Source organism: Variovorax sp. AC103 (assembly GCF_979254005.1).
The window spans coordinates 281,531-336,127 of sequence record NZ_CEEDFC010000003.1; the positions used below are offsets into that span (position 1 = coordinate 281,531).

General features: G+C 59.9%; 61 protein-coding genes and 3 pseudogenes (2 of these 64 only partly in view). 27 read left to right on the forward strand and 37 right to left on the reverse strand.

What is annotated here, in order from left to right; all coding sequences use genetic code 11:
* The 3 genes from AC0IYU_RS05965 to AC0IYU_RS05975 form a co-directional block, all read left to right on the forward strand.
* Positions 1-308 carry the 3' end of a multicopper oxidase family protein gene (locus AC0IYU_RS05965; RefSeq protein WP_081268212.1) on the forward strand. The gene continues 1,108 nt to the left of window position 1, outside the view, so only the last 308 of its 1,416 coding nucleotides appear in the window; its start codon lies beyond the left edge, outside the window; it ends in the stop codon at positions 306-308.
* A 65-nt stretch (positions 309-373) separates the two neighbouring features.
* Positions 374-865 (forward strand): cupredoxin domain-containing protein, encoded by a 492-nt coding sequence (locus AC0IYU_RS05970; RefSeq protein ID WP_081268153.1) that lies wholly within the window; start codon positions 374-376, stop codon positions 863-865.
* 74 nt (positions 866-939) lie between these two features.
* Complete coding sequence (locus AC0IYU_RS05975; RefSeq protein ID WP_155742505.1) at positions 940-1,314, forward strand: copper-binding protein; 375 nt, start codon at positions 940-942, stop codon at positions 1,312-1,314.
* 76 nt (positions 1,315-1,390) lie between these two features.
* Here the strand turns inward: AC0IYU_RS05975 and AC0IYU_RS05980 are convergent, their stop codons facing one another.
* Complete coding sequence (locus AC0IYU_RS05980; protein ID WP_454905109.1) at positions 1,391-1,777, reverse strand: hypothetical protein; 387 nt, start codon at positions 1,775-1,777, stop codon at positions 1,391-1,393.
* A gap of 183 nt (positions 1,778-1,960) precedes the next feature.
* On the opposite strand from AC0IYU_RS05980, the gene AC0IYU_RS05985 reads away from it, so the two are divergent.
* The 5 genes from AC0IYU_RS05985 to AC0IYU_RS06005 all read left to right on the forward strand — a co-directional run bounded on the left by AC0IYU_RS05985 (position 1,961) and on the right by AC0IYU_RS06005 (position 7,307).
* Positions 1,961-2,620 carry a c-type cytochrome gene (locus tag AC0IYU_RS05985; protein WP_081268151.1) on the forward strand — a complete coding sequence of 220 codons (660 nt, stop codon included), beginning with the start codon at positions 1,961-1,963 and terminating at the stop codon, positions 2,618-2,620.
* A gap of 580 nt (positions 2,621-3,200) precedes the next feature.
* Entirely contained in the window at positions 3,201-3,593 is a 393-nt protein-coding gene (locus AC0IYU_RS05990) for a DUF305 domain-containing protein (RefSeq protein ID WP_081268149.1), read from the forward strand.
* Positions 3,594-4,014: 421 nt separating this feature from the next.
* A complete protein-coding gene (locus tag AC0IYU_RS05995) occupies positions 4,015-4,206 on the forward strand; it encodes a heavy-metal-associated domain-containing protein (RefSeq protein WP_081268210.1) in 192 nt (63 codons plus the stop codon).
* A gap of 117 nt (positions 4,207-4,323) precedes the next feature.
* Entirely contained in the window at positions 4,324-6,732 is a 2,409-nt protein-coding gene (locus AC0IYU_RS06000) for a heavy metal translocating P-type ATPase (RefSeq protein ID WP_472114100.1), read from the forward strand.
* A gap of 128 nt (positions 6,733-6,860) precedes the next feature.
* A complete protein-coding gene (locus tag AC0IYU_RS06005; RefSeq protein WP_155742504.1) occupies positions 6,861-7,307 on the forward strand; it encodes a hypothetical protein in 447 nt (148 codons plus the stop codon).
* A 168-nt stretch (positions 7,308-7,475) separates the two neighbouring features.
* Here AC0IYU_RS06005 and AC0IYU_RS06010 read toward each other — a convergent pair whose 3' ends face one another.
* From AC0IYU_RS06010 to AC0IYU_RS06130, 25 genes are all read right to left on the reverse strand, one after another.
* Positions 7,476-8,738: an MFS transporter gene (locus AC0IYU_RS06010; protein WP_472114103.1), complete on the reverse strand. Its 1,263-nt coding sequence runs from the start codon at positions 8,736-8,738 to the stop codon at positions 7,476-7,478.
* Positions 8,739-8,811: 73 nt separating this feature from the next.
* On the reverse strand, positions 8,812-9,243 hold the full coding sequence (locus tag AC0IYU_RS06015; RefSeq protein WP_472114106.1) for a hypothetical protein: 432 nt from the start codon (positions 9,241-9,243) through the stop codon (positions 8,812-8,814).
* Positions 9,244-9,302: 59 nt separating this feature from the next.
* Positions 9,303-9,797, reverse strand: coding sequence for a TPM domain-containing protein (locus AC0IYU_RS06020; protein WP_081268207.1), 495 nt, complete (start codon positions 9,795-9,797; stop codon positions 9,303-9,305).
* A gap of 2 nt (positions 9,798-9,799) precedes the next feature.
* Positions 9,800-10,654, reverse strand: a complete 855-nt coding sequence (locus tag AC0IYU_RS06025) for a TPM domain-containing protein (RefSeq protein ID WP_081268206.1) — start codon at positions 10,652-10,654, stop codon at positions 9,800-9,802.
* A gap of 14 nt (positions 10,655-10,668) precedes the next feature.
* Positions 10,669-11,301, reverse strand: a complete 633-nt coding sequence (locus tag AC0IYU_RS06030) for a LemA family protein (protein ID WP_081268146.1) — start codon at positions 11,299-11,301, stop codon at positions 10,669-10,671.
* Positions 11,298-11,993, reverse strand: coding sequence for a DUF6629 family protein (locus tag AC0IYU_RS06035; protein ID WP_081268145.1), 696 nt, complete (start codon positions 11,991-11,993; stop codon positions 11,298-11,300). The genes AC0IYU_RS06030 and AC0IYU_RS06035 overlap by 4 nt, the downstream gene beginning before the upstream one ends.
* Positions 11,994-12,228: 235 nt before the next feature.
* Positions 12,229-14,865 (reverse strand): heavy metal translocating P-type ATPase, encoded by a 2,637-nt coding sequence (locus AC0IYU_RS06040; RefSeq protein ID WP_081268144.1) that lies wholly within the window; start codon positions 14,863-14,865, stop codon positions 12,229-12,231.
* A 51-nt stretch (positions 14,866-14,916) separates the two neighbouring features.
* Positions 14,917-15,312 carry a heavy-metal-associated domain-containing protein gene (locus tag AC0IYU_RS06045; protein ID WP_472114109.1) on the reverse strand — a complete coding sequence of 132 codons (396 nt, stop codon included), beginning with the start codon at positions 15,310-15,312 and terminating at the stop codon, positions 14,917-14,919.
* 81 nt (positions 15,313-15,393) lie between these two features.
* Positions 15,394-15,783: a hypothetical protein gene (locus AC0IYU_RS06050; RefSeq protein ID WP_081268205.1), complete on the reverse strand. Its 390-nt coding sequence runs from the start codon at positions 15,781-15,783 to the stop codon at positions 15,394-15,396.
* 410 nt (positions 15,784-16,193) lie between these two features.
* A complete protein-coding gene (ppk2, locus tag AC0IYU_RS06055) occupies positions 16,194-17,057 on the reverse strand; it encodes a polyphosphate kinase 2 (RefSeq protein WP_472114112.1) in 864 nt (287 codons plus the stop codon).
* A complete protein-coding gene (locus AC0IYU_RS06060; protein ID WP_472114116.1) occupies positions 17,054-17,296 on the reverse strand; it encodes a heavy-metal-associated domain-containing protein in 243 nt (80 codons plus the stop codon). Before AC0IYU_RS06060 ends, ppk2 begins: the two co-directional genes overlap by 4 nt.
* A 35-nt stretch (positions 17,297-17,331) precedes the next feature.
* Positions 17,332-17,985, reverse strand: a complete 654-nt coding sequence (locus tag AC0IYU_RS06065) for a methyltransferase family protein (protein WP_472114119.1) — start codon at positions 17,983-17,985, stop codon at positions 17,332-17,334.
* Positions 17,982-18,278, reverse strand: coding sequence for a DUF2933 domain-containing protein (locus AC0IYU_RS06070; protein ID WP_472114122.1), 297 nt, complete (start codon positions 18,276-18,278; stop codon positions 17,982-17,984). The genes AC0IYU_RS06065 and AC0IYU_RS06070 overlap by 4 nt, the downstream gene beginning before the upstream one ends.
* A gap of 26 nt (positions 18,279-18,304) precedes the next feature.
* Complete coding sequence (locus AC0IYU_RS06075) at positions 18,305-18,577, reverse strand: DUF5676 family membrane protein (protein WP_081268203.1); 273 nt, start codon at positions 18,575-18,577, stop codon at positions 18,305-18,307.
* Positions 18,578-18,590: 13 nt separating this feature from the next.
* Positions 18,591-19,016, reverse strand: coding sequence for a hypothetical protein (locus AC0IYU_RS06080; RefSeq protein WP_081268202.1), 426 nt, complete (start codon positions 19,014-19,016; stop codon positions 18,591-18,593).
* A 172-nt stretch (positions 19,017-19,188) separates the two neighbouring features.
* A complete protein-coding gene (locus tag AC0IYU_RS06085; RefSeq protein WP_155742501.1) occupies positions 19,189-19,635 on the reverse strand; it encodes a hypothetical protein in 447 nt (148 codons plus the stop codon).
* A 501-nt stretch (positions 19,636-20,136) separates the two neighbouring features.
* On the reverse strand, positions 20,137-20,535 hold the full coding sequence (locus tag AC0IYU_RS06090) for an MbcA/ParS/Xre antitoxin family protein (protein WP_081268139.1): 399 nt from the start codon (positions 20,533-20,535) through the stop codon (positions 20,137-20,139).
* A gap of 17 nt (positions 20,536-20,552) precedes the next feature.
* Positions 20,553-21,413, reverse strand: a complete 861-nt coding sequence (locus AC0IYU_RS06095) for a metallophosphoesterase (protein WP_081268138.1) — start codon at positions 21,411-21,413, stop codon at positions 20,553-20,555.
* On the reverse strand, positions 21,410-21,862 hold the full coding sequence (locus AC0IYU_RS06100; protein ID WP_081268137.1) for an HAD domain-containing protein: 453 nt from the start codon (positions 21,860-21,862) through the stop codon (positions 21,410-21,412). Before AC0IYU_RS06100 ends, AC0IYU_RS06095 begins: the two co-directional genes overlap by 4 nt.
* Positions 21,859-22,635 (reverse strand): metallophosphoesterase family protein, encoded by a 777-nt coding sequence (locus tag AC0IYU_RS06105; protein WP_472114124.1) that lies wholly within the window; start codon positions 22,633-22,635, stop codon positions 21,859-21,861. Before AC0IYU_RS06105 ends, AC0IYU_RS06100 begins: the two co-directional genes overlap by 4 nt.
* A 20-nt stretch (positions 22,636-22,655) precedes the next feature.
* Positions 22,656-23,162, reverse strand: a complete 507-nt coding sequence (locus AC0IYU_RS06110; RefSeq protein ID WP_081268136.1) for an HAD domain-containing protein — start codon at positions 23,160-23,162, stop codon at positions 22,656-22,658.
* A gap of 26 nt (positions 23,163-23,188) precedes the next feature.
* Positions 23,189-23,404: an antitoxin Xre/MbcA/ParS toxin-binding domain-containing protein gene (locus tag AC0IYU_RS06115; protein ID WP_081268135.1), complete on the reverse strand. Its 216-nt coding sequence runs from the start codon at positions 23,402-23,404 to the stop codon at positions 23,189-23,191.
* Complete coding sequence (locus tag AC0IYU_RS06120) at positions 23,401-24,234, reverse strand: metallophosphoesterase (protein ID WP_081268134.1); 834 nt, start codon at positions 24,232-24,234, stop codon at positions 23,401-23,403. Before AC0IYU_RS06120 ends, AC0IYU_RS06115 begins: the two co-directional genes overlap by 4 nt.
* 225 nt (positions 24,235-24,459) lie before the next feature.
* A complete protein-coding gene (locus AC0IYU_RS06125) occupies positions 24,460-24,705 on the reverse strand; it encodes a hypothetical protein (protein ID WP_253819860.1) in 246 nt (81 codons plus the stop codon).
* A 2-nt stretch (positions 24,706-24,707) separates the two neighbouring features.
* On the reverse strand, positions 24,708-25,088 hold the full coding sequence (locus AC0IYU_RS06130) for a hypothetical protein (RefSeq protein WP_155742499.1): 381 nt from the start codon (positions 25,086-25,088) through the stop codon (positions 24,708-24,710).
* A gap of 237 nt (positions 25,089-25,325) precedes the next feature.
* Between AC0IYU_RS06130 and AC0IYU_RS06135 the strand changes: the two genes are divergently transcribed.
* The 3 genes and pseudogenes from AC0IYU_RS06135 (at position 25,326) to AC0IYU_RS06145 (ending at position 26,903) form a co-directional block, all read left to right on the forward strand.
* Positions 25,326-25,571: a helix-turn-helix domain-containing protein gene (locus AC0IYU_RS06135; RefSeq protein ID WP_081268132.1), complete on the forward strand. Its 246-nt coding sequence runs from the start codon at positions 25,326-25,328 to the stop codon at positions 25,569-25,571.
* Between the two features lie 319 nt (positions 25,572-25,890).
* Positions 25,891-26,088: pseudogene (locus AC0IYU_RS06140) on the forward strand (ATP-binding protein); the annotation flags it as partial.
* Between the two features lie 209 nt (positions 26,089-26,297).
* Positions 26,298-26,903, forward strand: coding sequence for a PIN domain-containing protein (locus AC0IYU_RS06145; RefSeq protein ID WP_472114127.1), 606 nt, complete (start codon positions 26,298-26,300; stop codon positions 26,901-26,903).
* Positions 26,904-27,216: 313 nt separating this feature from the next.
* Here AC0IYU_RS06145 and AC0IYU_RS06150 read toward each other — a convergent pair whose 3' ends face one another.
* Positions 27,217-28,182 (reverse strand): hypothetical protein, encoded by a 966-nt coding sequence (locus AC0IYU_RS06150; RefSeq protein WP_472114130.1) that lies wholly within the window; start codon positions 28,180-28,182, stop codon positions 27,217-27,219.
* A gap of 420 nt (positions 28,183-28,602) precedes the next feature.
* Between AC0IYU_RS06150 and AC0IYU_RS06155 the strand changes: the two genes are divergently transcribed.
* Entirely contained in the window at positions 28,603-28,797 is a 195-nt protein-coding gene (locus AC0IYU_RS06155) for a hypothetical protein (protein ID WP_472114133.1), read from the forward strand.
* 531 nt (positions 28,798-29,328) lie between these two features.
* On the opposite strand, the gene AC0IYU_RS06160 is transcribed toward AC0IYU_RS06155, so the two are convergent.
* Entirely contained in the window at positions 29,329-29,748 is a 420-nt protein-coding gene (locus AC0IYU_RS06160) for a hypothetical protein (RefSeq protein ID WP_472114136.1), read from the reverse strand.
* Here AC0IYU_RS06160 and AC0IYU_RS06165 point away from each other — a divergent pair.
* The 5 genes from AC0IYU_RS06165 to AC0IYU_RS06185 are packed head-to-tail and all read left to right on the forward strand — an operon-like array spanning position 29,717 to position 35,416.
* Positions 29,717-31,078, forward strand: coding sequence for an integrase catalytic domain-containing protein (locus AC0IYU_RS06165; RefSeq protein ID WP_472114138.1), 1,362 nt, complete (start codon positions 29,717-29,719; stop codon positions 31,076-31,078). The genes AC0IYU_RS06160 and AC0IYU_RS06165 overlap by 32 nt on opposite strands.
* Complete coding sequence (locus AC0IYU_RS06170; protein ID WP_472114141.1) at positions 31,075-31,836, forward strand: hypothetical protein; 762 nt, start codon at positions 31,075-31,077, stop codon at positions 31,834-31,836. Before AC0IYU_RS06165 ends, AC0IYU_RS06170 begins: the two co-directional genes overlap by 4 nt.
* Complete coding sequence (locus AC0IYU_RS06175) at positions 31,820-32,743, forward strand: TniB family NTP-binding protein (protein WP_472114144.1); 924 nt, start codon at positions 31,820-31,822, stop codon at positions 32,741-32,743. Before AC0IYU_RS06170 ends, AC0IYU_RS06175 begins: the two co-directional genes overlap by 17 nt.
* Positions 32,740-33,795 (forward strand): TniQ family protein, encoded by a 1,056-nt coding sequence (locus AC0IYU_RS06180; RefSeq protein ID WP_472114147.1) that lies wholly within the window; start codon positions 32,740-32,742, stop codon positions 33,793-33,795. Before AC0IYU_RS06175 ends, AC0IYU_RS06180 begins: the two co-directional genes overlap by 4 nt.
* The gene (locus tag AC0IYU_RS06185) at positions 33,776-35,416 is read left to right on the forward strand and encodes a TniQ family protein (RefSeq protein WP_472114151.1); all 1,641 of its coding nucleotides are present in this window, start codon (positions 33,776-33,778) and stop codon (positions 35,414-35,416) included. Before AC0IYU_RS06180 ends, AC0IYU_RS06185 begins: the two co-directional genes overlap by 20 nt.
* Here the strand turns inward: AC0IYU_RS06185 and AC0IYU_RS06190 are convergent.
* Positions 35,413-35,697 (reverse strand): hypothetical protein, encoded by a 285-nt coding sequence (locus tag AC0IYU_RS06190; protein ID WP_472114154.1) that lies wholly within the window; start codon positions 35,695-35,697, stop codon positions 35,413-35,415. The genes AC0IYU_RS06185 and AC0IYU_RS06190 overlap by 4 nt on opposite strands.
* A gap of 133 nt (positions 35,698-35,830) precedes the next feature.
* On the opposite strand from AC0IYU_RS06190, the gene AC0IYU_RS06195 reads away from it, so the two are divergent.
* Together AC0IYU_RS06195 and AC0IYU_RS06200 are read left to right on the forward strand one after the other, a co-directional pair.
* Positions 35,831-36,439: a hypothetical protein gene (locus AC0IYU_RS06195; RefSeq protein ID WP_472114157.1), complete on the forward strand. Its 609-nt coding sequence runs from the start codon at positions 35,831-35,833 to the stop codon at positions 36,437-36,439.
* A 278-nt stretch (positions 36,440-36,717) separates the two neighbouring features.
* Entirely contained in the window at positions 36,718-37,875 is a 1,158-nt protein-coding gene (locus AC0IYU_RS06200; RefSeq protein ID WP_472114160.1) for an HNH endonuclease, read from the forward strand.
* 423 nt (positions 37,876-38,298) lie between these two features.
* On the opposite strand, the gene AC0IYU_RS06205 is transcribed toward AC0IYU_RS06200, so the two are convergent.
* From AC0IYU_RS06205 to AC0IYU_RS06215, 3 genes are all read right to left on the reverse strand, one after another.
* On the reverse strand, positions 38,299-38,946 hold the full coding sequence (locus tag AC0IYU_RS06205) for a hypothetical protein (protein ID WP_472114163.1): 648 nt from the start codon (positions 38,944-38,946) through the stop codon (positions 38,299-38,301).
* 10 nt (positions 38,947-38,956) lie between these two features.
* On the reverse strand, positions 38,957-39,724 hold the full coding sequence (locus AC0IYU_RS06210; protein ID WP_472114166.1) for a hypothetical protein: 768 nt from the start codon (positions 39,722-39,724) through the stop codon (positions 38,957-38,959).
* 215 nt (positions 39,725-39,939) lie between these two features.
* Positions 39,940-40,749 (reverse strand): DUF3800 domain-containing protein, encoded by an 810-nt coding sequence (locus AC0IYU_RS06215; RefSeq protein WP_472114169.1) that lies wholly within the window; start codon positions 40,747-40,749, stop codon positions 39,940-39,942.
* Between the two features lie 223 nt (positions 40,750-40,972).
* Between AC0IYU_RS06215 and AC0IYU_RS06220 the strand changes: the two are divergent.
* Positions 40,973-41,041: pseudogene (locus tag AC0IYU_RS06220) on the forward strand (SEC-C metal-binding domain-containing protein); the annotation flags it as partial.
* Between the two features lie 1,714 nt (positions 41,042-42,755).
* Here AC0IYU_RS06220 and AC0IYU_RS06225 read toward each other — a convergent pair.
* The 3 genes from AC0IYU_RS06225 to AC0IYU_RS06235 form a co-directional block, all read right to left on the reverse strand.
* The gene (locus tag AC0IYU_RS06225) at positions 42,756-43,694 is read right to left on the reverse strand and encodes a HesA/MoeB/ThiF family protein (protein ID WP_472114172.1); all 939 of its coding nucleotides are present in this window, start codon (positions 43,692-43,694) and stop codon (positions 42,756-42,758) included.
* Entirely contained in the window at positions 43,691-44,197 is a 507-nt protein-coding gene (locus tag AC0IYU_RS06230; protein WP_472114175.1) for a hypothetical protein, read from the reverse strand. Before AC0IYU_RS06230 ends, AC0IYU_RS06225 begins: the two co-directional genes overlap by 4 nt.
* Positions 44,198-44,519: 322 nt before the next feature.
* Entirely contained in the window at positions 44,520-45,218 is a 699-nt protein-coding gene (locus tag AC0IYU_RS06235) for a multiubiquitin domain-containing protein (protein WP_472114178.1), read from the reverse strand.
* Between the two features lie 217 nt (positions 45,219-45,435).
* Between AC0IYU_RS06235 and AC0IYU_RS06240 the strand changes: the two genes are divergently transcribed.
* The 7 genes and pseudogenes from AC0IYU_RS06240 to AC0IYU_RS06270 all read left to right on the forward strand — a co-directional run.
* Complete coding sequence (locus tag AC0IYU_RS06240) at positions 45,436-45,654, forward strand: transcriptional regulator (RefSeq protein WP_472114181.1); 219 nt, start codon at positions 45,436-45,438, stop codon at positions 45,652-45,654.
* Positions 45,655-45,660: 6 nt separating this feature from the next.
* Positions 45,661-46,278, forward strand: a complete 618-nt coding sequence (locus tag AC0IYU_RS06245) for a GNAT family N-acetyltransferase (protein ID WP_472114184.1) — start codon at positions 45,661-45,663, stop codon at positions 46,276-46,278.
* 25 nt (positions 46,279-46,303) lie between these two features.
* Positions 46,304-46,783, forward strand: a complete 480-nt coding sequence (locus AC0IYU_RS06250; RefSeq protein WP_472114186.1) for a helix-turn-helix domain-containing protein — start codon at positions 46,304-46,306, stop codon at positions 46,781-46,783.
* Between the two features lie 10 nt (positions 46,784-46,793).
* Positions 46,794-47,690, forward strand: coding sequence for an ImmA/IrrE family metallo-endopeptidase (locus AC0IYU_RS06255; protein WP_472114188.1), 897 nt, complete (start codon positions 46,794-46,796; stop codon positions 47,688-47,690).
* A gap of 236 nt (positions 47,691-47,926) precedes the next feature.
* Positions 47,927-48,646, forward strand: coding sequence for a hypothetical protein (locus tag AC0IYU_RS06260; protein ID WP_472114190.1), 720 nt, complete (start codon positions 47,927-47,929; stop codon positions 48,644-48,646).
* A gap of 392 nt (positions 48,647-49,038) precedes the next feature.
* Entirely contained in the window at positions 49,039-50,379 is a 1,341-nt protein-coding gene (locus tag AC0IYU_RS06265) for a hypothetical protein (protein ID WP_472114193.1), read from the forward strand.
* Positions 50,380-50,577: 198 nt separating this feature from the next.
* Positions 50,578-50,985: pseudogene (locus AC0IYU_RS06270) on the forward strand (magnesium chelatase subunit ChlI family protein); the annotation flags it as partial.
* A 12-nt stretch (positions 50,986-50,997) separates the two neighbouring features.
* Here AC0IYU_RS06270 and AC0IYU_RS06275 read toward each other — a convergent pair.
* Together AC0IYU_RS06275 and AC0IYU_RS06280 are read right to left on the reverse strand one after the other, a co-directional pair.
* Positions 50,998-53,622, reverse strand: a complete 2,625-nt coding sequence (locus AC0IYU_RS06275) for a hypothetical protein (protein WP_472114196.1) — start codon at positions 53,620-53,622, stop codon at positions 50,998-51,000.
* A 134-nt stretch (positions 53,623-53,756) separates the two neighbouring features.
* Positions 53,757-54,597: the final stretch of a serine/threonine-protein kinase gene (locus AC0IYU_RS06280; RefSeq protein WP_472114199.1), read on the reverse strand. It continues 1,175 nt past the right edge of the window; the window shows 841 of its 2,016 coding nt (coding positions 1,176-2,016); its start codon lies beyond the right edge, outside the window; its stop codon occupies positions 53,757-53,759.

The window sequence follows — 54,597 nt, forward strand, 5'->3', positions numbered from 1 at the left end:
AGATGGAGATGCCGATTCCCGATAACACCGCGCGAATGATGACGGGCGAAGGTCCGTTCGGGTCGGTCGAGATGGGCGGCATGTTCAGTGTGGTTAAGGTGCGCAAAAACCAGAAGGCCGGCGACTACTCCAACCCCGGATGGTTCAAGCACCCCAAGGGCACCGTCGCCTACGAGCTGGATGGTCCTCCTCCGGATACCTCGCGCCAGCGTGGCGCAGGCGCGGCCGCGATGCCCGCTCAGAACATGCCCGCCAAGAACATCGAAGTTCAGATTCGCAAACCTGCCAGCGGACATTCCGGCCACTGACCTCTTCCGTTGCCCCCTATCAACCTTACCTCCAACCTCCAACCTCCAACCCCAAAAGGAAAATAATGCAACACACTTTGCGCAACGTCTCTCTTGCAGTATTCGTCGCCCTGGCTGCAGCAGGCGCTTCGGCCTCCGGCAACCACGCCGGTGGACACGGTCACGAAGCCGATGAGGCCATCGGAAAGCCTGGCGTGGCCAGCAAGACCACCCGCACCATCAACGTCGACATGGCGGACAGCATGCGATTCACGCCAACGGACATCAGCGTCAAGCAAGGCGAAACGGTGCGCTTCGTCATCAAGAATTCTGGTCAGCTCAAGCACGAGCTCGTGCTCGGCACTGAGAAGGAGCTCAAGGAGCATTACGAAGTCATGAAGAAGAACCCAGAAATGGAGCACTCCGATCCGAACATGGTGACGCTGGCCGCGGGCAAGAGCGGCGAGATCGTCTGGCAATTCACCAAAGCCGGCAAGGTCGACTTTGCGTGCCTGCAGCCGGGCCACTACGACGCGGGCATGAAAGGCGCCGTGAACGTGACGAAGGCCGGTAAGTAAACACGACGTGTCCGCCGCGCGCTTCCATGAAGGCGCGGCGGACTCCAAATTCATTCATATCCAAGGAGATTCTCATGTCGAAATTTCGCATCGCACTTTTGGCATTCGTTGCCGCACTCTCGTTCGCTGGCGTGGCCAGCGCACAGTCCTCCAAATCCACGGCCGACATGCCTGGCATGAACGAGAAAGCGCCAGCGGCTGATGCTTCCGCCGCCGCCGCGACCTCCGATCTCAGCGAAGGCGAGATCCGCAAGGTCGACAAGGACAACAAGAAGCTCACCATCAAACACGGTCCGCTCAAGAACCTCGACATGCCCGGCATGACGATGGTGTTCGGGGTCAGAGACGACGCCATGCTCGACAAGGTCGAGACCGGTTCCAAGGTCCGCTTCCAAGCGGAAAAGATCGACGGCAAGATCGTCGTCACGAAGATCGAAGCTGCACGCTGAGTTTGAATGGCCTGCCGACGAGCCACGCTCATCCAACACTGTGACCGCGAGAAGGTCTGATGTCGATGAAACCACGTCACCCGGTCGCGTGGCTGTCGCGGTGTACGGACATCGTCTCATCGTCATGACACACGTTGCTGCAGGCGGGAATCAACGCTTGTTCTCGGACGAGCGAAAGCGCGCTTTCCTGCGCGGCAAGTGCGTCAGTTCGACCACGCGCCGACTGACGCAGGTTGTCGGCTTGATGCTTGTCGCCGGCCTGGCCGGCTGCGCCGATTTCTTTCAACAGCACCGCGACTTCCACGACGGCTGGCGTACGGGCGAGATCGTCGAGATCGGGCGCGCGAACGAGATCCGCCGCAGCCACCGCACCGATTGCAGGAATATGGCCAGCGCCGACGAACTTGCAGCGGCGCGCTTCGCCACGCTGATCGATCGTTCCACGGGGCAGCGCCACGCGCATGTCGTGATCCTGGACGCCGTGACGTCCGTGAACGTAGGGGACACCGTGTCCACCAATGTCGTTCGATGGGGCACGCCCATCCGCGTGCTGTCGCACGCAGGCGCGCCGAGCGGCTAACCAAGTCACGACACGATCTTCAGTCCTCTTTTGCAGCCAGTTCACCGCCAAAAACCTGAGTGCTCCATGAAATTGTTTGTGCCTCTTCTGTTTGCCGCTCTCGGCGGACTCGTCTCCAGCCTATCCTTCGCGGCCGATCCGATGCCGACGGCCACGATGGGGAAAACGCCCGCCAAGCAAGCGAAAGCGGACATCGCGAACGGTGAAGTTGTGTTCACCGCCAAGTCGTGCGCCGCGTGCCACAGCGCGGATGGAAACTCGGCCATTCCGTCCAATCCAAAGCTGGCTCAGCAGCATCCGGAATACCTGCTCAAGCAGCTCCAGGAGTTCAAGTCCGGCAAGCGGAAGAGTTCTGTCATGAGTGGCATGGCCGCGATGCTTTCCGACCAGGAGATGCGCGATGTCGCCTGGTTCCTCGGCTCCAAGCCCATCAAGCCTGGGTTCGCGAAAGAGAAGGACTTGGTCGCGCTCGGCGAGAGGATCTATCGTGGGGGCATCGCAGACCGCAGTGTGCCCGCCTGTGCTGGCTGCCACAGCCCCAACGGCGCCGGCATTCCGATCCAGTACCCGCGCCTGGGCGGACAACACGCAGAGTATGTCGCGGCGCAACTGACCGCCTTTCGGGAAGGGGTTCGACTCAACAGCATGCAGATGAGCGGCGTGGCTGCGAAGCTCAACGACCGTGAGATCAAAGCCGTGTCCGATTACATCGCAGGCTTGCACTGAGGCTCAACACGCTTCTGCCACCACCGTCATGCCGTCCCTCACGCACCTCTTCCTCATGGCCCTGTTGCCATCGCGCTCTGGTACCTGCAGTCAGCGAGCGCAAGGGGGTGAAGCATGTACGTGACCGGCCGATGGGTTTCCGCGAATGTAGTCAGCACCATGTTCATCGCCTGGATCGTAGCGGTGATCGTTTTCGCAGCGGTCGTGTATTGGCAGCGGCGAAAACCGCGCAAGAACCGATCGGAAAGCGCCAGAAGTCAAAGGACGTACCGTCCGAGCACGTCCGGAAAGTCAGGACGAGGTAAACGATGAAGCTGATGCCAATTGGTAGCCGCGACCGGCTTGACGTCCGACAGACGTTTGCCTTGCTCTTCAGCACCCTTCCAGCAGGTTTGGCGACTTCGCACGATCGACGTCCGCCGGCCCGTCATCTGGCAGAACGTCTCCAGTGGCCGCGACGCCCGAACAGAGGGCCGGGGCAAGGACATGTCGTTCCTAGTTCTGCGCGACGGACTGTCGTACCTGCGCGATCGCCGGCCTGGAAGCGGCAACTTGAAACTCAACCCACGAAGGAAACACCATGAACTCCCTGTCTTTCAAGAATTGGGCGAGCGCCTGCGCACTCGCGGCCTTTGCGCTGACCACGGCGGCGCAAACCCCTCCCTCCACGCCACCAGCGTCGACGCCGATGGCCATGCCTTCCGATCAAATGCAAAAAGGCGACGGATCGGATGAGATGAAGAAGTCGATGATGAGTGGCATGGACCGCATGCAGAAGATGTCGATGTCGGGCAACACCGACAAGGACTTTGCGATGCTGATGAAGATGCATCACCAACAAGCGCTCGAGATGGCCAAGCCCGAGATCGCGCACGGCAAATCGCCTGAGCTTAAAGCGATGGCCCGCAAGATCGTCAAAGACCAAACCAAAGAGATCGCGCAGTTGGATGCGTGGATGAAGAAGCACCCCTGAGCGGTATGCGCTGCCCTTGTGCAGGGTCTGTTCTTATCGACAGCCGAGCTATCCCACTCGGTTCTTCGCAGATTGACGGCAGTGGCAAGCGCGCCGTGTGCGCCGGAATCCAACAAAAAGAAGGGCCTCCATGTTGCTCAGCCTATCGACTATTTCCTGGCCGTTTTGTCCGCTCTGGCTGCACTCTCGACGGCTTACGTCGCGTGGGATCGGTTGGGAAAAAATCCTGAGCCAGTGTTGATGGGGGCTATCACATGACCAACGACAAGGTGGAGCAGGAGGGGTGGAGGCTGGTGACGCTCCTGAAGGTGGAGGCATGAATGCAAAAGACCACATTCAACTTGGGACGTGGCAGTCACCACTTGACATTCACATGACGTCAAGGTGGACACTGACATTACTTTTCAACAAGGAGTTCCCAATGCAAGAGTTCGTCATTCAGTCGATGTCCTGTGGCGGTTGCGCGAGCCGCATCGCCCAGGCGGTGAAGAACCTGGACGCCAAAGCAAGGATCGAAATCGATCTTCCTACGAAGACGGTGCGCATCGACAGCATCGAGGACCGCGCGTCCTTCACCACTGCCCTGACGGAGGCGGGATACCCACCAAAGTGATCGTCCCTACACGAGTCCCAGGCGCCAATCGGCTAAGGGGCCTCGTGCGTGCCCGTATGGACTGTATGCGCCGCATTGCCTGCGACTGTCCAGCAACTGCTTCTTCGGAGAGCTCGAATGAACGCCACGCCTTCCACCCTGCATGATCACCCCGAGGGGCATCACGTAGCGCGTCCTCCCGGCTCCGGGGAGCATCCCCCTGCAAACGATGCGGCATTGAAAGATCCTGTTTGCGGGATGACGGTCACTGCGCAGTCGCTGCACGTCTTGCAGCACGAAGGCAAGCCGGTCTATTTCTGCAGCGCGGGTTGCAAGACCAAGTTCGCGGCCGACCCGGCAAAGTACAAAAGGCACGGTGCTCCGCCAACGGTGCCGCTCGTGCTCGCTCCGGAGGATCCCGCGCAGCCTGCGCTCGAGGGCGCGATCTACACCTGCCCCATGCACCCGGAGATCCGCCAGGACCATCCGGGCAATTGCCCCAAATGTGGCATGACGCTCGAACCCGAGATGCCGACGCTCGATGAGGGAGAGGATCCCGAGCTTAAAGACTTCAAGCGGCGCTTCATCTGGACATTGCCGCTCACCGTCGTCGTCACCGCGCTCGCCATGGCCGGTCATCGTCTTCAGTGGTTTGAGATGGGAACACAGAGCTGGATCGAACTCGTGCTCACCGTGCCGATCGTGTTGTGGGCCGGTTGGCCGTTCTTCGAACGTGCGGTGCAATCCGTTGCAAATCGCAGCCCGAACATGTGGACCCTGATCGGTCTGGGAACAGCCGCCGCGTTCGTCTACAGCGTCGTAGCCACGGTAGCGCCAAGCGTGTTTCCCGCATCATTCGTGTCGATGGGGCGTGTCTCGGTCTACTTCGAAGCGGCTGCGGTGATCATTTCGCTCACCCTGCTCGGCCAGATCCTCGAACTCAAGGCGCGTTCGCAAACCTCGGCGGCGATCAAGTCATTGCTGGGTCTTGCGCCCAAGACGGCGCGGCGGATTGGCGCCGACGGCACCGAGGACGACGTACCCATCAGCCACGTGCACGTTGGCGACAAACTGCGCGTCAGGCCCGGGGAGAAAGTGCCCGTGGATGGCGTCGTGCTCGAAGGAGGTAGCGCGGTCGACGAGTCGATGCTCACCGGCGAGCCTTTGCCCGTGACCAAGCGGGTTGGCGACAAGCTCATCGGTGCAACGCTGAACACCAATGGCGCATTGGTGATGCAGTCGGAAAAGGTCGGCTCGCAGACCGTGCTGGCGAGCATCGTTCAGATGGTCGTGCAGGCCCAGCGTTCCAGGGCGCCGATGCAGCGAATGGCCGATCACGTAGCGGGCTATTTCGTTATGACCGTCATCGGCATCGCGGCGCTGACCTTCTTAGCCTGGGGACTGTTCGGGCCGCAGCCGAGTTGGGTCTACGGGCTGATCAATGCGGTGGCGGTGCTCATCATCGCCTGCCCCTGCGCGCTCGGCCTGGCGACCCCGATGTCGATCATGGTGGCCACGGGCAAGGCCGCCACACAGGGCGTGCTGTTTCGCGACGCTGCGGCGATCGAAAACTTCTGCAAGGTGGACACCCTCCTCGTCGACAAGACAGGGACGTTGACGGAAGGCCGGCCAAAGTTCGAGCGCGCGGTGGCTTCAACGGGCTTCACAGAAGACGAGGTGCTGCGCTTGGCAGCCAGCCTGGACCAGGGGAGCGAGCATCCGCTGGCTGACGCCATCGTGCGCGCGGCGCGCGAGCGCAACCTCTCGCTGACCGCGCCCGACGATTTCGAGTCGAGCAGCGGCATCGGCGTGACTGGAAGCGTTGGCGGCAAGAAACTGGCGCTCGGAAACACTGCGCTGATGGATCAGTTGAACGTCGCAGTCGGCGATCTGAAGCCGCAAGCCGAGACGTTGCGTGCGGAGGGTGCCAGTGTCATGTTTCTCGCCATTGACGGTCGGCCTGCCGGCTTGCTGGCGGTGTCTGATCCGATCAAGGCCACCACCGTGGAAGCGCTCGCGGCGCTCAAAGCATCGGGCATGCGGGTGATCATGGCCACCGGAGATGGACTGACCACGGCGCGGGCGGTTGCAGCCAAGTTGGGCATCGACGAGGTGCATGGAGAAGTCAAACCCGCTGACAAGCTTGCGTTGGTCGAGAAGCTGCAGCGTGAGGGACGCATTGTCGCGATGGCCGGTGATGGCATCAACGATGCACCTGCGCTCGCCAAGGCTGACGTCGGGGTCGCAATGGGCACCGGCACCGATGTCGCGATGAACAGCGCGCAAGTCACCTTGGTCAAGGGCGACCTGCGCGGCATCGCACAAGCCCGCGTCATCTCCGAGCAGACCATCGCGAACATGAAGCAGAACCTCGGGTTCGCTTTCCTCTACAACGCGCTCGGCATCCCCCTGGCCGCGGGCGTGCTGTTCCCGTTCACAGGGTGGCTTCTATCTCCAATGATCGCGGCGCTCGCGATGAGCCTGAGCTCAGCGTCGGTTATCACCAACGCATTGCGCTTGAAAGGAGGTGCGCGAGAGCGAATCTAGTGTTCGCCTTGAGCAGACAGCCGGCGAGTCGGTAGGTGGATAGCAGGCGATGCGAATCACGTGTGATCCGTGAGTACTGCCGAGTAATTCAACAGCGTTTCAACGCGAACCATCGGAAGGACATATGTATGAGCAGTTCGAATTTTCAGTTGTTGGACCCGTACTTCGACACGAGACTCGCGCAGCCTAAAGCAGGCGATATTGCCGCGGATCGTGATCGAAGAGTTCATCGCGTGACTCAGCGGCTCAACGATCTCGTCTACCCCGTGTTTGTTCAATTCCATGACTACCTCCAAGTCAAGCTTGGAGATTCGGCAGAGTGTTATGTGGACAGAGGAGAAGGAGCAGAACACGAGAAGCCGCCATACGTGAGTTTCCGATGGGGCAGCCAAGGTGGGCGGCTCAGCTCGCTCGTCTTTGCAGGCAACGCCGAAACGGGCGAGATTCACGCGACATGGCGCTGCTGGAGGCAGAGCATTCCTATCCACGGAGACAAGACACTCGATCCCTTTTTCTCGCGCGCACAGGTGCACGCGATGTTGGAGGAACTGATTTATCAATTTCCACCCATTTGATCAAGTTAACTGGGGGTCTAGGATTTTCTCCTTCGACACACGGGATGTGGCGGGTCAAGTCGTTGATTCTGCCGATCTCTGACCCAGGGGGCGCAATTTTCGGCGGCAATCAACAAGCGGCCGTAATTATCAAAAAGCTAGAGCTTGCCATTGCTCCGACGGTTAGCCTCAACGGGCAGGCAAGTTCGATGCCGTCCCGCCGTTTGCACCACCCCTGGCATCTGTCGGTTTCCTGGCAGCGATTTCGCGGATTCGGGTCGGGCCCCACCAGACCAACGACAGCACAGCCCCGAGCAAGAGAATGGCAGCAGCTGCCCAGAACGGTGCCATCGGCGTCAGTGTGAACAATGAGCCCGCTCCCATCGAGCCGAGCGCTTGGCCAAGATTGCCCGCGGCGGCTTGGCGCCCGAGAAGCGCACCGGCTGCGTCTGCCTTGCGCTCCAGCAACTCGTACGACAGCACCGGCCCGACCATTCCGGCTCCTGTGGCCACCACTGCGATCATCAGCCCCAGCGAGCCCGCACCAGGCACCAGTGAAATGAACGTCAGGGCGAGCGCCGAGCCGGCGAACGCGCCGGCCACCCAGCGCTGATCGATACGGCGCCGCACTGATGACAGCAGCAGCATTGACTGCGCCGTCAGCATCGCCAAGCTGCAGGTGATGAACATCGCAGCCATCGTCGCTGTGTTCAGGCCAAGCGTCTGACTGCCGAACAGGTTGAAGCCAACCTCAAAGGTTCCGACCGCAAACGAGGCCAGTGCCGCAAGCAGCATCGATGCATACACGAAGTGCCGGCGTGGAGCGTTCCCAGCCTCGTCCCCCTCCACAGCGTGCGTTGCAACGATGTCGTGGTTTCGACCGAGGCACAACCGAGTCAACAGCAGCAGCGGTACACCGGCCACCGCGACGGTCAATGCGGGCCAGTTCAACATGCCTCCCATTTCACCAACAACGGTTCCCATCACCGGACCGGCCAGCCAAGTGCCGAACGCCGGCCCAGCGAGGAACCCGATGAAGGACGCGCTCCCCAGCAGCACGAAGCGGCGGCTGCGATCGACTGTCGTGCTGCTGTCGGCGATATAGGCTTGCGCTGTCGGAACGATCGCGGCGGCACCGGCGCCGGCCAGCAAACGCGCGGCATAGACGAAGCCCAGGCTCGGGGCCAGCGCGGTGGCGGTGCTACCGACCAGGAACGTAGCGAAGCCGATCAGCAGCACCCCCACGCGTCCGCGCCGATCCGAAAGTCGACCCCAGAGCGGCGCGAACAGGAACAAGGCGAACAGATAGACACCGCCCAGCATGCCGACATGCCAGGCCACTGTGGATGCCGGCACAGCACCGAGGTAGCGCAACAGATAGAGCCTAATCAGCGGTAGTCCCGCACCGTAGCCCAGCGACACGATAAAGACCATGGCACCAAGCAGCGCCATCGCGCCCCTTCTCATGGGCTCGGCGGCAGTAGCGCTCGATTCGACTCGGCCGGCAGTGTCAGTCACGATGTCGCTATCGCCTCGCGACATGGAACACCAAGCCCGCGAGCCAGCCCAGCGCAGGGACGAGCAACAGCCATCTGAAATCAGAATGGAGATCGAAGTTGATTGAACTCATGAGTGCCACCGTCAGCGCCCCGGTCAATGCGATGACCCATGACGTGCCCTTCAATCCTGACGGAATCGCAGCCCAAGCAATGAACACCGTGAGCACACCCGTGCCTGCGATGAATCCACCCATGACCGTAAACACCCGCTGCAGCCATCCCTCCAGGCCAGGCAGCGCAGACCGAACCTGAGCCAGCGAGCTGCCCATGAAGCGCGTGTCTTCCGGCAACAAGGGCGGTCGCAGAAAGATGAAGTAGAGCCCTAGCGCCACAAGCCAGACGCCGCAACCCGTCAGCATCCAGATCGCGGCGTGACGGGGTGAGATGCGTGCACTCATGATGGTCACGGCGAAGGGAATGTCGGCAACGAAACTGCGCTGGCTTCGATCCGTGCTTTTCACAGTACCACCGGCTTGTCTGGCAGTTCGTTCCCGCGAACGTCGGCAGGAAAGTGACGCACGAGGTGCCGCATCACAGCCTGCACGCCGCTGACCACGCCCGCTTCATAGTTCGAGTGCTTGAACGCCGTTTCCATTTGATTGCAAACCTTGCGCCATTCTTCGGTGCCGACTTTGGCATGGATGCCGCGGTCCGCCACGATTTCGACTGCGCGATCCGCGAGCAACAGATAGATCAGCAAGCCGGTGTTGTGCTCGGTGTCCCAGATGCGCAACTGCGCAAAGAGTTCGAGTGCTCGCTCCCGGGGTGACTGCCCCTTGAACAGCGGCATGCCATCCAATGCGCCCTCGACCACGAAGCGTATTTCTCCAGCATGCGCGGTCTCGCTGACCTTGATCGCTTTCTCGATCGCGTTCAATGCGCTGCGGGGAAAGCACCGAGTGACCTGGCTATGCGTGGTCAGCAAGTGCTTCAGGATGCGTCGGGTTCTCATGATCACCACCTCCCCGACGCACCGCCGCCACCGAAGCCGCCACCGCCACCGCTGAATCCACCGCCACCGCCGCCGCCTCGACCGCCTCCACCGTAGTAGCCGCCCAAACCGCCCATACTGTGCCCGCGCATCCCGCCACCGAGCAAGGTGACGAACAGCGCGATCACCCCCGCGCCCAGGGCCATCGACACGGCACCGACGACGAACCAGGCGATCAACGCGACCACCCCGCCAGTGACCAAAGAGCCGGGAATCTTGCCAAGCGCGGAGCGCAGTACGCCGCCCACAGCAAGGGCGAGAATGAAGAGCACAGGGGCGTACTGCTGAACACTGCCCATGCTCCTGGTGGGCGCGCTGCTCGGCTCTGGCAAAGGCTCCCCATCGACGACGCTGATCATCTGCCGGACGCCAGCCGTGATGCCGCCATAGAAGTCTTGCGCCTTGAATCGAGGCAAGAGAGTCTCGCTGATGATGCGTTTGCTGGTCAGATCGTTGAGTGCTCCCTCCAAGCCGTATCCCACCTCGATGCGCACGGCACGGTCGTCCTTCGCAATGACGAGGATGGCACCGTCATCGACCTTCTTCCGACCCAGCTTCCACTTCTCCGCGACTCGCAAGGCGAACTGCTCGACTTCCTCTGGTGCCGTCGAAGCGACCATCAAAACTGCAAGTTGACTGCCTTTCCGGGCTTCGAACGCCGTGAGCGTTTGCTCTAGTGTGGCCTTCTGCTCCGCAGACAGTGTGCCGGTCTGGTCGGTGACATGTCCCGTCAGCGGAGGGACCGGAACTTGCGCCCCGGCGAGTGCGGACCAACCGAGTGCGCCAACCAGAAGCAGCGCGCTGGTGATCCGACGCATCGTCGCACTGGTGATCACTTGGCCGCCCCGGACGAAGTACCGACGGGCTTGGCTGGAGCGATATTGACCTCAACGCTTGGCGGCTTAGAGATTTCCTTTTCGTTCTCGACCGCGAAATTGATCTTCTCCTTGTAGCCCAGTGCCTTTGCAGTGAGGTTCGACGGGAAGGACCGCACTGTTACGTTGTAGTCCTGCACCGACTTGATGTAGCGATTGCGCGCGACCGTAATGCGGTTTTCTGTGCCCTCCAACTGTGCCGCTAGATCCCGAAATCCCTGGTTCGCTCGTAGGTTCGGATAGTTTTCCGAGACAGCCATCAGCCGTGACAGTGCACCGGTCAGTTCGCCTTGGGCGGCCTGGAATTTTTGGAACGCCGCGGGATCGTTGACCAATTCCGGTGTGACTTGAATGGACGTGGCCTTGGAGCGTGCCTCGATCACTTTTGTCAACGTGTCCTGTTCGAATTTCGCTTCACCTTTGACTGTGGCAACAAGGTTGGGCACCAGGTCCGCGCGCCGTTGGTACTGGTTAACGACCTCGGACCAACTTGCTTTGACTTGCTCATCCGTCGTCTGAAATGTGTTGTAGCCGCAACCGGTGAGCGTCAGCGCTGCGGTTACGGTCAGGGCTGTCAATAGTTTTCTCATGTTCTCTTCTCCAATGTGTCAGGTTGATCAAGGATTCCGCTCGTCTGCCGCACGTCGCCGCGGTCGGTCGGTCGCCATGCAAAGTGGATGTAGATGACGGTGCTCAGCAAAGCAGCGAAGAAGCACCACACCGAGATGAACCACGTCGCATAGAAGTAGTAAGCCGCGCCAAATGACAGCAGCGCGAGCGCGCCGAACACCTTCACGCCTCGAAGCGTGGACAGCAGCGGGCTCACAGTGGTCGAGACCAGGTAAAGAGTCATCACCGCAGCGGCAAAGAAGTGCGGCGAGTCGTACTCGACATGCTGGCCCGTCGGACGAGATACCACCGGGAAAGCGAAGAGCACGTAAAGCAGGTAGGCACTTAGCACCGCCCCCGCCACAACAAGCACCGTCAACGTGCGTCTGCGCCCACCGGCCGGCTCGATCATCAACACGGCCACCGGCAGGTAGATCGGCCAGAGCACATGCGAGAAGAACGAATAGGCATGCGTCATCACCGTGTTCAGCAGCGGGGTGACAGCGCTGAAGGTTAGCCAGATCACGCCTTCGATCAGTTGCTGGATCGCGAATAACACAGGGATGGCGGCGAAAGGCCATTCGAGCGGACTACGCGCTGACTTCAGGGTAAACGCCCCTATCCCGAGCAGCACGACGCCCCCTGAAAAACTGGCTGTGGCCGAGAAACACATCAGTTGTAATGCCTGCCGGCACCCGTGACCATCTGTCTCGTGCACCAGCGCGCGCAAGCCGCGCCAATCAGGTAGCCAGCCCACGATCCCAGCACGTTGATGGGCAGGACGCGGTCGACGAAGGCACTTGCCAGCGATGCAGCGTCTTTGCGCGTCGGCTGAACGGCGAGTGACTGCTCGACCGGCACATTGGTCAGCCTGGCGCTGTCGCGATGGAGGGGACGCGATTGAGTAGTCACGACGAGTGCTCCGTCTGGGTTTTCTGGCTCTTCCCAGGAATCCCGGAGGCCTTGGCCGCAGCTGGAGTTGCTTGCTCGCCAGATGCGGTGGATGCCGTTGCCTTTCCGGGCTGACGAATGCCCGCCAGCTTGGTGCGCTTCAACATAAGAGCGTTGATCGCAACGATCAGGGTACTCCCGGACATTGATATGGCCGCGACTTCTGGGCTCAGAACGAACGGGTATAGGACACCCGCGGCGAGCGGGAAGGCTATCGTGTTGTAGCCCACGGCCCACCATAGGTTCTGGTGCATTTTTCGCAAGGTGGCGTGCGAAAGCTCGATCGCAGCGACGATGTCGTATGGGTCGCTCTTCATCAGCACGACGTCGGCGCTGTCCATCGCGACATCGGTGCCGGCACCGATGGCGAATCCCACGTTGGCCTGGGTCAGCGCGGGGGCATCGTTGACGCCATCGCCCACCATCCCGACCCTCTTGCCGGAAGATTGAAGCTCTTTCACCTTCGCGGCTTTCTGCGCAGGCAGCACGTCGGCCAACACCGTGTCGATGCCGATGTCCGCAGCAATGCGCTTGGCGGTCGCTGCGTTGTCACCGGTCAGCATCACCACTTCGATCTTCTGTTCGCGCAGCTTGGCCACCGCCACCCGGGCCGTGGGCCTGATCGCGTCCGCGATGGCAACAAGGCCTATGACGCGACCGGCCTGAGCAACATGGACGACCGTTCGGCCGTCACCTTGCAGGCGCGTTGCCGCGGCCTCCAGGCTGCCAAGCGCGAGCTTCTGTGTGTCCATCAGCAAGCGGTTGCCGAGAAACACCGTTCCCCCGGTGGTTTCTGCTCGCGCGCCCATCCCGTCCAGGCTCTGGAAGCCCGTGGGTGCCACGATGCTCAGCTTTGCCGCCCGTCTGACGATGGCCTGGGCCAGCGGATGCGCAGAACCTTGCTCGACTGCAGCAGCGGCGATGAGTACCACGTCGTCAGAGACCCCCTCTGCAGTGACGATCTCGACCACCTCAGGCTGACCGACCGTAAGCGTTCCCGTCTTGTCGAACACGATCACATCAAGCTTGGTGGCATCTTCAAGCGCTGCGGCGTTTTTGAAAAGGATGCCATTCGCTGCGCCGAGGCCCGTGCTCACCATCACAGCCATCGGAGTGGCGAGGCCCAACGCATCCGGGCAGGCGATCACGAACACCGTGATGGTCATGGTCACTGCGAACAACAGCGGCTGACCGATCCAAAAGAACCACACCGCAAAGGTAGCGAGACCGATCACGATCGCGGCAATCACCAGCCACTGCGCGGCCCTGTCCGCCAGCAATTGCGCGGGTGCCTTTGAGTTCTGCGCCTGCTGAACCAACTTCACGATCTGTGCCAGTGCAGAGTCGGCGCCGACCTTGGTCGCCCGGTAGCGAAAGCTGCCGCTCTTGTTGATGGTCGCGCCGACCACTGTTGCGCCTGGTCCCTTCTGGACCGGCATTGATTCGCCCGTAAGCATGGATTCGTCGACCAGCGATTCGCCGGTCTCCACTGTGCCGTCGACGGGGATCTTGTTGCCTGGCCGAATTACGACGATCTCGCCCGCCAAAACGTCTGCTGTCGGCACTTCGACTTCCGCGCCGTTGCGAATGACATTGGCCTTTGCCGGCGTCAGGTTCATCAGCGCTTTGATAGCCGACGATGCACCGGCGCGGGCGCGCATCTCCAGCCAATGGCCGAGCAGGATAAAGACAAGCAGGACAGATACTGCTTCAAAGAACTGCCCTCCATCTTTGAAGAAGAACGTGGATGCAACGCTGAAGAGATACCCGGTGCCGACGCTCAGTACGATAAGCGCGGCCATGCCCAACGTGCCTTTCTTGAGTGCGCGCCAAGCGGAGACGAAGAACGGCCAGCTCGGGTACAAAACGGCGGCACTCGAAAAGAACAACAGCCAAAGGTTGAGGTCCAGCCCGAACGGTGGTGCCGGGGGTTTGAACATGCCGCCCATCGGGGCATAGATGAAGATCGGCACGGTAAAGACAAAGCAGATCCAGAAGCGGTTTCGCATGTCACGGACCATGGTGGGCAAGTCCATGCCGTCATGGCCCATCTCGTGAGCCATGTCTGCCGACATCGCGGGCGGATCGACCGGCTTCATGTGGTTTTGGTGACCCTCGTGTCCACCGGCTGCGGGAGTCGACGGCACAGGCACGGCCGCATCTTTCGGCACATCGGCTGCGCCGTTCGAGGGCGACGGGTCAGATTTCGCTGGTTCCTTGTCAGTCCCGCTGGCTGCTGGGTGTGTTGGAGAAGGCCTTGCGCCGGATGCAACTGAAGCAATTTCGGAGGCAGTGGCCGGATCGGCCTTCGAAGAAGCTTGCGACGGAGATTGCCCGCCACGATCGCTCGAGGGCGTGTCGTTGCGCGCCTGTTCAGACGATGCCTCTGCGTCTATCTGATGCCCGCGCTGCCGAACGTCCGACTTGATGTCTGCCACCTCGAGCAGGGTCTCGTCGTAACGCACCGTGGCATTCTTGGCAGCAAAGTTGACTGTGACGCTCTCGACACCCGGCACCTCGCCTATCCGTTTCTCGACCCCGTCCACGCTCAGTACGGACAGCATGTCGCGCACTTCAATCACGCTCGTTTTCATGGCGACTCCAGAAATTGGGCTTCACTTGGGCAATAACGCATGACCTGCGGCCTAACCTTTGTCCGGCATGGACATCTTTTCTCCACTACCCGGAACGCCGTGCCAGGCGGCGGCGTCTGGTATCGGTGGCGCAGGTACCGGCTCCACAGCCTTGCCCGGTCCATTGGTTCCTGTGGCTGCCGACGTATCGGCGCCTTCAGCCAACGTTGTGTGGCTGGGGCCTGCTGAAACGGATGCAGCGGCCCCTTTGTCGTACCCGCGTTGGCGCACATCCGACTTGACGTCCGAAATGTCGAGCCGAGTCTCGTCATACCGAACCGTGGCGTTGCCCGCGGAAAAATTGACGGTGACACTCTCGACGCCGGGCACCTCACCGATCCGCTCTTCGACTCCCTGGACACTCAGAACCGAAAGCATGTCGTGCACCTCTATGACGCTTGTCTTCATCGCAATTCCTTGGTTGTCTGGATGGAGGACTACCGGCCATCACCAGCCGTAGCCTCGCGGGTCAGGCCGATGACGGCCAGGTCAGTGCGCTTCTGGCATCTTGTGTTTGACCGGACGCTCGTTACCGCTTGGACCCTGATCGAACACCATTTCGCACGCGGACGCGGGCATCGGTGCACCGGCCTGCCAACGCCAAGCTACGGGAAGAAAACGATCGGCCTGATTCACGATCTCGGCCGCGTTGTGGAATGAAACACTGCAGCCGACTTCCACTTGGATGACGCCGTGGGGCAGTGATTGGAAGTCACCCGTTCGCCCGTCATGTTGATGCGGTATGAAGATACCGAGATCAAATTCCGAAAGCCTCTGCAGCATTGCCTGCACCTCGGGGAGACGAATTGCTGCCTGGGCTCTCCTCATCGCCGGTGGCATTCCCAGCGTGATTGCCTTTGAAAGATCCGTTGTCGTCATGAGCTTCTCCTGCACTGATGTCGTGACCCATTGAGAGTGGCTGGGTCAGGTGCCAATCTGGCGCTGGCTTCAGGGTTGACGCCAACGGCGTGTGAACCCGGTGCGCCGCGTTCCGCTGGCACGGTACGGGCAACCTCGCATCGCCCCCCGAAACAGGACCAGCCGATTCGGCGCCGTTTCGTCGATGGCGGAGCCGTTGGCCAGATTCGCCTCATGCACGAAGTAGCGTAAGGTCTTGCGCTGCAAATTCCGCAGCTCAGTGTCGATGCCAGGTTCGGTGCTGTCCGGACGATGGGAACTGGCGAGCTCCACCAGTGGTCTATCGACGCACGCAACCCCGGTCCGGGTGCTAGGGCGTTGGCTTGCTTCGATGCTTCTGGTATTCATGGTGCCTTCCTGGCCGCCGAGAGTTAGTGCGCCAGCCGCTTGGCGACGATGCAATCGGGCGTGAATTCGAAGGCGACCGCCGGGTCTGGCTGCACGAGCTTGTTCTTCTTTCCCGCGTAGTGCAGCCGCGAGAGAATGTCGCGCATCAGGTTCAGTCGCGCGAGGCGCTTGTCATCCGCTCGCACGATGTGCCACGGCGCGATGGCGGTGTGTGTTCGCAGCAGCATCGTGTCGCGCGCATCGGAGTAAGCCTTCCAGTGCTTGACGGCCACCGCATCGATCGGGCTGCTTTTCCATTGCTTGAGCGGATCGCGCTTGCGTTCCGCGAGACGGTGCGTCTGCTCGTCCTTGCTGACGTCGAGGTAAAACTTCAGCAGCTTGATGCCTGAGTTGACGAGCATTTCCTCGAACTTCGGCACCGAGTGCATGAACTCTTCGTGTTCATCTTTGGAGCAGAAACCCATCACATGCTCGACGCCTGCGCGGTTGTACCAACTGCGATTGAAGAGAACGAACTCTTCTGCTGTGGGAAGTTGAGCGACATAACGCTGGAAGTACCAGCCGCGTCGTTCTCGATCGGAGGGCTTTCCGAGAGCGACAACTCGCGTCTCGCGAGGACTCAGGTACTCGACGACACGCTTGATGCCACCATCCTTCCCAGCGGCATCGCGGCCTTCGACGAGAACCAGAATCTTGTCGCCACAACCGATGAAGTGTCGCTGCAGTTTGACCAGTTCTACCTGGAGCAGGTGCAACTGCGCCTTGTAGTCCTCGCGCGACATCAATACCGTCGCTGACCGCGACGTGTGCTCCTCCAGAGCGCTGTTAACTGCGTTGGCCACCGCTTCGCGCCCTTCGTTGCTGTGCTTTTGCTTCTTCTTGCTCATGGGGCGGCCTGCTCGCCGTACATTGCTGACCGCGCCTTTGCGGGGTAGCCCATACGGCTGATCGCTGATTCGATCTGCGCAGGCGTGACGCGCGTGGGATCAACCACCACCGTGGCGATGCCGGGATTGAGGGTGACCTCGGCGTGGCTGATACCGTCCAATTCGTTGAGTGCACGTTGGACGCTGCCGGTGCATCCGCCACAGGACATGCCGCTGACATCAAAGCTGAGGGTTTGCATAGTGAGTTCTCCTTTGGGTTGAGGGATTCAGGCCTTCATGCCGAGGCCACATTCGATTTCCGCCACGACGGCAGAAACCGTGGGGTACGCGCGGCGTACGCGTCGAAATCAGAGCCGAATTGCGTTCGCATTTCCGCTTCTTCCGTCACTGCAAGCCTCCCGTACATGACGAGGAGGATCGGGAACATCGCCAGCGTGAGCAGCGTCGGCCACTGCAGCAGGAAGCCGAGCAGAATGAGAACGAAGGCCACATACTGAGGATGACGTATGTGCGCATAGGGCCCTGAAACGGCCAATGTGTTGCGGCACTGTGCGTGATAGAGGACGTTCCAGGCGCTGGAAAGCAGGTAGAAGCCGAAGCCCAAGAACACATAGCTCGCGATGTGCAGCGGACCGAAGTGGGGGTCCCCTTTTTCACCCGTTAGCGTCGACCACAAGTGGCCGCTGTTGTGCGACATCAGGTCGAGATTCGGGTATTTCGTCTGTAGCCAGCCGGACATCAAGTAGATGCTCAGCGGAAAGCCATACATCTCGACGAAGAGCGCAACGATGAAGGCAGCGAAAGCCCCGAAAGTTCGCCAGTCCCGAACGATCTGCGGCTTGAAGAAACTGAACGCGAACATCAGGAAGATGGCCGAGTTGAAGACAACAAGCGCCCATAGTCCGTAGGCCGGGGCATCGTGATTCATGTCCGGTCTCCTGTGGGCGGCGTCCGTGTTTCTGCCGACGGGTTGGAGGTGGGCTCGCCACCGTGGTGGTGTGCGTGACCATCGCCGTGAGCCCCATGGCCGCGGTGCATGAAGACATGCACCAGCGGACACGACAGCAGAAGCAGGAGCGGCAAGGCGCCGAGGAAGTGGGCGCGGTGTTCGCTCAGCAGGAAGTACGTCGCGATGGCGCCCATGATGACCAAGCCGATGGCATAACGAGAGCGCCAGAACGGTGAGGGTTCGGCGTTGTTGGGGGAAAGTTCCTGATTCATTCGTTGCTCCAGAAGGCGGGTTTGGGTCACACGGTGAGTCGATTGCGCAGCCAGGCGAAGAACGTCCCCGCGATCAGCGCCCAGCCGCTCATCAGCAGCAGCGCGACGAGAAACCCTGACCATGCGAACGGCCGCGGCTGCACCATGCCGCTGAAGTCCATGCCGTGGAACAGGTTGTTCATGAAGCCGAGGAATGGGCCAGGCGCCAGCACCCACGCCAGGGTGCACAGGGCGTAGAACACTCCGACGGTGACGGCCAGGGCAATCCCGGTGCTGAAAGGGTGGGCGGCGGGTGCCATTTCGGTGCTCACGCTACTTCGCGGGCGCCGCGGGCAGACGATCCAGCATCATCTGCATCGTCGCCTGCATCATTTCCACGCGCGCTTCCATCGTCTGATGGCGCGTGGCCATGTCGCCCTTCGTGCCGCCCGTGCCACCCATCCCGCCGGAGGACATGCCGTTCATCATGGTCATGCCGTCCTGCATGGTCTTCATGTGCTCTGGCGTCAGTGCGTCCCGCTCCGCGGGGGTCTTCGCGGCCATCATCTTGTCGTGCATTTCGAGCATGGCCTTCATCTGGGATTCCATGCGGGCCTTGCCGGGCATTGCCTTGGCGGCAGGCGCCGAAGCATTCCCTGCCGGGTGATGTTCCTGATGCGGGTCCGCATCGGCGGCCCAGACTGGCGCACCCATGGCGGAAATAGCAAGAGCGAGCGAAAGCAAATGAGCGAATTTCATTGAAGACTCCTTGTGCGGATGGCCGAGTTGGAACGCCGGGCAGTCGCCGCCAGGCATCGGTGGATCACCTGGCGTCGTGACCGGCCTCCCCGCGTTGGAGCGGAGCCGAAACGAAGGCATCGACCCGGACCGCAGAGCGCGGAGCTCTGGGTCAGTCATCATCAGACGACGGCTATAACGTCAGACGCGAGTAGCGCAGTCTGAAAGGCGGTCCCACCACGCGGATCTGCAGATCATCTAGGCGACTTGGCGCCGAAGCGATGGGGATCACTGCATTCCACGTGAACACAAGGAAGGGCGGCAGACCTGGATCGGTCGGATCGACGCCAGTCTGCAGTTTGATCTGTGCGTTCAGACCATCGTCGCAGGCCTTCAGGCACGATTCCTTCGAGGCGCTCGTGTCGTTGTCGTGATCAACGGCGACGGCATCACCTGCCAGTGCGTCATTGGCATGAGCGTGATGAGCGTCCGAAGAGTGGCTCACACCGATATGGGCGTGTTTGCCAGGCGCCTCAAGTAGGCAGGCATTCGCCATTCCAGAAGCCTGAGCAAACACCCACACCAGCATCGCCACGAATATGGTGTTGCGCCTGGTGCGATGATTTGAGAAGGGCTTCATGTCAGTGTGATCCACGTGCAATTCATGCTACGTGCCCACCACCAGAACACCTTGATCTGCATCAAGTGCAGATAAAAGGAAAGGCGATGCGCGATGTGCTTGAACGGCAAAGGAAGCCATTCGGCATCCTGGCCTTCCCGTGATGCATGCGTCTGTGCGTTGGCGTACGCAAAGTGATTTCGCGCTTTGTCTCCCCATCGTCATTTTTCTTGACCCTGTTGAGTTTTAAGCGATGCATGACACCACCACTCGGCCCGCTTCCAGGGAGAGGTGATGATCGACTGGCGGAGTTGACCGCTGCGCTGCCTGTGGCTCGCAGCGGCCCTGAGCTCGGTCAAGGTGTTGGATTGCGCCCATCTCTGACTCAAGAGCTAGCGGAGCACCGCGGCAATATCTCGCAAGAATGTCTGTCCGACGATGAGACTGTCGCCGACAGTCGCTCCACACCCTGCAATTCGTCCTCGGTGAAATCAGACCTCGTACAGAGCCCTATGGCCAACGTCATGCGTAGGCGCCACTTTGAGCACGGGAGAGCATGCTCGATACGATCGCCTGACCCTCTGCAGTGTCCATTAATCCCGCAGGTCGTTGCCCGCCGAGAGCGGGTAAGGACTGATCGAGCCACTGGGCAACCCATGCAGCCGCATCGAAGCCATCGGGATGTCCGGATGTCTCGACCATGGTTTGTGTTTGCCCGATGAGGCGACGGATTCCCAGTACTCTTGGCGACTCTTTGGCCGCTAAATGTTGATTCTTCTTGGTCACGTGTTCGAGGGGCTCTTTCTCGAACAGACTGACGAAGTCTTCTTTTGTGAGCTTCTTCGGTCCGACCTTCGCGGTCCAGACGGACGTTGATTTTGCGGGCAGCAGATCTGTTGCCTGCAGGGTCAGCCGCGCCATCCTGGATGCGCTCTTAGTCATGATTGAGTAACCCTACGAGCTGTTTTGATGGCGGAGGGTTTCACGTCGATGGTCAGGCCAGGATCGAATGCCTTGTTCTCGATCCTGCCACTCCAGTTCACGTAGCCGCGCGGGTTGCACAAAACTCGGCAAGAGCGGACTCGATAGTCGAACTGCTGATGCGTGTGACCATGGACCCAGAGCACGGGCACATCGAAGAAGGCATCCGGAAGCTCGGTGACGAAGGCACCAGAAGCCCAGTCATCGGCGTAGCGTTTTGCGAGGGAGCCTCGATGAGGTGCATGGTGCGTCACCACTACCGTCGGGCCGGCGAACGGTTCCGAAAGCCTCTCCTGCAGCCAGGCACGCTGCGCCTGGTGAATCTGGCGCGTGTCCGCCGCCTGGAGCTTTCTTCCCTGCTTGTAGCGCCAGGTATCGGGTTCCGCCGACTCGTCGACCGTGCGGATCAGCGCGTAGTCGTTCAGCAGATTGGTCGCCATCTTCATGGCACGCCCGACATCGCTGACCGGACCTTCAGGCGTCTCGATGGCGAGCTCGAAGTCGGTCCACAACGTCGCTCCAAGGAACCGCACGCCGTCGATCACAACCTCATCCCCGTCAAGCAGATGGACATTGGTTCCCTCGGCTTCGCGGCGGGCTTCAGCCAGCGTCGTGTCGAGGCGACCATCGTAGTATTCGTGGTTGCCGAGCAGGTAGACCACGGGCTTTCCCCGAAAGCGATCCGCAGCCCAATGGACGGCACGCTTCGCAGGCGAATGAATATCTCCCGCGAGGATGACGACATCGAATTCGAGATCGGGTGTCGGTTCGAATGGTGCGAACTCAAGGTGAAGGTCGGAAAGAACCAGTACTTTCATTGGGACGTCCCTTCAAAGTGCGCGCGAAGCTCGGCGCTGGCCTTGTCGTCGAAGCCGGTGAACGAGCCGCACACCACCAGATGGTCCTTGCAGTGATTGAACTGCCAATAGGCGTCGTCAAGTGCGACCCACGGCTCGTCAACCGCATCGTGGATCTGGAGCCAGGCGAGGATCTCTCCTTCACGTTTCCCGTACGGCGGCGGAAGGCCAAAGCCCGAATGAGGCGTGGCCCCAAGGATGCGGGCTCGGATGTTGCTCGAGAACGGCTTCAGCAAGGTCTTGTAGAGAAGCTGCTCGCGCCAGGATGAACTGATCACGATCTTCACGAAAGGAAACTCGCGCAGCAGGGTCTCCAAGCGCGGCAGGAAGCAGAAGTCGGCGCCTCCGTTGTGGATGTGGTCCTCCCCTTCTGGATGGAGCACGCCGTCGAAGTCGAGGAACAGGATCACACCGGGCCTCCAGATCCAGTCTCCTCCTGTGGACCCAGTGGCCACGCCAGGTGCGAGCCCATGTCGACCCCAAAGGCGCGGAACGGTGCTGCAGCACTCTGCATCCCTTCCGCAAGATAGTCATGGCTCTTATGATGGTGACCGTGGATGACGAGCTGGACGCCAAGCGTCTCGGCGAGCTCGTCGACCACCTGCCAGCCGTGCGCGTGGGCCGACGGCGCCTCATGCGTCACTAAGATGTCGGCGGGACCGCTACGCAGCAACTGCAGGTAGTCGGCCGGGAAGATGGAAGATCGGTGCTTGCGGGAGATACCGTCGCGCCACCGCTCCTCGCGTTTCATGGTTCGACGCATGGCATCGCTAGACTGGAAGGCAGCCTTCTCGATCGGCTGCCGAGGATCCCATATCTTGCTGCGGAAGATGCCGCCCAGCCCTGCGACCTTGTACCCCGCGATTTCGACGATGCGCCCGTGCAGGTTGCGGTCTGCGATTTGTGATCCAAACAGATTGTCGAAATCTTCAACGCTATCGGTGTCATGGTTTCCGTGAATGAACCAGACCTCGGTGAGTTTCAGGATCGGTCCCAGCTCGATGTGCAGTGGCCGGCGCGCCTGGATATCGCCCAGCAGCACGATGGCTTCGGGCCGAAAGTACTCGACCGTGGCGATCACCGGCTCGAGATCGCCGTGGGGGTCGCCGAAGAACATCAGCGTGGGCGCCGACTGCTGGTGCTCGGATTGCGCGTGGAGGTCCAACAGGATGAGTGGTTTCATTTCATATGCCGGCTGGTGGTTCATCGGTCGGCTGCGAACCGCAGGAAGTGCGAGCGGAGCTCCTGAAAGCTGTCTTGATCGAACGCACGCTTGGGATCGGTGAGTACGAGCCGCGCGAAGCCCGATTCAAAGCTCTGGGGCCAATCGTCCCGTGCCACCCACTCTGCCTCATGGCGGCCGTTTCCATCGATCCAGGCCTGGACCTGCAACTGGCGCCGGTAATGGACGGCCACGCTGGGGGCAATCTGTGGCGTGGCTCCGATGATCCGATGCCGGATGTCGGCACTGAAATACCGTTGCAACTGCTCGATGCTTTCTGTGCGCCGCCAATCCGAGGAGATGACGACATCGACAGACTTGAACTCGCGCAGGAGCTCTTCCAGCAGCGGCAAATGGCTGAAGAACTTGCTGCTGAACGAATAGTCCGCGCCGACAGGATGAAGAACACCGTCTATATCCAGGAACAGCAGATCGCTGGAATCATCCGTGCGGCCAACGGCATCATGGGTCGGCCTCGCTTCTGCCATGGGAAGACGGCCAGTACAGGGCTTCATCATCCAACAAACCCGGCCTGGAAGGACTCAAGGAGATTGAGCACATCCGCAGCTCTCCCTTCGGCTACCAGCGACTCGGCGGTCCTGTTATCAAACAGCGCGAGTGGCTCGTTCCTGTACCAGAGGATGGCCGCCTCGAGGTCCCCACCCGAGACCACAGTCGCGGCAGTCAGCACTTGCTGGATCGTGTGGGTAGATGACTGGATGTCACTCATAGCTCGACCAGGAACTCGGGGTTGAACTGCTTGTTCTCCAGGCCGCGGCCATGCTGCAAGTGCCCACGGGGATTGCACACCACATGGCAGTTGCCCGCTTGATAATCGTGGCTCTCATGGAGGTGGCCATGCACCCAAAGTGACGGCACTTCGAAGAAGAAACTTGGGAGCTCGCTCACAAAAGATGGGGACAGCCAGTCGGACTGATAGTGCCGCGCGAGAGAGTTTCGATGCGGGGCGTGGTGGGTCACAACCACCGTTGGCCCGTCGAAGGGCTCGGCCAGCTTCTGGGCCAGCCAGGCGCGGTCACGCTGGTGGAGCGCCAGTGTGTCCTCGGGTATCAGGCGGCGCTTTTTTGACTTGGCTGCTACCACGGGTGCGTCGAAAGATTCCTGCGCCTCGGCCCACCGGATCGATGAGTAGTCGTTGAGACGGACCTTGGCCGCCTTCGTGGCCCGTTCGGTGTCTACCAGCGACCCTGTCTTGGTCTGGATCGGCAGTTCGAAGTCTGTCCACAGCGTGCAGCCCAGAAAGCGGACGCCGGCGATCACGGCCTCGCCGGGGGCCAGGAGATGCACGTTGCACGAACTCGCGGTGAGCGCCATTTCCTTGAGCGAGGTCTGCAGGACACCTTCATAGAACTCATGGTTGCCGGGCACGAACACGATGGGGGCTGTCTCCCCACAGTTCCCCACCCGCCGGGCCCAGCGCATGGCCTTGGAACCGGGGACGAAGATGTCCCCAGCAAGGATCACTGCGTCGTAGTCGACCTGCGGGACGAGAAAGGTCCCGAACTCGAGGTGCAGGTCCGAAAGGATGAGCAGCTTCACGTCGGTAGCTCCATCTCTCCCTCCATGCGCTCAGGGCATCAGGATCGAGAGCTTGGCGTTCCATGCCTCGCCATCGGACCTGGAGGGCACGGCGACCCGGATCGTTGGGCGATCGAAGTCACCGGTCTCGAAGAGGAAGTGCACGTGCTGAAAGCGAAACAACGGGTTTCCGGGATATTCGGTCCACTTGAGTTGCCAAGTGTTGAAGTACTCAAAATCGACCGTCTAGGCTCTCTTTCCGTGGCTGACGATGCAGGCCTTGCGGGCATCGGGATCGAACAGGATGCAGGTTTCTTCCCAATCACCCACCATGCGGCGCGGATCGACCGGGAAGAAGGTCGCACCAGACGCCTGACTTTGCGCCCGGAGCAACTGCTCGCGTCCGGCCTGGATGGAGCGCGGGGACGCGATCCAAACCCAGTAGAAGAGACCCAAGACGACTGCGAGGACCAGCAGGAGCGGGATTTCCATGCTCAGTTGACCGGCCAGATCTGCTGCCGAATGCTGAACGAAGTGCGCATGTCGTAGTGTGTGAACCGCGCTCCACTCTCATCTTCGAGGACCAGAAGTTCGACTTGATCGGCATCGGCGCTGGTCGCCGACCATATCTTCCTAATGTTTCGAATTTGCCAGCGATCGGGATCGCTCTCCGTCGGCGCCAGATACTGAACGTGCCGCAGCGACTGCGGCCCCACACTCTCGAAGAGAGCGAGGAAATCGCTCTCATAGATCAACAACGCACGCTCCGAGATTTCGAGGTCGTCTTCTTGCACTACCCAGGTCGGAAAAAAAGCAGGAATCGTCAAGTTCAACTGAACTGCTCTCCAGCATTTCGTACCGGGACCGGCCAGCATGGAAGAGATCCTCACCTCATGCGAATCCATCGTCATAAACATAAAAATGAACCCTATAGGTTGCAGCTCACAGTGAAGCTTGGTCGCGAATGTCCTGCGAATCTACTGCTCAAGCAATTCAACAAGCTATGTGAACACTGCTGATTACTTCTCAAGAACCCATTTTGCTACTTAAACACATCCAATAGCTATCTTAGCGCTGTCGAAAAAAAGTGCTAGGCATCGGATTCTTGGTGGATGGGCCAACCTCAACCAAGAACGCAGAGCGCAAGGCAAAGGGTGGCGTTCCATCTACGTGTCATCCGCGCGGAACGCCGCATCTCCCAGGAGCAACTTGCCGAGGCTGCCGGGCTTCATCGAACGTTTGTAGGGTCAGTCGAGAGGGAGGAGAGGAATATCTCCATCGACAACCTTGAGCGACTTGCTTACGCCTTGGGTGTTGACGTCTCGCTTCTGATTTCACCGGTGGTTTCTCGTTCCTAGAGATCAGGACGCCTCCGAATCTCATGAATCACCGCAGATTGTGAGACCCCTCAAATTCGAGTAATCGGATGCCGAAGGCAGCCAACCATCGAGACTTGCCTAGTTCGCTGAGAACAGCTACCTGATCTTCGCCCTCGCTTCGCCCTCGCTTCGCGGATGATGGAACGGTGTAAACGTGAAAGCTCGACCTCTACTGAGAGCGCTCAAACAAGAAATGACATACCTCAGGCTGAACTGACGGCAGGCTCAGCCGGACTTCAGATGCCAAGGCAGCGGGTTCTGCAGATTGACAAAAAATGCGGGCTTTGGGCTAGAAAGCAAAATCCCCGAATTCGCTCGCTCCGCCCTCGAAGCCCTGCGCGAGCCGCTGGAGACCGGCACCATCACCATCTCGCGCGCCGCGCGCAGTGCCGAGTTTCCCGCGCGCTTCCAGCTGATCGCCGCCATGAATCCCTGCCCTTGCGGCTACCTGGGCTCCTCGCTGAAGGCCTGCCACTGCACGCCGGCGCAGGTCGCCCTGTAGGGACTCAAAGTTAGTTGTCTTTTTCCAAAGTAACTTGTTCTTCCTAATCAAAGTTACGTGGGTTTTCCGCAGATTGGGAGGCACCAAACTGAAGTTTCCATTGTGGTCACAACGAAACAGAATCTCTTCGGGACGTATCGGAACATCCACGTTCCACGCATCGTGCCCCCCCATAATGAGGCACTCAAAGCTGCCTCACTGCCATGGCCCTTCGAACGAACTATGTCCTGATCGACTTCGAAAACGTCCAACCCGAAGCGATCTCGATGCTCGATCAAGAGCACTTCAAGGTCATCGTCTTCGTCGGCGCCACGCAGCAAAAAGTGCCCTTCGACATTGCGAACGCACTGCAGAGAATGGGCAGCAAGGCCGAGTACGTGAAAATTTCCGGCAACGGCTCGAACGCCCTCGACTTCCACATTGCCCTCTACATCGGGCAACTCGCAGCCGCGGACCCCACTGCGTTCTTCCACATCATCTCCAAAGACACCGGCTTCGATCCCCTGATCCAGCATCTCAAGGACAAGAAAGTGTTTGCGGCCCGGTCGAAAGACGTTGCGGAGATCCCTTTCTTCAGGGTTTCTAACACCCGGCCGCTCGAAGAAAAGCTCACTGTCGTTCTGACCAAGCTTCAACAACTCGGCACTTCCAAGCCTCGCACGGTTAAAACCTTCTCGAGCACGATCTCCTCACTCTTCCAGAAGCAACTTCCGGACGATGAAATCGCGACCATCGTGGCGGAATTCCAGGCAAAGGGCTGGGCAGCAGTGACCGACAGCAAGGTCGCCTTCTCCCTGCCCTCGGCATGAGTTTCACCATTTCGACTCGCCCCAGGCTAGGCGCCGTGCTAACTTGCTTCGCATGACTTCTTCCTCCCGCGGCCCACGTCGCCCGCCCACGTTGGCTTCACGTAAGGCCCGTTCGCCTGACAGGAAGATGCGTGACCCGGGTGCCGGGGCAGCGGTCGCGCGCGCGCTCAAGAAGATGACAGCAGATTCGAAGGCCACCCTTTTCAGCGCCGAAGCCGCACACGCAGCTTTCGGCAACATCCGTCCCGCGTCTCGCTGAAGATCAAAAGCCGTTGCTTGCAGCCATACAAGGGGCAACCGCTTCAGCGCAAAGTCAATCTCGCGTTTGGGTCCGACGGCGCCGAGCGCTTAAGACACCGCCGAGGACCACTGCACCAACCACAGCAAGCTGAACGGCGCGAGGAACGTCGACGGGCGTTCCGCGTTCGTCAGGCGCACGCTGATGCTCGGCGCCCTGCGAAGCTGCTTCCGCAGGTGAACCCTCTCCATCTTTTGCGACCACCGGCTTGTGATACAGCACAAGATCGCGCGCCAGGTGTCGCAGTGCAGTGCGACTCTCCTTGCTCGGAACCGACTTGGTCCACCAAGTCGTCGCCACGTGCCAGAAGTTCGCTCCCACCGCGCGTGTGAGCATGAGCAGCAAGAATGCAGAAGCGCAGAGCACAACGACCTTCTGCACAAAGGCCAGACTGGCCTCATCGGTCAGGACCTCAAACAGTGTGGGCCCCTCCGGTATGGACCGTATTGTCAGGGCGGTAATTAGCGTAATCACACCAAGCGTCACGGCGATCAACCGCGGCTTCGAATCACGGTCATAGACCGACTTCCAGAAGGAACCCGGCTCGCTCTCATGCAGGGCTCGAAACTCCTGGCGCATCTTCAGCAGATCGCTGATTTCCTTGGCCACAGCGAAGAATTCGTCGGTCGGCCTGTCCAGCAGCTTCGTGAGCAGGAACGCGCGGCACTCCTGCTCAGTCTTCATCACGACAGAGTGCTGCTCGGCGACTTCCGCGATCAAAGCGGCGGTCTTCCTTTTCTGGATTCGCGAGCTGATCGCAAGGACGACCCCCTCGATGACGAGGACGACTCCGAGCCAGATGCCGTACTGGACCCACTCGCTCTTGCGGATTGCCTCCCAAAGTGGCCACACGAGGCAAAGCGCCCCCGAGCCAATGAGTGCGCCCCAGGCCCACAGCAGTTTGTCGCCGTGAGTCCGATATAGATGCCATCCCTCGACCTGGCGAAAGTACGTTCTGGCTATCGCATGAAATTCATTCATCTTCAGTCCTCTTCGGTTTTTATGTTGCAGTTGCCGGCGGACGCGAGACATGCAAAGACCTAATAGACCACCCCTCGTGGTCAGCAATCAATTATCCGCAGCAGACAATAAAGTGTTGCTCAGTTTTCCGTGGTGGGTAATCAACGAAAGCCAAGTGCAACAACAAAGACGACGAAATACCGTATTTCGTTTGCGCAATATATATCAACTTGCTAAAAACAACCACTACCATGTCATGGTTTTTAGGTTAGGTTTCGTGGTTTTTTTTTGAAGTTCGGATTAGTTGCCATTAGGATGCGAGCAACTTTTCCCTGAATCAACCTGCTTATGCCTGATGTGCACGTGCCTTCGCTCCCCCTCCAGAGGGACGCTGACCGTGTTGATGTTTACCGGTCGTTGTACGAGACCTACGGGCCTCTCATGGATGCGAAAGCCCTGTGCCGAGTGTTCTACTACCCCTCGATAGACGCGCTTCAGGAAGCGCGTCGTCGAGGCAAACTGCCGTTCAATGTGGTGTCGATCCAGGGGAGGCCCGGCATCTATGCAAATACAGCCGATGTGGCCGAATTGTTAAAACAGGCATTCCGCGAAGCTCAGGGCATCAAATCCGAATAGCTTCGAGATCGAATTAGAATCCGCAATTCCAAACCGCGAGGACCATATGACCAAATAAAAAACGCCACCCAAATCGGCAAGACTGGGCGGCGTTAGTCTCGAAATCCATCGAGGGGTAGCTACTTTAGCGGGCAGCAAACCCAGTATCTCAAGGACGGAGACCCCAGTCAAGCCGAGAGCACCCTGCGCGACGTTTTTTCGTCTGCGCAGCGGGATTTGTATTGCCGCTTGTTTCTGGAGTTTTCATGAAGACAACAATACTGGAGCGCTTTGCGCATTCGCTCGACATCTCCCGTCTATTACCCACCCGCAGGATCGTCACCCGCGGCGGCGCGCGGGTCAGAGGCACTTTTCCTTCAAAACGCTTTTCTAAGGAATTGCACTGGGAAGCGAGTCTGGAAAGGCGCCTTCTCCACCGTCTCGAAGCCTCTCAACGTGTCACCGACGTCTGCACGCAACCTCTGACAGTGAGCGTCCCGTCTGGCGGGGGGCAATTTCGAGTACACGCCGGATGCCATCGTCGGCGACCGCTCAGGTCTGCTGGTGTGCGTCGAATGCAAGCCTCTGGCCGAGCTTCGAAATCCGCAACTGCGCGCGCACCTGACCCGCATCGGTCAACACCTCAGATTCGCCGGCGTTCCGTTCGTCGTCGTGACGGAAACCAGCCTCAGCGACCGCGTTGCCGAGCAGAACTGCTTGCGGATCTGCACCGCCCTCTTCGACAAGGTCAGCGCGCGGACTCTGCCGCAGAGCCGATCCATCATCGACCAGCATCGGCCCGCTTCCTTTGGCGAGCTGGTCTCCTTGCTCGGCACACGTGGTGCGCTCTGTGCACTTGCGCACGGGCTGCTGTATTTCGACATCCGCCGGCCGCTGGATCAAACTGCACCACTGACGTGGCAACCAGAGGAGAACTGTGATGCAGCAGATTTCCTTTTCGCCGAACAGCACGGTTTTGCTCTTCCGCAAGCCCTACCAGATCATTTCTGTCTCGAAGAACATGGAGCTCGTCCTTCGCGATGAGCACGGCATCGACAAGACCTGGGAACTCGAGACACTGCTTGGTCACTACCGCGAAGGCAGTTGCAAGCTCACGCAGCGCACCACCTCACAAACTGCGGCGGAGCCAGCGCGCAGGATCACAACCCGATCGGTTTCAGAAGCCAGCGAGATCGCCAAGGTCGAAAACCTTGCAAGAATCGAATACCTTGCGGCGGTTGACCATGACGGTGTGTCGCTCTCACGTGACTCGGACAGGCTGCATAAGGTCTTGGAGGAGGTCACGCGTCGACTCGGACGAGACAAGTGCCCCTCACGCACGTCCCTCAAGAACTGGCGGCGCAAACAGCGACGCATGGGCAATGACCCGGCAGCGCAGGTGCCGGCGTACTTTCTGCGTGGCGGGCCCGGCAAGAGCAGGTTCTCGCAACAGGCTCAAGCGGACATGAACGCAGTCATCGACAGCCACTACCTGGTCGAAGGGAACACATCGGCGGCCACTGCCTACGCTCAACTCCAGGGGCGCATCGCTGAACGCAATCAGTGGCTTCCTTCGCACGCACAAGAGCCGACGCCGTCTTACTCAACTTTCTTGCGGATGATTCAGCGGCGGGGCGGCTACGAAGTCATGGCCGCCCGCCGCGGAGCACGCGAAGCCGACTACCGGTATCGCTCGACTGGCAAAAACACCGAGAGCTACGGCTTGAACGAGTGCTGGGAAATCGATCACACGGTCATCGACCTTTTCGTGGTCGACCCAAGAACCGGCTTGCCACTGGGCCGGCCACGCTTCACGGCATGCATCGACTCGTTCACCCGTTGCCTCATGGGATTCGACCTGGACTTCAACGGGACGACGACTCAGGCGGTGCTCAGTTGCCTCAAGCACGCCATGCTGCCCAAGACATACATCCGCAAGAAGTATCCGCAGGTGCAGGGCACTTGGCCGTGCTTTGGCGTTCCCCGAGTGCTGAAGTGCGACAACGGTCCGGAGTTTCATTCGAAGTCGCTGCGCGACGCATGCCTGGAGTTGGGGATCACGCTGCAGTACTGCCCTTCGAAGCAACCCTGGTTCAAAGGACGCATCGAGCGCTTTTTCCGAACCTTCAACGAGCAAGCCCTGGCTGGGCTACCGGGCGCGACGGGATCCCACCTCTACAACCGCGGCAAGGACAGGGATCCCGCCGCTGATGCAGTGATGTCGCGTCAGGCACTCATGGAGTACCTCCACATCTGGATCGTGGATGTCTATCTGCCGGGCTCGCCGAGGAAAAGCAAGTGAAACCGCTTGACACATGGACGCAGTTTTTCAGGCCGGAAGAAACCTACCTGCCCCTCGATCCCGACGAGCTGGACGAGATCTGCTGCGATGCGGAGATGCGGGTGATCTCGCACGTCGGTGTCGAAATCATGAACTGCTTCTTCAACTGTGCAGAGCTCCAGGAGATACGTCGGCAGCTGCCATCGATCAAGGATACATCCGTCAAGGTGAAGTTTTGCCGGGACTCGCTGAGCCACATCTGGGTGGTCGATCCGAGGTCCGGGCATCGAGTCAAAGTCGCCAACGTGGATCCGGAGACGGCGGAACTCGGTGCCTACGAAATGTCGGAAGTCGTCAAACTCAAGAACAATCACAAGAGGACGCGTGGAGAAGTCATCGCCTTCGCGGAAGCGTTGCGCAGGATGAGAGAGATTGGCAACTCGCTGCTTCGAGCAAACACGCAAAGCCAGCGACGACGGGGCCTCAAGATGCTGGGCTTGGTCGCCGACGAAGAACTGACGCCGCTCGATCCTCCGACAAGTCGGAAGGGGCGGAAGAAGGCCACAGCTCAATCGCGCCCTAGCGAGCCTCGGAAGGCGCGCTCGCCGTTGCCACTCGTCGAACGAATCGACGAGCCTCGCATCGATCCGACGATCGCCCCTGCACCCGTGGACATCGAGTCCATTCTCAAGACCCCGTTCACCGTTCCGATCTTCGGAGTGGCGAAGCGAGTGGCCGACAAATTCTTCGTCGGAGGTGGTGATGCGGATACGCGTTGATCTGCCTGACTTCCAGGCGGCGTGGGAACGCCTGGCCGAATGTCATCGGGACGCCGGCGTCGACAACAACCCCCTGAACATGCGACTGCTCGGTGTGTCAGGCGTCGGCAAAACGTTCCTGCTGCAGGAGTACCGGAGCGCCTTCCCTATGGTGGCAGGCGAGGAGGTGACCCGGGTCCCGGTGCTCTACCTGAGCATCCCTTCGGCCCCAAACCGAAAGAGCATCTACGCAGCGTTCCTTCGAGGGCTCGGCGTCGATCCGGGGCGCGGCAATACGGAGCAATATCAGCGCCGTGTGATGCGCCTGTGCGAGGCCTCTCTCGTAGAGTTCGTTTTTGTCGACGAGATTCATCACTTCATCGACCGGGGCAAAGCGCACTCGTACGCGACGGCCGCGGATGCGCTGAAAGAAATGCTGGACCTGATCGGGCGCCCCTTCGTGCTGGCGGGGGCGCCCCGCTCCAGGATCCTCTTCGACCACAACAGCCAGCTGCGCTCGCGCGTCATGGGCACCTTCCGATTGCTTCCCTTCGACCTGGCGAATCTCCCGTCGCTGATGGGCTACCTCTACGCACTCGCCGAAGCGCTGCCTCAAGACCAACGAGAGTGGATTGCAAGCCCGGAGGTCGCGACACGCATCTTCTTTGCCACCGATGGCGTTCATCGAAATATCGCGACCTGGATCAAGTTGATCACCAACCAGGCCACGGCCGTGGGCCACGTCAACTATGCGCAGTTCGCCGAGCTGTTCCGCACGCGCATCTGGGCGCCAGAGAAGAAGTCTTTCAACCCGTTCGAGAAGGATTTCGAAATGCGAAGGTTGAGCCGAAACGGTGAACCCTTTCAACCGACCTTCCTGGACGGCGACAACCACGACCCGTCCTTTCTACGGATGACCATGTCATGACGGAAGAAAGCTGCGCCCCCCCTTCCGCGGCTCTGACCACCGATCCTCTCGTAGGACGCCGGTTGAAACCGATCGGGCTGGACAACGACTACACATGCGAATCCGTCGGATCGTGGCTGCTCAGGACTGCACGGCTCAACGGCTTCGGAAACCTCACATCCCTTCTGCAGAAGACCGGCTTCTACAACATCCATCTGGACATCCCGAGTCGACCGGAAAGCTTCATCTCCGCCGTTTCCGCAGCGACCGGCCGAGCCAGGGGCGAGGTCCAGCGAATGCTGCTCGGGAAATGCGGCGTCGATGCGCGCCGCGACATCTCTGTTCGACCCTGGGTGCTCTCGGCAAGGGAGCAGCGCCTTCAACAACATGATGGCATGCGGCACGTGATCTGCCCGCAATGCCTGCACGAGGACGCTGAGCCATATTGGCGCAAGTACTGGAGGTTCAGCTTTTCGACGGCTTGCCGTGTGCATGGCACGCTTCTGGACGAAGTCTGCAACCACTGTCGGCACTACTTTGTCATCGACGCGCACAGCATCAACGATCCGCGCCACTGTGCGACATGCGACCAGCCGCTAGCCAGGCGAGATACAGACGACCAACGTTTCGCGCACGGTCCGGTGGAAAAAATGCTGTCTCGAGTGTTTGTGGAAGGTGGCACCGCCGCGCTCCTCAAAGAGGATGCGGGCGCCCATCAGCGGCTCAATTTTTCCAGGCTGGTTGACTTCCTCTGCTCTCCGACGGGCCAAGCCTTTCGCAAAGGGCACGGCACGGAAGACTGGCTGCCAGGGTCCAGCTTCAAAGGTGGCTTAATGACCTTCTACCCGCGAGCTCTTGTTTGGGAGCGCCGCTGCACGATGGACTTTCTGGAGTCTTTGGCCGAGCGCAGTCCAGTCATCTTCTGGCAACTGCTGAATTTCAAGGCGACCGTCTCGCCATGGTTCAGCCTGGCCAAGCTTCTGCTCCATGCTCCCGCACCCATGCGATGGGGAAAGCCGCAAGAGGTTGGGTCTGCAGGTGACAGGTGGGGCGATGGCGGCGCCGACACTTAGCGCGCTGTTGGTGCGTCCAGCGCCGCGCGGCGAGGGGTTCGAGCAAGAGTCTCTTGCTTCATGGCTTCACAGATTGGCCACTGCAAATGGCTTTGGCTCGTACAGCGAGCTCTTTTCCTACGAGCGCTTGAAGATACCCCCGAGCGCGGCGCTCGATGTGGCCCCACAGCGCTGGCAGCTCACGCCGGCGCTGCAGCAGCTTGTGCAGCTTCGGCCGGAGACCGTCGACGCATCAACACTGACCGATGAGCTCGAAGCGCTCTCGGGCGATTCGACAGGCAGCCTGCGTCGATGGATCCTGACGCCGGATCGGTGCCGTGGCGTTGAGGGCACGAGTTGCCATGCCATCTGTCCTGAATGCCTCCGTGACGATGCCGTTCCATATTGGCGCTTGTCGTGGCGCCTGTCCGCCACCACGACTTGTCCGAAGCATCGCGTGCAACTGGTCGACAGGTGTCCCGCCTGCGGTGCGGCAATGTCGATCGCGGGCTCCCGGGCTGTCGATCTACGTCACTGCGAAAACTGCTCCCGAAGCCTGCTGTCCATCCCAGTGCGAACACCGCCTGACTTGAAGCATGCGAGTGCTTGGCGCACAACGCTTCCATCTCGTTCAGGACCGCAGGATTTTCCGGTCGCGGTCAGCCACACCCACCTTTGGTGGGACGGTATTCGCAGCATGTTGAGTGTCTTCATGCGCCCCAGGCTGCTTGCCAAGCTGGCCCTCCAGGACTTGCCTCCCTCCTGCGCTCAGGTCGTGCATGTGCTGTCTCAGTCCCCCCGCACCGAATTCGATCGACAACGAGTCGCGATCCGTCACGAGCTTCTGCAGCTCGCGGACTTCCTCACGTCAGACTGGCCTCACACTTTTGTGAGATCAATGAGCAAAGCATCGATCACTTTATGCGAGTTTGCGACATGCGAGGTCGAGATGCCCTACTGGCTCGCCCGCGTCGTGAGCACTGAGCTCAACCGAAAGCGCTATCGCGTCACAGGTGAAGAAATCGGCGCAGCCAAAGCCCTGCTGGTTACGCGCAAGGTCACGACCTCGAAGATCGCGGTCAAGCGACTCCTGGGCGTGCGGGAAGCGACAGCCTTGGACCGCGTGCACCCGGCAAGGCAGAGCCGCCTTTCAGACGAAGAGCTGCTGAGGTTGCTGAAGATGCTCGATTACGACATCGCGGCCGCACCGGTTGCTCGAGACGCACAGGCATCGATGCTCAGAGATGCCGCATGCATTGCCGCAGCGGCTTGGCTGCGAATCTCGTTGCGCAAGGCTTCAGTGCTGGAATTTCAAGCCGTAGAAGATCTCCTGCAGTCATGGTCGGCAGCAGCTGGCGCCAGCAGCGTGCGCGGGGAGATCGCCGCTATTTCCGGCCGCTGGATGAGGGTCTACCTCGCTGGTCCGCGCGTCCGCTTCGAGCGTTTTGATCGTCCCCAATCCGCGTTGTTTGTCTCTCGCTTCGGCATCCCGACTCAAAGTTTCGGGTTGGCCTCGCGGTTTGCGTCGCTTCTCCGGCGCAGCGGTATCGAAGGATGGGAAAGAGGCTCGCACCTTCTCACCAATGGACCGAGCTCGGGTTCCGATCAGCTCGACGGGCGCGGGACTACGCCGCGGGTCTAACTGTGCAGTTGGGCCAATCTTCGCAGGTCGGCAATCGTGCGCCGCTCGGTTTCGGCGCAGGGCAGTGACTCCAGGGCATCCGCCATCGCGGTCAGCTTGACCGCGTGGCGCGCTTCCGCTTGCTGCTTCGTTTCACCCTTGGCTACGTTGAAGCTCAGAAGCACGCTCTCGTCGGAGATGAAGAACCAGGATGCACGCCCGCTGTCGCTCATGCAGGCAAACATTTCGCGGTAGCTTTCGTAGGCTGCGCGGTAGATCTCAGGATGATCTTCGATGGTCACAAAGGCCCCGTTCTCGGTTGGCCAAAACGTTAACCGCTTTTCCGCACAATCGCCACAGGATTCCAGCCAGCTGAACTGGCATCGATCCCCGTTTAGGGGCGTGTTAGCCTCCCGCAAAAATTGAGGGGCTGCGATGATCAACGTCTTCGAAGGTGCACGACGCATTGCCAAACTGGTCGCCGGCGTCTTCTTTTTGTCTGGCGCCGCGTATGGGTTGTTCAACGAGCCGCATGCGCAGATCGCTTATGGCGTGAACGAGCTCAACGGCAAGGCATATCCAGCCCTTGATTTTTCAGGGGGCCCGCCCGTACGGGCCACCAGATGCCAAGCGGACGAGGCGCAGGAATGGATTGCTAGGCGCACTTCGAGCGGCGAGCAAGCCCGCGTGATCATTTGCTTTGCTTCTCAGACTTTCGCAGGCGGTGACTCGGGCATCGCGTACGCGCCTGCGGGCGAGGGCAAGGTCTTCTTTGGCTCCAGGTATTCCGCAGAGGTAAGCCAATACACAAAGCGCTATGCAGATGCATTCGTCCTCCCGTCAGAAGGCGATGGCGCCTGGAAGATCGCGTATGGACAGGCAAAGTTTGCCCAGTGGAAAGAAGTGCTGATCTTTTGTGTCGCCGGCTTGGCCATCTTCTGGATCCTGGTCGCTGCCGTCGGATGGATCGTGCGCGGGTTCCTCGGCATTCCAAGGGGGAAGGACGCGAGGCCGGTCGGGGCAGATCAAAGCTCGGACCTTTGAGAAACAGGCGAGCGCTGCGAACGGCGTTTCGCCCAAACGTCCAGGCCTTGGCTGCGAGCTCGGCCTGGTAAATCCTCTGACGCTGTGCTTCGTTTCCCTAACCAAGAGCAGAGGTCAGAGTCCTCAGGGCTGCGCCAATCCCTGATTCGTGAGATCGACGCCCGGTCTACCTGAGCGGCACCCGCTCAGTGGAGCTCAAAGGCTGGGACCAGCTCTGCCCTTGTGAAAACGCTTCCATCGGCAAGGCATGGAGAATCGTGGCTCCAAAGGAACACATGATGTCAATGACCCCGGCCGAAGACGATCTCTTTTCAAAGTTCTTATACGACAAGGCCCGCGAGGCACAGGCGAGCATCGGTTACACGCCTAGCATTTTTTTCCAGATGCTCGGTTCTCACGGTGGCTACCAAACTGCCGTGCAACTTCTGTCAAGCAGAAAGATCTCGGAGGGCTTCACCAAGCTCTGGCAGGGAGCACGACTTGATCTGACCGTCGAGGCGCTAGTGCTGGAAACGGAGTGGCGAAAGCATTTCGATGTTCTGCTTTTACAGACAGCCGAGAAGCGACTCCACGACGCTGGCTATCAGGTGCGTGCCGCCATCGTTGAGACGAAAGACCGCGCAAAAGGCCCCGGACGAAAGGTAGCGGGTTCTCATCCAGCATCGAATCAGGCAGCCGCGAGCTCAACGCTCCCATTGATACTTCGTTGGCCAGAATGGCTTGAGTACCTCACGCTGGAGCTCGACTCACTTAAACGTGGTAGCGAGCTCGAAAGCGTCGAAACCTGGCTCAACGGATCGGAGCCTACGACGTATTCAGTGCTCTGCGAGGATGTTCAGCGTGACAGCAGCAACGCGTGGTCCATATCGCTCGTGTATGACCAGGATCGCGGCAAAAATCCGGCGATCGCAGCTAAGTACCAGGATTCCATCGATTGGGGCAAGCTGGTGATCTCAATCTCCGCGGACCTCGAAACCATCACCGGCGCTTTCGAGCCCGTGGTCGGCGGTGAAGGTGTGAACCCACAAATCACGATTGCACCTGCCGGTCTATTTGCAGGGTTATCGCGCGCACAGATCGAGGTGCTCCTCCGGCCGGATCAGGGGCGTCTCCGAAAACGCCTGCTGAAGCGCTACAGCACATGCGCTGTTTCGAACGAGAGCACGGAGCAGGCCTTGGAAGCCGCACACATCATCGGTCACGCCGATTCGGGTGCGTCCTCAGAGGAGAACGCGATCCTCTTGCGTGCTGACCTTCACACCCTTTTCGATCGCGGCATGCTCCGGATTTCCACCAGCGGGAAGATCGAACTCTCAGGACTTCCTGAGGACTCCTCTTACCACGCAGAGCGAAAGAACTGGAACAAGGTACTGCCGAAAGAAGTCTTGGGAGCGGTCAAGGGCGCGCTGAAAGTCAGGGCGGCCGGCCGCGAATAGTGCCAAGCAGTCGAGAAGCCCGATGCACATGGGCCGAGCGGCGGCGTAAGCGTCAGGCGCCGCAACGACTTTTCGAGTTTATGCCCGAGCTCGCGCGAACTGACTCGCCCTCAACCTGATGCGCGCCATAGCAACCTCCAAGGTGGGTTGGCCCATCGCAATGAGATTTCCCTGCCTCAGACCATCTCGCGCAACATCTTCATCAGGCGGAGGCCAGTGGCGATCGTCATTGATCGTCAGCATCCAAGCACAGCAGCGGCGTGATCTTCACCACGCTGGTGAGCAAAAAAGGCACAGTGAACATCATCGTCTAGCCATCAGTCGCCAAGGAGCACCTTAGGGCTTTGCTTGGCGCGATGCTGCTATCACTGCACGGCCCCTGCCACCTGACTGACCAAAATGCACCGCTTGGCGGTTTGCGCATCAGCTGTAAGGAGTGCCGACAACAGGCGTTGACGAACACGGTTCTGGATACTGCTTTAGGTAGTCCCGTTCAGCTTCTTGAACTAGCTCCTGAAGCGATAGGCCACGCGTGGCAAGATCTTGCAGATAGACGATGAATCCTGAGCGCTCATGAGCGATGCGCAACGGTCCAGGTTTACCTCGTTTTTCAGCGGTCACGACGAGAGCGTCGAAAGCGCGCGCAGCAAGGGATGCATCCGCTTGATTTTTCCCAAGCCCAGTCGCCCCCCTCTTCGGTTTTCCATCGAGATGAATGCGCACCTCCGGGTCCGAATACCAGTCGCGATCCTGCTTCGGCTGAAAGCCTCCGCGGCTAAAACCCATATGGACTTGATGTTTCGTCGGCGTGCCATCGGGTTCGTAAGTCCTGAACCCGAAGTTGCCAGTCGTGCGGACGCTATTCGCTCTGAAGCTCCTTTGAATGAACGCCTTCAGCGCGATCTTCCCGGACCCGTCAATACCTTCATCCCGTATCTCGGCGATCTCAATTTCAACTTCGCGAGTAATCAGAATGTTGTACCTGTTGGAGGGAAAGATCTCCGCCAGTTCAACGTCATTGTCGAAGAGGTAGTTCCACGCACAACTGTCGATGAATACCGGGGTCGGCAACTCCACTCTCCTACGCTTGGGGGTCGGGTACAGCCTCTGGACTTGCTCTGCGTACAAACGCCGCAAGTCTCAACGCCGCGGGACTGATCGACATCACCCACTTGATCTCCCTAGCGATTCCTGGTTCGTCAATATGAAGCTCCGAGTCTTCACGGTAATGCCAACGTCGCTCGTGCACCTCGTCGTCGACCAAGCCGAGCTGCTTGAGCTTGACGCCCCATTGGCCAATCTCAGACGCGTAGTTCAACGGCGCGACATACTGCGGTTCGGACGAGGAACCGGAGGTCGTTTCAGCATTCACCTCGAATCGGAAATGCCGCCCCCCCCGAAAAACTTCACCAATGATCTTTCCTTCCTTGCGCGCGACTCGGTCCAGATATCTGTAGAACTCCTCGAACTCGTCATCTGAAAGCGCTTCGCCGGCAGCAAAGATCTGATCATCGTCTTCATTTGCTGAGGAACCTGACAGTACCAACTCAGCAGTCAAAAACGCCAGCACGCGAGGCCCGATGTTTCGCGATTTGCTGAGGCACACAGCTCTGTAGGCATCGAAAACCACTTCGGATTTCCTCTCGTCAGCCAGCAATTCATCAAGCTTCTCGCGAAGGCTCTCGTCTGTCGTGCCGAGATCCTGGATGGCTTCGCAAAAAGCCTGGAAAAATTTTTGAGCGCGATAGCGAGACCACCGCTCGATGACATGCGTTTTAACGCTTGACTCAACGAGGTCTACCAATTTGCCGGCGGCGTAGCCTGCAACGGCTGACAGAGCTTGTTCCATTCCGCTGACTGTACGCGCATCGCTTCGAGACAGGACACGCCTCACGCCCGTCACAATCCTCAGAACAGCCCGAAAGCATCGGCGTCCCGCTCTACAGGTACCAGCCCGGTATCGCATGTTGTCTTTTCAGACTGACATTTCTCAGACGTCTTTCCTACGAACGGGATATTCGCGCAGACCTGCCCGACATCGCTCAGTCCGGTGAGTGAAGTATTTCAGCGTTGCCGAGGCTGGCGGACCAGCCGGGCTTTCGCAATCAGATCTGCAGGAAGTTCGCCGCTCTCGAACAGGCGATTCGACTCTTCGCTTACCGCGGACATTCGCTCCAAGTCGTAGTAATTGCAGTAGCTTGATCGACTCACGTCGCGCAACTCCGCAAGAAGCCACTCAAACGATCTTGCGTCTGGCTCGTCGGTATTTTTTCGAAGGCACCACGCAAACAGGTCCGCCGCCTGGATGGGAAGATGATCATCGTCTTTCCCGAAAGCTGGCATCAGCGGGAGGATGGCTCCCTCCTCTGGGTGGCTCCGCTGGAGAATTTCCCGGACAAGCGGATACCACTGCCGAGCGCGCTCTCCGAACACAAGCTGCTCATCGAACACCACTTCGAACGGCTCCCGCCACCCGCACTCCTCCCAGAGGTCGAAGCACGCGCCCATGATCAACGTATGGAACGGCCAGAAATAGACTTCAGACATCGGCTTCGGGCGCAGGGCCCAAGTTTGAGCATGCGCATCAAGATCGATGGCCGTCCACAGCACGAACTCGGCATGGCGATTGATGATTTGCGCGAGCTCTCGCAATTTCATGTCTCTCTCTTGCGCCGAGAAACGCCGAAACTCTCCTGAGAGTGACGCGGCGTCGCGCATCTTGAAGATTTGTATGCCTGGCGCCTGATCGAGGCACGCACGCCACTCTATCGAGAAGCGAGCCCAGCGCTCTGAAGTCGATACGAGACCCACCAGGAAAAAGTTGCGGCTATGCCCTTTTCCCCCACTGTCGTCCACAAACATCTGAGCGCTCATCAGAATCCTCCTCAAGATCTCTAGAACAATATCGACGTGTTTTCAACCTTTGGCGAAGACGGCCCCCGTGCCGGTGCAACCCGTGTGCGCGAGGAACTCGCTTATGGCCGAAAATTGGCACGATGATTCCCGACAGGCCTCATGGGGTCAAACGCTACGTCGACCCTCTGCTCCCCCAGCAACCAACCGGAGGAATCGTTTGACCGAATTCGTCAAACCGAAAAAGGTCGGACGGAACGATCCCTGTCCTTGCGGCAGCGGTAAAAAGTTCAAGCGGTGCCACGGCTCTCTTGACCTGCTTGATCGCGTAGCCGAGACCGTCCCGGACATGCAAGGCGTCATGGCACGCGCCGCGGCCGCCCGGATACAAAGAGAGCGGCAGCAAGGGCTTGGCCAACCAATCATCTCTGCATACGCGAGCGGTCACCGTGTGGTGGCGGTCAAAGATCGACTGATGCAATCAAAGCATTGGAGGACGTTCTTCGATTTCCTAGGCGACTACATCAAGTCGGCGATCGGATCGGACTGGGGCAACTCGGAGATCAAGAAGCCCCTCGAGGAACGCCACCCGATTCTGCAGTGGTATCACATGGTTGCTGACCATCAGAGGACCTACATGACCGATGGTCAGGTTTCCATGGGAACGATGACCGGCGCTATGGCCGCGTACTTACACCTCGCATACGACCTCTATTCACTTGCCCACAACGCAGAGCTTCAGGCAAAGCTGATTGCGCGGCTAAAAGATCCGAACAACTTTTCGGGAGCTTGGTACGAAATCCAGGTCGCTGCAATACTTGTCCGAGCCGGCTTCAAGCTGGAGTTCGAAGATGAAGACGATCGCCGCACCTCCCACTGCGAATTCATTGCGACAAGCAGGCAGACTGGCAAGAGGTTTTCTGTAGAGGCGAAGAAAACAGAAGGAAAGCTTCGCCCGATGCGACTACTGCACAAGGCCTTGATGAAACATGCCAAACATCAACGCATCGTGTTTATCGATCTGAACACACCTGAGTCGACCATCGCTACGCCGGAACCAAGGCTGCTTATCAACGCTCGGGCGAGTCTCAGAAGGTATGAGCAATGCGATCCTGCTTCGCGCGGATTGCCTGAGGCCTATGTTTTCTTCACCAACTGTCCCTGGGCTCATCGTCTCGACGCGCCTGCTTCGGGCTCCCCGGCGTTGGCGGAAGGATTCCGAATTCAGCACTTCAAAGCGGGCGCCGAGTTTGCCTCCTTGCGCGAGGCGTTGGAAGCACGAACTCAACACATAGAGATGCACGACTTGATGAAGTCGATAGCCGATCATTCCGAGATCCCCTCGACCTTTGACGGGGAGTTGCCTGAGGTCGCATTCGGCGAGACTACGAATCGCATACTCATCGGAGAGAGATGCCATGTCAGCATTGAGAACGTCGAGGTTTCCGGCGTCGTAACCTCTGCGACGATAGCTGAATCAGAGCGTGAAATCATTTTTTCCCTACAGCTCGACGATGGTCGATCAGTGCTCACCAGAAGAGCCATGTCGGAGCCAGAAATTTCTATTTGGCGGCGTCATCCAGACACATTTTTTGGGGTGGTGGGACAACGAAAAAACCGCGTCGAGACGACGATAGAGATGTACGATTTTCTGTGGACGTCCTACTGCAACACGTCTAAGGAAAAGCTGCTGGACCTTCTTGCAAAGTCGCCGGACGCTGCTGAGCTGACGCAGCTCGATCAACCGGCCCTGGCCAAGCTGTATTGCGAGCGACTGGCTACTCAGATTTTTGCTAAGAGCCGACGTTGAGTTGGCCAAGATCCGCATCCAGCGACGGCCACATAACCAGCACAAATCGCCATCAAGAACCTCATCTTTAGCCTGCGGTTCTCTTGCATGCCGCGTCTCTGGCAGAGAGAAGCGATAGGACGCAAGATCGACAACGGGCTGGCCATTGGCGGTGCGACATCAGCCGGATAAAAGGGCAGCGCACCGCCGCCGGACCAGTTTTGGCGACAATCACCAATCACGATCCACGTTCTGCGCGGAAAAAATCTCGTAGGCGTTGAAGCCAGCCCGTCGACTTGCGCGCGGGAAACTCTTCGAACTTCGCGTCTGGCAGGGCCAAGGTTACTTGGTTCACTCGTTCCTCGGTAGTTGCAGCTTGTCGAATATCGAACAAAGGATCGCCTGCTTCGTCAGGGAAATAGTGCGGGCAAGAATTTTGACCAAGCAACGCGAAGCTTTTGCTCGGTGTGATGACATGTTTGTTCCCGTCATACTCAAGGTAAGCAGATGGCACTGGCTTGCTATGCCAAGGCCACATGAGTTGCATGAACAGCCCTACTGCACTCGAAGCAAGGATGCCGTTTGGCCAAATGACCTGTGGCCGTCCACCAGCGGCCCCGTATTTGGCGGCCTCCTGCTTTAACAAATCGTCAGTCACGATGCCCATGCATCGCAGGCAAGGCGCCCCAGGCGTTGTCAGAACCACCTGCCCAGCAATCAAGTACCGGCCATCGACAGAGTGCACGTCCATCCCCATGTCGATGTACGGGATCAGATATCGCCTGCAGAAGCGATCGAGGTCGTCTTTGGCGATGACAGAGTCAACCCCGGCAATGATGACGTCGCAATCCTTGAGGTCATCAGCTACCTCTTGCCAATTGCTTCTGTAAGCGAAGATGCTGGGATCCCGCACCACGCTTCGAATGACGCGCTCAGCGATGATGATCTTGGGAACCCCTGCCGAGACGTCATCCAATGTGCCGCCGACCAAACGGTTCAAGTTCGAGTCATCGATGGTGTCCGGATCCACCAACACGTAGTTCCCAACGCCAATGTGCGCAAGCTGCTGCACCACATGGGAGCCGCCCCCGCCCAATCCGATGACGCCGACCTTGGCGGCTTTGATCTCCTGCTCGCTGGCCTTGCCAAGAAAACTTTGCCGATCGTGCTTGCTCATGCTTTTGCTCCGTACTTCCGAATGCGTGATCCGACCTGGACGAACCCGTTAATGTTCTTTGGCGGTTCGTCGCGCTTTGTCCAAGCAAGGCCCCGTGCGCCGTCGTTGCTCAGCACAACGAGACCGTGCGGCGTGCGCGGCAAGGCATTGAAGAAGCCAGGCACAAACCGAACTGCGCTTTTGAGGTCAGTGCCAGAAAATTCAGGTTGGCCGAAGCCACCATGAGAGTGGATGTGAATAAGAGAAGACCTGGTCGAATAGGCGGCCTCGATGCCCTTGCGCATCGCGTCGGAGCCGATCTGAGCTCCGACCGAATCGCTGTGCTCATAGTCTTCGTCCGCGACGGGGTGATAAGAACGGCACAGGAGCAGCACGCCGCCTTCAATACGCGCCGCGCCTGCAGTCAAGAAGCCCACTCGCTCAAATGCGAAAGCATGTGGTCGATGTAGATCGGCTCGCACCTGCTGCAACAAGGCGTCCGTGATCTTGAGAAAAATCTTCATCTGAACGCCCTCATGTGATTGGCCAGAATTTCGATCCAAGGCAATTCAGCACCAACATCCCGCCAGGAGCATGCCCACCAAGTCCTCCCGCAAAGCGTGTGCGAGGTCCAGTTGCGGGCGTTAGGCGCTGGGATTTGTCGGGAGACAAACAGCCTCGTTCCATATCCCGTGTGTTCGGACGGACACAGCAGGCCATCGAACTGGATCTGCCCTTCGAGCGCATCGAGCTTCAAGCCCGGCAGATACACGAGCAACTGCCCCCCGTCGGTGAGAATTTCGGCCGCGGGGTAGTACCGCTGCAGCGCCTGCAGCCTTTCCGCACTCACGACGACTGGCCCCGTGGCGGATGCGAGGTGAAGTGCATGCCGTTCTTGAGGTTGATCTTCTCGCCAGGCTTGAGCTCCACCAGCTTGCCGTTTTCGATCAAGTCCAGCAGATAACCAGCCTCGACGGCAAACTCTGCAATCAATTGCTCGGTCGTGTAGCCTCCTTTCGGCAGCACATAGGCCGTTTCGCCGTAATACACGGTGACGGTCTTGGGAGCATGCCGAGTCTTGAAGCGCTCGGTGCCATCGCCCTTGAGTGACACGATCTCGTCTTCGTCCAGCACGCGATCAGGCATGTCCTCCAGCTCCTGTACGACCTCGAACGTCTCGTCCTTGAGAGCCAGCTTACGAATCGCTTTGGCGCTCAAACTGGCACGAGCCCACTCCAGCTTCAGGCTGTCAACGAAGAGCCGGAAGCTGCTGTCCCCCTCCATGACGAAGAAGCGCTCCACGCCCGGTGCTGCGAGGTTCACCAGCTCCTCCGCACGAATGCTTTCGATCGCGCCATTCGACAGTTGCTGCAGCACGATGACCTCGTCGCTGGAGCGAAAGCCGGCCAGTTCGCTGATCTGAGCTCCGGTCACCTTCAGATCTTCCACGGTGAAGCGGCTCTCTTCAAAGCGCTCGTTCAAGATGATCAAGTTCGCCTTACTCGGCTCGCCAGAAGTAGGTTTTTGGTTTGCATCTGCGTTCATGACTTGTCCTTTGCATCTAGAGATCCAAGGGCTGCCCCTTTCGGCGATGAGTAGTTTTTGAGTTAAAACTAACCACTGGGACGCATACTACATGAGTTAAAAATGAGTTGTCAACATGTATTTTTTACATTTTTCTAGGGGATCAGGCATTGACAAAATGGCGATTTTTTGCAGAATGGGGTGTCCACACCCCATTCAACTTTCAGGAGCCACTTGCATGACCACAGCAGCAAAGAAGACTTTGACGCTTGTTCTTTCGGACACAGAGATGGAAGTACTGGACACGCTTTCGTCGGAACGGTCCTTGTCCAAAACCGCAGTTCTGAGACAGGCACTGCGCCTGTATCAAACGATCGACGTGCGACAGCAGCGCGGCGAGAAGCTGTTTTTTGAAAACGAACGAAGCAAAGAGAAGGCGGAGCTCATGCTCCTGTAAAGACACATGACTTGGCTTTTCAACCAACACACGCGAAGTCTCGATCCGGCTGAAGTGATCGAGACCATCGATGAGAACGACATCGCTTGTTTCCAGCGTGAGTGGTTGCCGCCAATTCAACGCAAGGTTGATGAACTCAAAGCGAACAACCAGTACAACGCTCAAGGTGTCAGTGCTGGGAACATCGAGGACTTCCAATGGCAGTGGCCGGAAAAGAGCCACGACCGCGCTGGTCAGTTGGAATGGGGTTCGTACGCGCTGCGCTGCGGCGGAATGACCCAAGGTCTTATGTTCGTGAACATGTTGCGCCGGTGTCGTCTGGAAAGCCAGTTGAATCAACATATGGTGTACGTGGACCTGATGTCCACTGCACCTTGGAACCGTCCTCGCCTCGTAGACAACCCACTCTACGGGGGCGTGGGGACGGTTCTGCTTACCGAAGCGATTCTGCTCAGTCAGAGCCAAGAATTCGAAGGTCGTATTGGCCTGCACTCCCTGCCTGGCGCGGAGTCGCTCTACCGAGATAAGTTTCGGATGATCTGCCTAGGTCCAGATCCGACTTATAGCGGTCTACTTTATTTTGAATTGACACCTGAGCTCGCGGATGCGTTGCTCAAGTCCTAGACCACCCGGAATGGGAGGTTTTCTCATGAACACAATCAATCGGCCGAGCCGTCAGTGGTACGCGCGGATGATCGAACGCACCCTGAACGATGATTTTGTGGTCGGGCCCGCCGCCTTTCCCACTCTCGAAGCAAAGGAACAAAGTCTTGAAAAGTCGCCCCTGACCGCTGCATTCAGCACACTAGTACGCCTTGGGCGCAGGTCCAAGAAGTTGAGTGTCGAACAACTTGCTCAAAAGCTTTCCGTGGACAGTGATGAAGTCCGCAAGATTGAGGAAGACGCGACGTATCACGCACGTCCTAGGACAATCTCGAACATCGCGAAGTATTTCGAGTTGCCTCTCTCTGAGCTTATGAAGTTGGCGGGGGCCACCGTTTCCAACGACGAGGTCTTTAGGGCCAAAGCGCTCAAGTTTGCCGCGCACTCGGACGATATGTCCGGACTCACTGCGCAAGAGCAAGAGATGCTGCGAAACTTCATACGCTTTCTCCGCGATAAACCTTGAGGAGGTCTGCGTGAACGAACTTGTCGGTCTGCACGAACGAAAAGACATCGACCAGCTGGTCGACAAGATTCTTCGCGACCTCGGACGGCCTGAGCCACCTTTGAACCTGAACATGGTTCGTGAGCTTCTCAGGCTAGACCGGAAATATTATTCGTCGACAGATATTGGCCCCATCGCCGAATTCGCCCACCGGATCAAGGTTGCAGGCAAGCGTCTGTCGGAGGATCCCGGCCTGATTCTCGAGGTCGTCAAGAAGGCAAAGTTGAGCGGACTTTGGCTGCCCGATGACCGAAAGATCTTCATCGACAGTGAAGTGCCAAAGCTTAAACATCGCTGGATTGAGGCTCACGAGATCGCGCACAGCTTCGTGCCATGGCATGCCGACTTTCTACTTGGCGACACGGCATCAACGCTGGATCCCACTTGCCACGAAACGATCGAGGCAGAGGCAAATTTCGGCGCTGGGCGCCTCTTGTTCTTTGGGCCGAAATTTAACTTAGATGCTAAGGACAGCAGCCTCTCCTTCAAAAGCGTCCAGGTTCTCAAAGAACGCTATGGGAATACGCTCACATCAACTTTTTGGCGCTTCGTTGAAGAGCGAGATCCATCCCACGCGTCGTTTGGACTTATCAGCTCGCATCCCAGATACCCAGAAATTGGCCCGACCGCCAACGGCTCGGGCGTCCATCACGTAATTGCTTCCGAGGGATTTCGCCATCTGTTCCCGGCCATCTCTGCTGGTGATCTGTATGAAGTGATCGCGAGAAACACATCTTGGGCGAAGAGAGGACCTGTTGTTGGCGGGAGCGATTCCCTGGTGGACATGCACGGGAGCAAGCGCACCATCAAGCTCGACGGATTCTGTAATTCTCACCAGGTTCTCACGATGGGATGGCTCGTTCTCTGAAGTGTTGATCCCTGCGTGGACGTGACCCGCGTTTTCGCGGATCGCATTGCCGCGGCTGCGTACACTGACGCAGTGACGGCATATCGAACGTGCTTTGGATACGACTTCTTGGCAACTATGTTTTGTTACTGGTAGGCCTGCGTTCACATCGTTGTACCCTGATCTTTCTTTAGATTCGAAGAGCCACCGAGAGAAGGAAAATGGTAAGGAAAGCAGCAGTCGTCAACGTATTCGCCATGCCGTACGAAGAGTGGTCTAAACGCAAAACAACCCCCGAAGAGGCATTGGATCTCATCAACAACAGGAAATTTCGTGTCCTCGAAGCCCTTGAGGTGAACGACAAACTTATCGACGTGGTATCGACGCACACCGAAGCAGCCACTCGTATGCTCCGCAAGCGTGCTGACAATGGCTTGGAATTCCATATTGACAGGGCACTCGATACAAGCGCCGAGTATCGCGCCCTACGCGATTTGATGCCGCAGCACGTGCCCTCGGCCCTTAGTTCTTACCAAGGTGAATTTTCGGAACACGTCTTGACAGCGGCAGATGAAGCCATCCAAGCTCACGGCGTGAAGATTCCAGAGGGCCAGTTCTTATTCCACGGCGGCCATTGGGCTAGCAACAGCCCGACTATCACCACGTCGCGCCCATTCTCCACATCCTTTTGCCCCCAAGTGGCGCTGAGGAATGCTGAGTGGAAGGGCAAAGCCTATGACGTTGGCCGGGTGGACCTAATGGTGGTTCGTGTGACGCAGCCTAAGACCAAGGCCTATGTCTACAGCCGGGAAGGCAGTCACGGCAACGAGAAGGAAGTCGTCTTCGCGAGCGGCGCTCAGTTAACTCGCGTGCGGGAAACCCATATCGCCGATTTTCCTGTATCCAAAGTGGCCTCGGGTTTTCGGCACCTAGAAGAGGTCGTTCCTGCCTACTTGGTTGAAGTAGAGATCAGCTGACAAGCTGATGGCGCAGCCAGAACGGGCACTTTGCGGAGGATCCGAGAGCGGGTCGAATTGCCGTCGAATCGCGGGCTCCCAGCAGGCTCAGCGAAAGTCCGTAGTGAGCCCTGTGCCGTGGTACGCCAAGCCGTTACGAGTGTCCGGTCGTATCGGATTCGGACGTTCGTGCCTGCAAGCCTGATGTCGGCTGTGCGCTCCAGAACGGAAGCTCAAGCCGCGTGGTGTGTGACTGCTTCGCAGAAACGCCTGGGCTTCTAGCGGAAGCGCCTGATGGAGGCATTTTTTCCCGCCACGAACTGGCTGGTCCGGAGAGTTGTTTGAGCTGAAACGGTTCTCGAGGCCATCACATCGACAATGCCAGGTATCTCCTATCGTTCACGAACGTTCCCATGGCACTTAAGAAACTCTCCTTGCAACGTTTCAACGCATTGGCTGGTTACGCCCGAAAGCCACTTTTGGCGCTGATGAGCGTTGAACTATCTTGGTATACAACCGAAGGAGAAGAGGTACTTGCGACAGTGCTGCGCGACAACACAGACCAAGACTACGCGGTTGTATGTTTCTGCCGCGATTTACAAGAGCGATTCCGTTTCGCCGCTATGAGTGAGTTCAAGCCTTCCCTTGCCAGGGCTCAAGCGGAGGTTCCAAAAAAATTGAAAGAGGTTCTTGACAACCTTGACGAGGAAAGAGTGCAGGGCGACGAAAAAGGCCCGCCGGTAGATTTCTTCACCCTTGTGAAGCCGAAGGGCAGGCACCACGACAAGTTCCTCCAGCTCTGCGAAGATCCTCTGTACTCTCCGGCGAAAGACATTATCGAACCCATGATGCGCTGGAATCCTGACACCGACGGCAACTATGTCGAGCAGTTTCAGTCGGTCGCTTTCGGACAACGTCTATGGGAGTTGTACCTTTTTGCCGTGGTTGTCGAGGCGAACATGGTGGTCATGAAGGAACACGCTATTCCCGATGTGTACGCCAAGGGTCTCTTTGGAGAAGTGGCGATTGAAGCGACAACGGTCAACCCATCGATTGGGAAGGACCAGATGGTCGTCCCCCCGCCGCCGGTGGGTACCAAAGCAGAGCAACAGGCCTACGTGAGGCATTACATGCCAATCAAGTTCGCTGGACCATTGACGGCGAAACTGAAGAAAAAATACTGGACGCATGAACACGTTCGCGGCAAACCCCTGATCTTCGCGATCCAGGATTTTCCCGATTACGAAAGACAGATACTGAGTGCGGATGCACTGTATTCGTACCTTTATGGCGTTTACTTCGACGGCGCCGAATCGGAGCCGGAAAAAATCGACAGCCACCAGTGGAGCGACAAGGCACCCGTGGTCTCAGGGTTTTTCACATTGCCGGAAAGTGAACACGTCTCCGCGGTTCTCTACAACCCTCATGCGAGCATCGAAAAGTTCGTGCGCATGGGTGTGCTCGCTGGCTTCGGTTCCACAGCAGTAAGGGCCACAAGGGAGGCAACGATCTGGCGAAACTCGGCTAGTGGAGGAGGCCTTCAAAAGGTGAAGGCACTCGTTGGAAGCAAAGGCTACCAGGAGCGCTGGATAGACGGCATGGTGGTCTACCATAATCCCCGAGCACTGACCCCCCTTGATCTCAACATCTTTGCCGGGGCCGCCCAGCACTATCACCTAGAGGATGAGGGCATCGTCCTCACCCCGCCGCCGGTTCTTTTTGTGCAAGAAAGAACGATGCTGACGCTGGCGTGAACGGACGTGGCCTCGCCTCGATGTCGGCCGCTGTCCCTCTTCAACTTTAGCTCCAATCTAGGGGGTCAAATAACTTTGATCCGTTAGTGGGGAAAGTTAAGTAACTTTGAAATGCACCCCGGCCTGCGGTTGCGCAGTTGGCGCGTAAGTACTTGATTTTCCTAAGGTGCAAGGTTACTCAATTTTGAACCCCCACACGCCCGCTACCAGGGCAAGCTCAGCGGCCCGTTGCTGGACCGCATCGACCTGCACATCGAGGTGCCCGCGGTGTCGGCGCAGCTGCTGCTCGACGCGCCACCGGGCGAGTCGACCGACAGCATCCGCGCGCGCGTGGTCGCCGCGCGTGAACGCGCCATGCAGCGCCAGGGCCATCCCAACCAGGCGCTGCAGGGCAGCGCCATCGACCGGCATGCAGCGCTCGAGGACGCCGCGCGCCAGTTCATGTTCAACGCCGCCAGCAAGCTCGGCTGGTCGGCGCGCAGCACGCACCGGGCGCTGAAGGTGGCGCGCACGATCGCCGACCTGGCGGGGGCCGACACGGTGCAGGCCGCACACGTGGCCGAAGCGGTGCAGTACCGCCGGGCGCTGAGCCGCGGCCCGGCCTGAGAACGCCGCGACTCAGCGCACCAGTGCATCGATCCAGCGCGCCACCAGCAACTGCTCCTGGTCGAAGTAGTGCGTGTGCGCGCCGCTGCCCAGGCACACGTCGTGTTCGGCCGCGGTCATCAGGGTCACCGGCGGCGAGGGCTTGTACAGCGGCGGATCGGGCCACAGCCACCGGCCCACGTAGTCGCCCGTGGCATAGGCGTTGACCCAGCGCTGCACGCCGACGTCGCTCGCCTCGGCCGTCAGCACCCATTCGTACAGGCGCGGAAAACGCGCCGCATAGAGCTGGCGCAGCGGGCACCCCGCGGTGAGCAGGTCGACCCGGCCCTCCAGCTTGGACCACAGCTTCACGACGCGGTCCTCGGGGCAGGACTGCGCCAGCCAGCGCGCGCGGTGCTGCAGGTAGCGCAGCAACTCCGCCGAGATCACCGTGCCCTGGCTGTGCGCCACGATCACCACGCGGTCGTAGCCCTGCGCCGCGATGCTCTCCAGCAGCGCGACGTAGCGCGAGAAGATGCGCGCGCGCGGAATGGCGCCGCGCGGGAACTCGCGGAAGTGGTTGTCGACGTCCAGCGCCACGTCCAGCGGCAGGCGCAGCCACGGCACATAGCGCGACAGCACGCCGCCGAAGGCCGACAGCGCCGCGACCGCGGTGGCGGCGGTGAGCACCAGCGGCTTGAGCACGAATTCCGACACCTCCCCGATGCGGCCGATGAGCGTGTCCACGCTGCGCACGACAGCGCCGATCCAGCTGTCGGCCTGCACGTCGAGCCGCGCCAGCGCCAGCAGCAGGCCCACGCCACAGGCCATGAGCACGCTGGCGAAGGTCAGCCCTGTGACGAAGCCGTCGAGCCGCCGGTAACCGCCGGTGAGCCAGCGGCCCAGCGTGAACGAGGTGCCCACGGTCTTCCTGACTTCCGCGAGCACGCTGGGCGCCAGCACCACCACGAGGTACAGCGCCAACACCAGCGTCAGCCCGGCCGCCAGCGCGAAGGTCTCGGTGCTGCGCAGGTAGCGCAGGTGCAGAAAGGTCGCGCCGTCCAGAAAGCAGAGCTGCCCGCTCGTGAAGATCAGCGGCTCGTAGTCGGTGCGGGCAGCGCCGAACTCCACGAAGGTGGTCACCAGCGCCCAGATGGCCATCGCCAGCGTCACGAACGAGGCAATCGACACCAGCAAGCCGAGCCGCCCGGTGGCCACGCTGGCCCGCTCGGCCGGGCCGTCGCGCGCCGCGAGCTGGCCGAACACCGCCCACGCGATGAGCAGGCCGCCCGCCAGCAGCCACCAGCACACGATGCCCAGCAGCAGGTACTCGACGGTGCGCAGGCCGGCCTGCACCCAGGCGTGCAGGTCGGCCGCGCCGTTCGCGGCGAAAGACGCCATGGCCACATGCACCAGCAGCGTCGCCGCCATCGCGGCCAGGAACACGAGGCCCGCCGCGCGCATCGCGGGAAAGCGGCTGTCGGCCACGCGCAGGCCGTAGTTGAAGAGCACGCCCAGCAGCGCCAGCCAGGTCGGCCCGATGAGCCAGTGCGTCCACGGCGCCGGCACGAGGCACAGCAGCACCGCGCCCCCCACCGCCAGCACCAGCGCCCCGCCACGCTTCACCGGTCGCACCCCATGCAGGTAGCAATACCACCACGCCGCGAGCGCCGGCAGCAGCAGCGCCAGCACGATGTGCAGCGCACCCGCGTGCGGCGCGGCCAGGCCCAGCCCGGCGATCACCAGGCCGGCCAGCAGCAACTGCAGGAACAGGTTGGCCAGCACGCCGGAAAACGCCCAGTCCAGCGCCATCTGCAGCTTGGCGAGCCAGCCCCACGCAAAGGCACCGGGCGTCTTGTGCCGTGCGGCGTAGAGCCCCGCGCGGTCGACCGCGTCGCGCCCCAGCTGCGACAGGCGGAACACCATGGTGAAGAGTTCGGTGACGATGCGCGGCAGCACGCCCGACAGGCGCGACAGGTCGGCCCAGTACATCTCGTGCACGTCCACATGCTGCGCCGTGCCCGTGGCCGGTTCCTGCCGGACCATGCGGATGCGCGTGGCCTCGTAGGCTTCCTTGCCGGCGCCTTGCCACTTGAACAGCAGGTAGTCGCTGAAGGCGATGCCGGCGTCCGCGGCCATGAGGCGCGCGGGGGCGGACTGCGGCTTGCCGGGCTTGCCGGGCTTGGTGGCTGCGGCGGTGGCCGCCATGGCCGCCGCGGTGCCCGCATCTGCCGTGGGCGCCGCCGCCGCCGGGCCGGTGCTCCAGTTCTCGCGCAGGAAGTCCGAGCGCACCGACTGGCGCAGGGCCTTGCCGAGCGACGGCGCCTGCGGCTTCTTCGCGGCGGCATCGCCGGGCACGGGGTCCCGCGGCGCCATGCGCTTGCGCGCCGCGCCTTCGCCGTGGGAGCCGCTTTCCACCATCGACAGCAGCGGCGGTACGGCCACGATGTAGCTGTCGCAATCACCTCGGCTGTAGCGCGCCCGCGGCCCGCCCGCATTGACCATGAGCGATGCGATCGCGCGCGCCGTGTCACCGGCCTTCTGGTCGGCCACGCCGTGGATGGCGATGACGGCCACGCGCTCGGCGCGCTTGGCAATGACAGCCACGCGCTCGGCGTTCGGCGTGCCGGGCGGTGGCGGTTCAAGCGGTGCGCTCATGGCGTGCTCCTGCGGGGAGACGCATTGTTCTGCCGCGGCGCAAGGCAGCGCCATCCCGCAAACGCAGGAGGCGGCCTACTGCCTACGGCCTAGCTGGCGACGACCCGGCAGCCGCTAGGTGCGGCGCCTCACGCCTACTTGAACTCGTGCGCGACCACGGGCGCCGACTTGCTGTCCTGCACCGTCACACGCTGGCGGAACACCTCGAGGTCGCCGTTGCGCACCTCGATGTTGTAGATGCCCGGGCGCAGCGGCAGCGACTTCAGCGGCGGGCTCACGCCCCGGTCCGCGCCGTCGACGAACACCTGGCCCCACGGGCGGATGTTGAAGTTCACGCGGCCCATGCCCGGCGGTGCGGCAGGCGCAGTACCCGCCACGGGGGTCCCGGGCAACGCCCCGGCATCGGCGGCCACGGTGGGCGGCGACACGCGGTTGATCTCGGCGATCGCGTTGCGGGCCTCGCGCGCATGCAGGCCGCGGCGGTAGCGCCGCAGGTAGGCCTCGTAGCCTTCGCGCGTGTTCTCGGCCTGCGCCAGGTTCCAGTCCTCGGTCTCGGCCGTGGCAAGCGCGGCTTCGGGGGGGATGGTCGTCGGCGGCGGGTTGACCGGCACGTTGTCCAGCGGGGTCAGCGGGCCGGTGGACGCCACGGCGGCGCTGGCGGGCGCAGCGGGGGGCGTTGCGCCGGCCACCGCGCCGCCACCGGCCACGGGCACGCCGTCGGTCGCGGTTGGCGTGGCCGCCGTGCCCGCGGGCATGGCGGCCGGCGGCGACGCGGGGTTCGACATCGGCGCGCCCGGCGGCGGCACCGGCACCATCGCGGTCGAGGTGTCCTGCTTGGTCGTGGTCAGGCGCAGGCCGATCCAGCTGCCGACCGCCACCAGCGCCACCACCAGGCCGCCGACCAGCAGCCACGACTTGCCCGACGCCTTGCCCGATGACTTGCCCGACGACTTCTTCGTCGGTGCCGGTGCCGCC

Coding starts and splice junctions, on each gene's coding strand:
- AC0IYU_RS06260 (WP_472114190.1), top strand. CDS start 47,927: ATGCCGTACGAAGAGTGGTCTAAACGCAAAACAACCCCCGAAGAGGCA.
- AC0IYU_RS06000 (WP_472114100.1), top strand. CDS start 4,324: ATGAACGCCACGCCTTCCACCCTGCATGATCACCCCGAGGGGCATCAC.
- AC0IYU_RS06165 (WP_472114138.1), top strand. CDS start 29,717: ATGCAGCAGATTTCCTTTTCGCCGAACAGCACGGTTTTGCTCTTCCGC.
- AC0IYU_RS06005 (WP_155742504.1), top strand. CDS start 6,861: ATGAGCAGTTCGAATTTTCAGTTGTTGGACCCGTACTTCGACACGAGA.
- AC0IYU_RS06250 (WP_472114186.1), top strand. CDS start 46,304: ATGAACACAATCAATCGGCCGAGCCGTCAGTGGTACGCGCGGATGATC.
- AC0IYU_RS06050 (WP_081268205.1), bottom strand. CDS start 15,783: ATGACGACAACGGATCTTTCAAAGGCAATCACGCTGGGAATGCCACCG.
- AC0IYU_RS06130 (WP_155742499.1), bottom strand. CDS start 25,088: ATGCTGGCCGGTCCCGGTACGAAATGCTGGAGAGCAGTTCAGTTGAAC.
- AC0IYU_RS06235 (WP_472114178.1), bottom strand. CDS start 45,218: ATGAACGCAGATGCAAACCAAAAACCTACTTCTGGCGAGCCGAGTAAG.
- AC0IYU_RS06095 (WP_081268138.1), bottom strand. CDS start 21,413: ATGAAAGTACTGGTTCTTTCCGACCTTCACCTTGAGTTCGCACCATTC.
- AC0IYU_RS06025 (WP_081268206.1), bottom strand. CDS start 10,654: ATGCGTCGGATCACCAGCGCGCTGCTTCTGGTTGGCGCACTCGGTTGG.
- AC0IYU_RS05975 (WP_155742505.1), top strand. CDS start 940: ATGTCGAAATTTCGCATCGCACTTTTGGCATTCGTTGCCGCACTCTCG.
- AC0IYU_RS05995 (WP_081268210.1), top strand. CDS start 4,015: ATGCAAGAGTTCGTCATTCAGTCGATGTCCTGTGGCGGTTGCGCGAGC.
- AC0IYU_RS06045 (WP_472114109.1), bottom strand. CDS start 15,312: ATGAAGACAAGCGTCATAGAGGTGCACGACATGCTTTCGGTTCTGAGT.
- AC0IYU_RS06185 (WP_472114151.1), top strand. CDS start 33,776: ATGGCGGCGCCGACACTTAGCGCGCTGTTGGTGCGTCCAGCGCCGCGC.
- AC0IYU_RS06240 (WP_472114181.1), top strand. CDS start 45,436: ATGACCACAGCAGCAAAGAAGACTTTGACGCTTGTTCTTTCGGACACA.
- AC0IYU_RS06135 (WP_081268132.1), top strand. CDS start 25,326: ATGGGCCAACCTCAACCAAGAACGCAGAGCGCAAGGCAAAGGGTGGCG.
- AC0IYU_RS06265 (WP_472114193.1), top strand. CDS start 49,039: ATGGCACTTAAGAAACTCTCCTTGCAACGTTTCAACGCATTGGCTGGT.
- AC0IYU_RS06175 (WP_472114144.1), top strand. CDS start 31,820: ATGCGGATACGCGTTGATCTGCCTGACTTCCAGGCGGCGTGGGAACGC.
- AC0IYU_RS05990 (WP_081268149.1), top strand. CDS start 3,201: ATGAACTCCCTGTCTTTCAAGAATTGGGCGAGCGCCTGCGCACTCGCG.
- AC0IYU_RS06090 (WP_081268139.1), bottom strand. CDS start 20,535: ATGGCGCGGCTGACCCTGCAGGCAACAGATCTGCTGCCCGCAAAATCA.
- AC0IYU_RS05985 (WP_081268151.1), top strand. CDS start 1,961: ATGAAATTGTTTGTGCCTCTTCTGTTTGCCGCTCTCGGCGGACTCGTC.
- AC0IYU_RS06085 (WP_155742501.1), bottom strand. CDS start 19,635: ATGAAGCCCTTCTCAAATCATCGCACCAGGCGCAACACCATATTCGTG.
- AC0IYU_RS05980 (WP_454905109.1), bottom strand. CDS start 1,777: ATGCGCGTGGCGCTGCCCCGTGGAACGATCGATCAGCGTGGCGAAGCG.
- AC0IYU_RS06070 (WP_472114122.1), bottom strand. CDS start 18,278: ATGAATCAGGAACTTTCCCCCAACAACGCCGAACCCTCACCGTTCTGG.
- AC0IYU_RS06080 (WP_081268202.1), bottom strand. CDS start 19,016: ATGAAATTCGCTCATTTGCTTTCGCTCGCTCTTGCTATTTCCGCCATG.
- AC0IYU_RS06215 (WP_472114169.1), bottom strand. CDS start 40,749: ATGAGCGCTCAGATGTTTGTGGACGACAGTGGGGGAAAAGGGCATAGC.
- AC0IYU_RS06065 (WP_472114119.1), bottom strand. CDS start 17,985: ATGAATCACGATGCCCCGGCCTACGGACTATGGGCGCTTGTTGTCTTC.
- AC0IYU_RS06030 (WP_081268146.1), bottom strand. CDS start 11,301: ATGAGAAAACTATTGACAGCCCTGACCGTAACCGCAGCGCTGACGCTC.
- AC0IYU_RS06180 (WP_472114147.1), top strand. CDS start 32,740: ATGACGGAAGAAAGCTGCGCCCCCCCTTCCGCGGCTCTGACCACCGAT.
- AC0IYU_RS06110 (WP_081268136.1), bottom strand. CDS start 23,162: ATGGCAGAAGCGAGGCCGACCCATGATGCCGTTGGCCGCACGGATGAT.
- AC0IYU_RS06010 (WP_472114103.1), bottom strand. CDS start 8,738: ATGGCGCTGCTTGGTGCCATGGTCTTTATCGTGTCGCTGGGCTACGGT.
- AC0IYU_RS06200 (WP_472114160.1), top strand. CDS start 36,718: ATGTCAATGACCCCGGCCGAAGACGATCTCTTTTCAAAGTTCTTATAC.
- AC0IYU_RS06105 (WP_472114124.1), bottom strand. CDS start 22,635: ATGAAACCACTCATCCTGTTGGACCTCCACGCGCAATCCGAGCACCAG.
- AC0IYU_RS06060 (WP_472114116.1), bottom strand. CDS start 17,296: ATGCAAACCCTCAGCTTTGATGTCAGCGGCATGTCCTGTGGCGGATGC.
- AC0IYU_RS06125 (WP_253819860.1), bottom strand. CDS start 24,705: ATGGAAATCCCGCTCCTGCTGGTCCTCGCAGTCGTCTTGGGTCTCTTC.
- AC0IYU_RS06195 (WP_472114157.1), top strand. CDS start 35,831: ATGATCAACGTCTTCGAAGGTGCACGACGCATTGCCAAACTGGTCGCC.
- AC0IYU_RS06225 (WP_472114172.1), bottom strand. CDS start 43,694: ATGAGCAAGCACGATCGGCAAAGTTTTCTTGGCAAGGCCAGCGAGCAG.
- AC0IYU_RS06275 (WP_472114196.1), bottom strand. CDS start 53,622: ATGAGCGCACCGCTTGAACCGCCACCGCCCGGCACGCCGAACGCCGAG.
- AC0IYU_RS06075 (WP_081268203.1), bottom strand. CDS start 18,577: ATGGCACCCGCCGCCCACCCTTTCAGCACCGGGATTGCCCTGGCCGTC.
- AC0IYU_RS06040 (WP_081268144.1), bottom strand. CDS start 14,865: ATGAAAACGAGCGTGATTGAAGTGCGCGACATGCTGTCCGTACTGAGC.
- ppk2 (WP_472114112.1), bottom strand. CDS start 17,057: ATGAGCAAGAAGAAGCAAAAGCACAGCAACGAAGGGCGCGAAGCGGTG.
- AC0IYU_RS06245 (WP_472114184.1), top strand. CDS start 45,661: ATGACTTGGCTTTTCAACCAACACACGCGAAGTCTCGATCCGGCTGAA.
- AC0IYU_RS06020 (WP_081268207.1), bottom strand. CDS start 9,797: ATGAGAACCCGACGCATCCTGAAGCACTTGCTGACCACGCATAGCCAG.
- AC0IYU_RS06035 (WP_081268145.1), bottom strand. CDS start 11,993: ATGTGTTTCTCGGCCACAGCCAGTTTTTCAGGGGGCGTCGTGCTGCTC.
- AC0IYU_RS06155 (WP_472114133.1), top strand. CDS start 28,603: ATGGATGCGAAAGCCCTGTGCCGAGTGTTCTACTACCCCTCGATAGAC.
- AC0IYU_RS06230 (WP_472114175.1), bottom strand. CDS start 44,197: ATGAAGATTTTTCTCAAGATCACGGACGCCTTGTTGCAGCAGGTGCGA.
- AC0IYU_RS06150 (WP_472114130.1), bottom strand. CDS start 28,182: ATGAATGAATTTCATGCGATAGCCAGAACGTACTTTCGCCAGGTCGAG.
- AC0IYU_RS06145 (WP_472114127.1), top strand. CDS start 26,298: ATGGCCCTTCGAACGAACTATGTCCTGATCGACTTCGAAAACGTCCAA.
- AC0IYU_RS06015 (WP_472114106.1), bottom strand. CDS start 9,243: ATGAGTGCACGCATCTCACCCCGTCACGCCGCGATCTGGATGCTGACG.
- AC0IYU_RS06115 (WP_081268135.1), bottom strand. CDS start 23,404: ATGAGTGACATCCAGTCATCTACCCACACGATCCAGCAAGTGCTGACT.
- AC0IYU_RS06210 (WP_472114166.1), bottom strand. CDS start 39,724: ATGGAACAAGCTCTGTCAGCCGTTGCAGGCTACGCCGCCGGCAAATTG.
- AC0IYU_RS05970 (WP_081268153.1), top strand. CDS start 374: ATGCAACACACTTTGCGCAACGTCTCTCTTGCAGTATTCGTCGCCCTG.